At 72.2% G+C, this 57,671-nt stretch carries 46 protein-coding genes, 1 tRNA gene and 3 pseudogenes (1 of these 50 running past the window's edge); 33 read left to right on the top strand and 17 right to left on the bottom strand.

All coding sequences use genetic code 11. From position 1 onward, the window contains the following. Positions 1 to 1,037, top strand: the 3' portion of a protein-coding gene (locus Pma05_RS16220) for a sporulation protein (protein WP_203858252.1). 25 nt of this gene lie to the left of the window's left edge; only the last 1,037 of its 1,062 coding nucleotides appear in the window; the start codon falls outside the window, past its left edge; its stop codon occupies positions 1,035 to 1,037. A gap of 73 nt (positions 1,038 to 1,110) precedes the next feature. On the opposite strand, the gene leuE is transcribed toward Pma05_RS16220, so the two are convergent. Further along, positions 1,111 to 1,779 (bottom strand): leucine efflux protein LeuE, encoded by a 669-nt coding sequence (gene leuE / locus Pma05_RS16215; protein ID WP_203858251.1) that lies wholly within the window; start codon positions 1,777 to 1,779, stop codon positions 1,111 to 1,113. Beyond that, a complete protein-coding gene (locus Pma05_RS16210; protein ID WP_239312477.1) occupies positions 1,776 to 2,975 on the bottom strand; it encodes a bifunctional pyridoxamine 5'-phosphate oxidase family protein/GNAT family N-acetyltransferase in 1,200 nt (399 codons plus the stop codon). Before Pma05_RS16210 ends, leuE begins: the two co-directional genes overlap by 4 nt. Positions 2,976 to 3,193: 218 nt before the next feature. Between Pma05_RS16210 and Pma05_RS16205 the strand changes: the two genes are divergently transcribed. Further along, on the top strand, positions 3,194 to 4,534 hold the full coding sequence (locus Pma05_RS16205) for an aminotransferase class I/II-fold pyridoxal phosphate-dependent enzyme (protein ID WP_203858249.1): 1,341 nt from the start codon (positions 3,194 to 3,196) through the stop codon (positions 4,532 to 4,534). Positions 4,535 to 4,748: 214 nt separating this feature from the next. Beyond that, positions 4,749 to 5,447: a UdgX family uracil-DNA binding protein gene (locus Pma05_RS16200; protein WP_203858248.1), complete on the top strand. Its 699-nt coding sequence runs from the start codon at positions 4,749 to 4,751 to the stop codon at positions 5,445 to 5,447. Positions 5,448 to 5,609: 162 nt separating this feature from the next. Here the strand turns inward: Pma05_RS16200 and Pma05_RS16195 are convergent, their stop codons facing one another. After that, positions 5,610 to 7,031: an Nramp family divalent metal transporter gene (locus Pma05_RS16195; protein ID WP_203858247.1), complete on the bottom strand. Its 1,422-nt coding sequence runs from the start codon at positions 7,029 to 7,031 to the stop codon at positions 5,610 to 5,612. A 106-nt stretch (positions 7,032 to 7,137) separates the two neighbouring features. Next, positions 7,138 to 8,007 (bottom strand): shikimate dehydrogenase, encoded by an 870-nt coding sequence (locus Pma05_RS16190; protein ID WP_203858246.1) that lies wholly within the window; start codon positions 8,005 to 8,007, stop codon positions 7,138 to 7,140. Between the two features lie 254 nt (positions 8,008 to 8,261). Between Pma05_RS16190 and Pma05_RS16185 the strand changes: the two genes are divergently transcribed. From Pma05_RS16185 to rny, 10 genes and pseudogenes are all read left to right on the top strand, one after another. Then, entirely contained in the window at positions 8,262 to 8,936 is a 675-nt protein-coding gene (locus tag Pma05_RS16185) for a TetR/AcrR family transcriptional regulator (RefSeq protein WP_239312475.1), read from the top strand. A gap of 107 nt (positions 8,937 to 9,043) precedes the next feature. Next, a complete protein-coding gene (locus Pma05_RS16180; RefSeq protein WP_203858245.1) occupies positions 9,044 to 10,942 on the top strand; it encodes a bifunctional sugar phosphate isomerase/epimerase/4-hydroxyphenylpyruvate dioxygenase family protein in 1,899 nt (632 codons plus the stop codon). A 50-nt stretch (positions 10,943 to 10,992) separates the two neighbouring features. After that, a complete protein-coding gene (locus Pma05_RS16175; protein ID WP_203858244.1) occupies positions 10,993 to 12,135 on the top strand; it encodes an acyl-CoA dehydrogenase family protein in 1,143 nt (380 codons plus the stop codon). Positions 12,136 to 12,300: 165 nt separating this feature from the next. After that, positions 12,301 to 13,623 (top strand): MFS transporter, encoded by a 1,323-nt coding sequence (locus tag Pma05_RS16170; protein ID WP_203858243.1) that lies wholly within the window; start codon positions 12,301 to 12,303, stop codon positions 13,621 to 13,623. Between the two features lie 40 nt (positions 13,624 to 13,663). Continuing rightward, positions 13,664 to 13,864: a DUF3046 domain-containing protein gene (locus Pma05_RS16165; RefSeq protein WP_203858242.1), complete on the top strand. Its 201-nt coding sequence runs from the start codon at positions 13,664 to 13,666 to the stop codon at positions 13,862 to 13,864. Positions 13,865 to 14,081: 217 nt separating this feature from the next. Then, positions 14,082 to 14,933: pseudogene (recA, locus tag Pma05_RS43490) on the top strand (recombinase RecA); the annotation flags it as partial. A 60-nt stretch (positions 14,934 to 14,993) separates the two neighbouring features. Then, a pseudogene (locus Pma05_RS43485) lies at positions 14,994 to 15,548 on the top strand (LAGLIDADG endonuclease); the annotation flags it as partial. Positions 15,549 to 15,719: 171 nt separating this feature from the next. Next, a complete protein-coding gene (locus tag Pma05_RS43480; protein WP_372441487.1) occupies positions 15,720 to 16,223 on the top strand; it encodes a hypothetical protein in 504 nt (167 codons plus the stop codon). A gap of 23 nt (positions 16,224 to 16,246) precedes the next feature. Continuing rightward, the gene (locus Pma05_RS16155; RefSeq protein WP_203858241.1) at positions 16,247 to 16,987 is read left to right on the top strand and encodes a regulatory protein RecX; all 741 of its coding nucleotides are present in this window, start codon (positions 16,247 to 16,249) and stop codon (positions 16,985 to 16,987) included. A 766-nt stretch (positions 16,988 to 17,753) separates the two neighbouring features. Then, positions 17,754 to 19,529 carry a ribonuclease Y gene (gene rny, locus Pma05_RS16150; RefSeq protein ID WP_203858240.1) on the top strand — a complete coding sequence of 592 codons (1,776 nt, stop codon included), beginning with the start codon at positions 17,754 to 17,756 and terminating at the stop codon, positions 19,527 to 19,529. Between the two features lie 193 nt (positions 19,530 to 19,722). Here rny and Pma05_RS16145 read toward each other — a convergent pair whose 3' ends face one another. From Pma05_RS16145 to Pma05_RS16125, 5 genes are all read right to left on the bottom strand, one after another. Further along, on the bottom strand, positions 19,723 to 20,724 hold the full coding sequence (locus tag Pma05_RS16145) for an amino acid ABC transporter permease (protein ID WP_203858239.1): 1,002 nt from the start codon (positions 20,722 to 20,724) through the stop codon (positions 19,723 to 19,725). Positions 20,725 to 20,859: 135 nt separating this feature from the next. Then, entirely contained in the window at positions 20,860 to 21,570 is a 711-nt protein-coding gene (locus Pma05_RS16140; protein ID WP_203858238.1) for an amino acid ABC transporter permease, read from the bottom strand. Between the two features lie 68 nt (positions 21,571 to 21,638). Next, positions 21,639 to 22,529: a glutamate ABC transporter substrate-binding protein gene (locus Pma05_RS16135; RefSeq protein ID WP_203858237.1), complete on the bottom strand. Its 891-nt coding sequence runs from the start codon at positions 22,527 to 22,529 to the stop codon at positions 21,639 to 21,641. A gap of 63 nt (positions 22,530 to 22,592) precedes the next feature. Continuing rightward, positions 22,593 to 23,378 (bottom strand): amino acid ABC transporter ATP-binding protein, encoded by a 786-nt coding sequence (locus tag Pma05_RS16130; RefSeq protein ID WP_203858236.1) that lies wholly within the window; start codon positions 23,376 to 23,378, stop codon positions 22,593 to 22,595. Positions 23,379 to 23,620: 242 nt separating this feature from the next. Beyond that, a tRNA-Sec gene (locus tag Pma05_RS16125) sits at positions 23,621 to 23,716 on the bottom strand. Between the two features lie 453 nt (positions 23,717 to 24,169). Between Pma05_RS16125 and Pma05_RS16120 the strand changes: the two genes are divergently transcribed. Beyond that, on the top strand, positions 24,170 to 24,652 hold the full coding sequence (locus Pma05_RS16120) for a hypothetical protein (RefSeq protein WP_203858235.1): 483 nt from the start codon (positions 24,170 to 24,172) through the stop codon (positions 24,650 to 24,652). 37 nt (positions 24,653 to 24,689) lie between these two features. On the opposite strand, the gene Pma05_RS16115 is transcribed toward Pma05_RS16120, so the two are convergent. After that, the gene (locus Pma05_RS16115) at positions 24,690 to 24,938 is read right to left on the bottom strand and encodes a DUF2277 family protein (protein WP_203858234.1); all 249 of its coding nucleotides are present in this window, start codon (positions 24,936 to 24,938) and stop codon (positions 24,690 to 24,692) included. Positions 24,939 to 25,017: 79 nt separating this feature from the next. Here Pma05_RS16115 and miaB point away from each other — a divergent pair, with 79 nt between their 5' ends. Continuing rightward, a complete protein-coding gene (gene miaB, locus Pma05_RS16110; RefSeq protein WP_203858233.1) occupies positions 25,018 to 26,511 on the top strand; it encodes a tRNA (N6-isopentenyl adenosine(37)-C2)-methylthiotransferase MiaB in 1,494 nt (497 codons plus the stop codon). A gap of 111 nt (positions 26,512 to 26,622) precedes the next feature. Here the strand turns inward: miaB and Pma05_RS16105 are convergent, their stop codons facing one another. Next, complete coding sequence (locus Pma05_RS16105) at positions 26,623 to 27,831, bottom strand: DUF349 domain-containing protein (RefSeq protein WP_203858232.1); 1,209 nt, start codon at positions 27,829 to 27,831, stop codon at positions 26,623 to 26,625. Between the two features lie 209 nt (positions 27,832 to 28,040). On the opposite strand from Pma05_RS16105, the pseudogene Pma05_RS16100 reads away from it, so the two are divergent. The 3 genes and pseudogenes from Pma05_RS16100 to dapF form a co-directional block, all read left to right on the top strand. Then, positions 28,041 to 28,760 (top strand): annotated as a pseudogene (locus Pma05_RS16100) (class III extradiol dioxygenase subunit B-like domain-containing protein); the annotation flags it as partial. A 245-nt stretch (positions 28,761 to 29,005) separates the two neighbouring features. After that, positions 29,006 to 29,944 (top strand): tRNA (adenosine(37)-N6)-dimethylallyltransferase MiaA, encoded by a 939-nt coding sequence (miaA, locus tag Pma05_RS16095; RefSeq protein ID WP_203858231.1) that lies wholly within the window; start codon positions 29,006 to 29,008, stop codon positions 29,942 to 29,944. A gap of 59 nt (positions 29,945 to 30,003) precedes the next feature. Then, positions 30,004 to 30,849: a diaminopimelate epimerase gene (gene dapF, locus Pma05_RS16090; protein ID WP_203858230.1), complete on the top strand. Its 846-nt coding sequence runs from the start codon at positions 30,004 to 30,006 to the stop codon at positions 30,847 to 30,849. Positions 30,850 to 30,926: 77 nt separating this feature from the next. On the opposite strand, the gene Pma05_RS16085 is transcribed toward dapF, so the two are convergent. Next, the gene (locus Pma05_RS16085; RefSeq protein ID WP_203858229.1) at positions 30,927 to 32,408 is read right to left on the bottom strand and encodes an NAD-dependent malic enzyme; all 1,482 of its coding nucleotides are present in this window, start codon (positions 32,406 to 32,408) and stop codon (positions 30,927 to 30,929) included. Between the two features lie 670 nt (positions 32,409 to 33,078). Here Pma05_RS16085 and hflX point away from each other — a divergent pair. Beyond that, positions 33,079 to 34,530: a GTPase HflX gene (hflX, locus tag Pma05_RS16080; RefSeq protein ID WP_239312471.1), complete on the top strand. Its 1,452-nt coding sequence runs from the start codon at positions 33,079 to 33,081 to the stop codon at positions 34,528 to 34,530. Between the two features lie 81 nt (positions 34,531 to 34,611). Then, positions 34,612 to 36,465 carry a hypothetical protein gene (locus Pma05_RS16075; protein WP_203858227.1) on the top strand — a complete coding sequence of 618 codons (1,854 nt, stop codon included), beginning with the start codon at positions 34,612 to 34,614 and terminating at the stop codon, positions 36,463 to 36,465. Positions 36,466 to 36,735: 270 nt separating this feature from the next. On the opposite strand, the gene lexA is transcribed toward Pma05_RS16075, so the two are convergent. After that, on the bottom strand, positions 36,736 to 37,521 hold the full coding sequence (gene lexA, locus Pma05_RS16070; RefSeq protein ID WP_239312468.1) for a transcriptional repressor LexA: 786 nt from the start codon (positions 37,519 to 37,521) through the stop codon (positions 36,736 to 36,738). Positions 37,522 to 37,768: 247 nt separating this feature from the next. Here lexA and Pma05_RS16065 point away from each other — a divergent pair, with 247 nt between their 5' ends. From Pma05_RS16065 to Pma05_RS16045, 5 genes are all read left to right on the top strand, one after another. Continuing rightward, a complete protein-coding gene (locus tag Pma05_RS16065; protein WP_239312465.1) occupies positions 37,769 to 38,095 on the top strand; it encodes a LysM peptidoglycan-binding domain-containing protein in 327 nt (108 codons plus the stop codon). Positions 38,096 to 38,379: 284 nt separating this feature from the next. After that, positions 38,380 to 38,892 (top strand): transcriptional regulator NrdR, encoded by a 513-nt coding sequence (gene nrdR, locus Pma05_RS16060; protein ID WP_203858225.1) that lies wholly within the window; start codon positions 38,380 to 38,382, stop codon positions 38,890 to 38,892. Between the two features lie 70 nt (positions 38,893 to 38,962). Beyond that, a complete protein-coding gene (locus Pma05_RS16055) occupies positions 38,963 to 41,818 on the top strand; it encodes a vitamin B12-dependent ribonucleotide reductase (protein WP_203858224.1) in 2,856 nt (951 codons plus the stop codon). Positions 41,819 to 42,086: 268 nt separating this feature from the next. Next, positions 42,087 to 43,745, top strand: coding sequence for a hypothetical protein (locus Pma05_RS16050; protein ID WP_203858223.1), 1,659 nt, complete (start codon positions 42,087 to 42,089; stop codon positions 43,743 to 43,745). A gap of 172 nt (positions 43,746 to 43,917) precedes the next feature. Then, positions 43,918 to 44,853: a DUF2332 domain-containing protein gene (locus tag Pma05_RS16045; RefSeq protein ID WP_203858222.1), complete on the top strand. Its 936-nt coding sequence runs from the start codon at positions 43,918 to 43,920 to the stop codon at positions 44,851 to 44,853. A 124-nt stretch (positions 44,854 to 44,977) separates the two neighbouring features. Here the strand turns inward: Pma05_RS16045 and Pma05_RS16040 are convergent, their stop codons facing one another. After that, positions 44,978 to 46,258, bottom strand: coding sequence for an MFS transporter (locus Pma05_RS16040; RefSeq protein WP_203858221.1), 1,281 nt, complete (start codon positions 46,256 to 46,258; stop codon positions 44,978 to 44,980). Between the two features lie 190 nt (positions 46,259 to 46,448). On the opposite strand from Pma05_RS16040, the gene Pma05_RS16035 reads away from it, so the two are divergent. Both Pma05_RS16035 and Pma05_RS16030 read left to right on the top strand, forming a co-directional pair. Further along, the gene (locus tag Pma05_RS16035; RefSeq protein WP_239312462.1) at positions 46,449 to 46,730 is read left to right on the top strand and encodes a DUF5522 domain-containing protein; all 282 of its coding nucleotides are present in this window, start codon (positions 46,449 to 46,451) and stop codon (positions 46,728 to 46,730) included. A gap of 136 nt (positions 46,731 to 46,866) precedes the next feature. Further along, positions 46,867 to 47,412 (top strand): hypothetical protein, encoded by a 546-nt coding sequence (locus Pma05_RS16030; RefSeq protein WP_203858220.1) that lies wholly within the window; start codon positions 46,867 to 46,869, stop codon positions 47,410 to 47,412. A 78-nt stretch (positions 47,413 to 47,490) separates the two neighbouring features. Here Pma05_RS16030 and Pma05_RS16025 read toward each other — a convergent pair whose 3' ends face one another. Then, positions 47,491 to 48,177 carry an iron-dependent transcriptional repressor DtxR gene (locus Pma05_RS16025; protein WP_203858219.1) on the bottom strand — a complete coding sequence of 229 codons (687 nt, stop codon included), beginning with the start codon at positions 48,175 to 48,177 and terminating at the stop codon, positions 47,491 to 47,493. Between the two features lie 97 nt (positions 48,178 to 48,274). On the opposite strand from Pma05_RS16025, the gene Pma05_RS16020 reads away from it, so the two are divergent. The 3 genes from Pma05_RS16020 (at position 48,275) to Pma05_RS16010 (ending at position 51,566) form a co-directional block, all read left to right on the top strand. Beyond that, a complete protein-coding gene (locus tag Pma05_RS16020) occupies positions 48,275 to 49,147 on the top strand; it encodes a sulfurtransferase (protein WP_203858218.1) in 873 nt (290 codons plus the stop codon). An 86-nt stretch (positions 49,148 to 49,233) separates the two neighbouring features. Then, positions 49,234 to 50,415 carry an acetoin utilization protein AcuC gene (locus Pma05_RS16015; protein ID WP_203858217.1) on the top strand — a complete coding sequence of 394 codons (1,182 nt, stop codon included), beginning with the start codon at positions 49,234 to 49,236 and terminating at the stop codon, positions 50,413 to 50,415. 98 nt (positions 50,416 to 50,513) lie between these two features. Continuing rightward, on the top strand, positions 50,514 to 51,566 hold the full coding sequence (locus Pma05_RS16010) for a S66 peptidase family protein (RefSeq protein WP_203858216.1): 1,053 nt from the start codon (positions 50,514 to 50,516) through the stop codon (positions 51,564 to 51,566). 54 nt (positions 51,567 to 51,620) lie between these two features. Here Pma05_RS16010 and Pma05_RS16005 read toward each other — a convergent pair whose 3' ends face one another. Then, on the bottom strand, positions 51,621 to 52,607 hold the full coding sequence (locus Pma05_RS16005; RefSeq protein WP_203858215.1) for a TetR family transcriptional regulator: 987 nt from the start codon (positions 52,605 to 52,607) through the stop codon (positions 51,621 to 51,623). 157 nt (positions 52,608 to 52,764) lie between these two features. On the opposite strand from Pma05_RS16005, the gene Pma05_RS16000 reads away from it, so the two are divergent. Both Pma05_RS16000 and Pma05_RS15995 read left to right on the top strand, forming a co-directional pair. Next, positions 52,765 to 53,694 (top strand): ABC transporter ATP-binding protein, encoded by a 930-nt coding sequence (locus tag Pma05_RS16000; protein ID WP_203858214.1) that lies wholly within the window; start codon positions 52,765 to 52,767, stop codon positions 53,692 to 53,694. Further along, positions 53,691 to 55,319 carry an ABC transporter permease gene (locus Pma05_RS15995; RefSeq protein ID WP_203858213.1) on the top strand — a complete coding sequence of 543 codons (1,629 nt, stop codon included), beginning with the start codon at positions 53,691 to 53,693 and terminating at the stop codon, positions 55,317 to 55,319. The genes Pma05_RS16000 and Pma05_RS15995 overlap by 4 nt, the downstream gene beginning before the upstream one ends. Positions 55,320 to 55,434: 115 nt before the next feature. On the opposite strand, the gene sigB is transcribed toward Pma05_RS15995, so the two are convergent. Further along, on the bottom strand, positions 55,435 to 56,472 hold the full coding sequence (gene sigB, locus Pma05_RS15990; protein ID WP_372441486.1) for an RNA polymerase sigma factor SigB: 1,038 nt from the start codon (positions 56,470 to 56,472) through the stop codon (positions 55,435 to 55,437). A 351-nt stretch (positions 56,473 to 56,823) separates the two neighbouring features. Between sigB and Pma05_RS15985 the strand changes: the two genes are divergently transcribed. Next, on the top strand, positions 56,824 to 57,612 hold the full coding sequence (locus tag Pma05_RS15985; protein WP_203858257.1) for a sporulation protein: 789 nt from the start codon (positions 56,824 to 56,826) through the stop codon (positions 57,610 to 57,612). Positions 57,613 to 57,671 lie beyond the last annotated feature (59 nt).

Below are 57,671 nucleotides of genomic sequence, written 5' to 3'. Positions count from 1 at the left end.
AGGGGGCGACGGTGGGCTTCGGGGGACTCCTGCCGGGTTCGGGACTGACCGTGCGGACCACGCTGACGAATCCGAGTACCCGGCCGGGGCTGTCGCTGCCCGGCCGGGTCACCCTCACCGCCGGCCGGTCGCCGGTGACGGTGGACGGGGTGACGCTCGGCCTGGTCACCCGGGTCGAGCCGGCCGGTGGCGAGGTGGAATACCTGCCGGTGGAGTTCCACCGGGTGGCCGCCGCCGGGGCGCTCGTGCTGGCGCCGGGCGAGCGCCGGATCCTCGACTTCGGCGTGCCGGTGCCGTGGGAGACGCCGGTGACGGTGGTCGACGGGCACTGCCTGCTCAACCTGCGGATGGGGCTGCGGGCCGAGGTCGCGGTCAGCGCCCTGCTCGACCGGGGCGACCTGCGCCCGGTGTACGTGCACCCGCTGCCCGCCCAGGCGGGAGTGCTCGGCGCGTTGACCGAACTGGGCTTCGAGTTGCGGCAGGTCGGACTGCTCGCCGAACGGCTGCCCGGGATCGACCAGAAGCTGCCGTTCCACCAGAAGATCGCGTACTGGGCGGCGCCGCTCTACGGCGGCCCGTTCAGCGAGCTGGAGGTCTCGTTCTTCACCGACCCGTACCGGGTGGAGGTGCTCTTCGCGCTGGACCGTCGGGTGGCGCTGGCCGGTGCCGGGCACGTCAGCTTCAGCCGGTTCCGGGTGGACCACCGGGGCGCGGCGGACCTCGACTGGATCACCGTGCTGGACAGTTGGCTCCGGTACGCCGTACAGCGGCACTCGGCCACCGCCGCCGGCTACCAGGTACGGACGGACCGCCGTCCGTCGCCGCCGCCCCGACCGACCGATCCCGACCAGTCGCACCCCGGCCCGTCCGGGACCAACACCCGGGACAGCGCGCCGCCGGGCGAGGAGCCCAGCGGTGCCGCGCCGGCCGCCGGCCACGATCCGGACCGGGGGCTGCGTCCGATCGGCGGCGGTGAGGGCGGGATGGGCGGCGGCGCGGGCGGTGCCGCCGGCGGCAGTGGCGGTGCCGGGATCTGAGACCGGGTCCCCGCCGGTGGCCCGGGGTGGTGCCGGGATCTGAGACTCGGACCCTGCCGGTGGCCGGGGGTGGTCAGCCGGCGCTGGCGGTGGCGAGCTTGATGCCGAAGCCGAGGAAGAGCGCGCCGATCCCGGTGGTCGCCCCGGCGGCCAGTCGCCGGCGGCGGCGGAACTGGACGGCCAGGAAGGTGCCGGTGAAGATCAGCACGGTCAGGTAGAGCGCGCTGGTGACCTGGGCGATCGCGCCGAGCAGCAGGAACGACAGCGCCGGGTAGGAGTAGGCCGGGTCGACGAACTGGATGAAGAACGAGATGAAGAAGAGGATCGCCTTCGGGTTCAGCAGGCTGATCACCGCCGCCCGCCGGAACGGCCGGTCGGCCGCCGCCGGCCGGGTGTCGACCAGCGGCGCCACCGCCGGGTCGTTCCGGGTACGCCAGCGCTGCCACGCCCCGCGCAGCATCATCAGCCCGACGTAGCCCAGGTAGGCCGCGCCGACGTACTTGATCACCATGAAGATCGGCGGGTACGCCTTCAGTAGCGAGGCCACCCCGGCGGCGGAGAGCGCCATCAGCACCGCGTCGCCGAGGAAGACCCCGGCGGCGGCCCGGTAGCCGGCGCGTACCCCGGTCTTCGCGGCGGTGGTGAGCACGTAGAGCGAGTTCGGTCCGGGCAGCAGGATGATGGCCACCGTGCCGAGCACGTAGGTCCAGATGTCGGTGATCCCCAGCACGCCGGTCATCATCGCCCGGCCGGGACCGCCTGTCGAAGCCTTTCCTGGAGCCTGACCTGTGCTTTCGGCCACTCGTCGGCGAGCATCGCGTACTGCACGGTGTCCCGCCACGAGCCGTCCGGCCGCTGCCGGTGCCGCCGGAGCACCGCCTCCCGGGTGGCGCCGAGCCGCTCGATGGCGCGCTGCGACCGCTCGTTGCGGAGGTCGGTGTGCCAGACCACCCGCTCCGCGCCGAGTTCGGTGAACGCCCTCGTCAGCAGCAGCAGCTTCGCCTCGGTGTTCACCCCGGTACGCCACCAGCGCCGGCCCAGCCAGGTGTGTCCGATCGCGACCGAGCGGTGCCCGGGGTCGATCTCGTAGAAGGAGGTGGTGCCGAGCACCTCACCGGTCGCCGCGTCGAGTTGCACCCACGGCACCCGCTCGCCCCGCCAGTGCGCGTCCAGCGCGATCCGGACGATCTCGGCCAGCCCGGTCGGGTCGGCCGGCTGGGCGGCGCTGAGATGGGTCCAGACCTCCGGGTCACGGGTGGCCGCGTAGAGGGCGTCGACGTGGGACTCGGCCAGCGGTTCGAGCCGGACGTGTGCGCCGGACATCGGTACCGGGGTGTGCCAGGGGGAGCGGTCGGGGCGCAGGTACGCCGGCAGTGGGGCGGTCACCCCGGCGTCCGGCTCGGGCCGCCCGGCGACGGTACGCAGCGGCAGCACGCCGGCCCAGTGCGGCAGGTCGTAGTCGCCGGGCTCGTCGCGTACGCCTCCGGTGCGGGTGCGTACCGAGACCTCGCGCAGCGGCAGTGCCAGCAGGGCGGTCTCGGCCAGCTCGCGGCGGCTCGGTGCCCGGCTGTCGGCGCTCCGGCCCCGGCCGACCTTCTCGACCAGCGCGGTCAGCACCCGCCGCTTCTCCGCCTCGTCGGCGACCAGCCGGGCGGTGCCGTGCGCGACCAGCGAACGGTAGTTGGCGCTGTGGTGGAACTGGGAGCGGCCGTAGACCAGCCCGTCCAACCGGGTCACCGCGACGCAGACCGGCAGCCCGGCGTCGGACCGGGCGGCCAACAGTGGCCGACTGCCGGTCGAGCCGTGCAGATAGAGCGTGTCGCCGATCCGGACGTGCAGGGTGGGCAGGATCCGGGGCTCGCCGTCCACGGTGAACCCGAGGTGGCAGTGGTACGCCTCGTCGAGCAGGTCGTGCGCGGCGGACCGCTGGTAGCTCATCCTCGACCGGTCGCGGGTGGCGGTGCTCCGCCGAGTCTGCGGATAGGTCTCAGACGCACCGCTCGGCTGCGTCTGCGTCCGTATCTGCGTCTCGGGCTGCGGCTGGGGCTGCGTCTCGGGCGGCGGCTGCGGCTGGGGCTGGTTCTGCGGCTGGGACCGGGGCTGGGGCTGCTCGGACATCTCGCGTCTGCCCTTTGTTATAGTACAATCCTCAAACTGTGACAGCACATTATCAGATCGCCGGGACGACGGCAGCCGAGATATCGGCCAGCGTGGAGACCGGCGTCCGGACCGGGGAGTTGCCGGCCGGGGCCGCGCTGCCCGCCGTACGGGCCCTCGCGCAGCGGCTTCGGGTCAGCCCGGCGACGGTTGCCAAGGCGTACCAGGGACTGCGGCAACGCGGGGTGGTGGAGACCGCCGGGCGCAACGGCACCCGGATCCGCCCCACCCCACCGGTCACCGCTCGCCGGGCCGCACTCCGGCTTCCCGCGCCGCCCGGCGCGCTCGACCTCTCGGTCGGCGAGCCCGACCCCGGGCTGCTCCCGCCGATCGGCCCGTACCTGGCCGCGCTGGCCGAGACCGCCGGTGCGTCGGTCAACTACCGGGGCGGCGGCGTACTCCCCGAACTCGTCGACGCGGCCCGGGAGCGGCTGGCCGCCGACGGGGTACCGGCCGAGGCGGTGACGGTGACCGGCGGCGCCTCGGATGGCATCGAACGGCTGCTGGTCAGCAACCTGAGCCCCGGTGACGCGGTCGCGATCGAGGATCCGGGCTGGGCCAACACCATCGACCTGGTCGCCACGCTCGGGCTGCGGGCGGTGCCGATGCCGGTCGACGACGCCGGACCCACCCCGGCCGGACTGCGCGCCGCGCTGGGGGCCGGTGCCCGGGCGGTGCTGGTGACCAGCCGGGCGCAGAACCCGACCGGGGCGGTGGTCACCGCCGAGCGCGCGACGGCCCTGCGTGCCGCCCTGGCCGACCATCCCGACGTACTGCTGATCGAGGACGACCACGCCGCCGAACTCTCCGTCGAGCCGCTGCACAGCCTGGCCGGCGCCACCCGGAACTGGGCCTTCGTCCGCTCGGCCAGCAAGCCGTACGGGCCGGACCTGCGGCTGGCCGTGCTCGCCGGGGACGAGGTGACCGTGGCCCGGGTGGCGGGCCGGCTGCGGGTCTGCTCCGGCTGGGTCTCCACGCTGCTGCAACGGCTCACCCTCGCACTGTGGCGGGATCCGGCGGTCGCCGAGCGGATCGCGCTGGCTCGGGCGAGTTACGCCGAGCGGGTCGCCGCGCTGCGCGCCGCACTCGCCGAGCGCGGGCTGGCCGGGCGCGGCCGTACCGGAATAAACGTCTGGTTGCCGGTGCCCGACGAGACCCGGGCGGTCGCGGTGCTGCGCGACGCCGGCTACGTGGTCGCGCCCGGCTCGCTGTTCCGGTTGGCCAGCGGTCCGGGTATCCGGATCACCGTCAGCCCGCTCGCCGAGGCGGACATCTCGCGGCTGGCCGACGCGCTCGCCCAGGCCGCCGCCCCCGCCACCCCAACCACCCTGAGCGTCTGACTCCCGCTCCGCCGCGCGTGCTCCGCGTGTCAGGATCGCCAAGATTCTTGGCGAATAATGAACCTTTTTCAACCTGAACCGCGCGGCGCTCACGCCCCGCCTCCGACAAGGTTCAATGGTCAGCGGCCAACCACAAGTCGCCAAGAATCTTGGGAGCCGCCACGCCGGCCGGCGTTGGTGCGTGATCCGGGAGGTACGGGGTAGAACATGCGCTATGCCTGAGACGGAGACCGCTCCCGGAGCGCAGCAGTTCATCCCACCCGGCACCGACAGCCTGGCCGCGCTGCGTGACGCGGCCGGTGGCTGTCGGGGCTGCGAGCTGTACCGGGACGCCACCCAGACGGTCTTCGGCCGGGGCGACGAGCACGCCCGGGTCGTCTTCGTCGGCGAGCAGCCCGGCGACATGGAGGACCAGAAGGGGCTGCCGTTCGTCGGACCGGCCGGGCACCTGTTGCGGCGGGCGGTGGACGAGGCGGGCATCGACCCGGCACACCTCTACATCACCAACGCGGTCAAGCACTTCCGGTTCGAGATGCGCGGCAAGCGCCGGCTGCACAAGACGCCGGACCGGGTGCACATCGTCGCCTGCCGGCCCTGGCTGGTCGCCGAGTTCGCCCGGCTGCATCCCGAGGTCGTGGTGGTACTCGGCGCGACGGCGGCCAAGGCACTGCTCGGCCCGTCGTTCCGGGTCACCCAGTCCCGGGGCGTACTCCTGCCCTGGCCGGAGTCGGCGCAGCGCCCGCAGGACTTCGCCAAGGTGCCGGTCGGGCCGACCGGTCAGCGGGAGTCGGTCCCGCCGACCCGGCTCGTCGCCACCATCCACCCGTCCGCGGTGCTCCGCGCCGACGACCGGGACGCCGCGTACGCCGGCCTGGTCGACGACCTGAAGGTGGTGGCCGGAGCGCTCGGCTGAGGTCCGGGATCGGCCTGCCCGGGGTGCTCGGCGCCGAGGGCCGCGATCGGCTCGCCCGGGGCGGGTGTGATCTTGCCCCGGCGTGCCCGCCACATTGCGGCGACGGCTGGTGTCGACCGCATGGTGCCGACCCGGTGACGGGTCGGCACCAGCGTGGACCGGTCAGAGCCGTTGGAGCTGGGTGACCACCATCGCGACGGCGAAGAAGCCGTAGAAGCCGATCGCCACCAGCATGCCGCCGAGCCGCCAGCCCCGCATCCGGATGGCCGACGGCAGGTCCCGGACGTTCAGCCGGACCAGCAGGATCGAGTAGAGCAGGGTGACCACCGAGGCCGCGCAGGTGGAGACGATCAGCAGGCCGAGCGGTTGACTGAAGCCGGCGAGCAGGATGACCGAGCCGAGCAGGATCTCGGCCCAGACCACCGCGAGATAGAGCCGGGACTCGGTCCACCGGGCGGAGGTGGCGAGGTAGTTGCGCCGGAGGAAGTCGCCGGCAACCCGGCCGATGACGTCGAGCAGCCCCATCGCGGCGGCCCAGAGCGAGACCACGGCGATCGCGAAGAAGAGCAGCTTGAGCCAGGTGCCGACCTCGGACGCCAGCACCTCGCCCTCGATCCGCAGGAACGACGGGTCGTTCGTCAGGTCGTCCCGGCCGAAGAGGGTCTGGTAGGCGAGCAGGCACATGATCGTGATCGTCACGAAGCAGACCAGCGCGAAGGTGAAGAAGTGCTCGATGTTGGCGCGCTTCCACCAGGTCGCCCAGCGGGCCAGGCTCCCCGCGTCCTGCGGGAAGGCGTACCGGTCCGAGCCGGCGGCCTCCTCCTGGCCGGTGATCGGCGAGACGAGCCGGGGTACGTGCGCGCCCATCCCGTACCGCTTGTCCCGGATCCAGTTGCTCAGCACCAGGTTGTGCACCCCGCCGGCACCGGCGGCGCCGATCGCGCTGAGCAGCAGGGTGAAGGTGATCCCGGCCGGGATCTGCCCGAAGCCGACGACGGTCTCCGCCGCGCCCTCGCCCCAGGTACTCAGCGAGATCACGAAGACCACCACCACGGCCAGGAAGAACAGGGTGAGCGCGACCTTGACCATCTCGACCCGTTCGACGGTCCGGTAGATCACCTTGGAGACCGAGAGCAGTACGCCGATGGCGACGAGTACGCCGACCGTGATCCAGACCGTGTCACCGCCCCCGACCAGGTACGTGAGGACGGCGGAGCCGCTGGTGGCCCAGCCGGGCCAGACGTACTGGAACGCCCCGGCGAGGCAGATGATGACGCCCCAGCCCTTCCACCAGCGGGAGAACCCGGCGACCACGGTCTGCCCGGTGGCCAGGGTGTAGCGCTCGATTTCCATGTTGATGACGAACTGGACGGCGAGGGTGGCGATCGCCAGCCAGAGCAGGCCGAGCCCGCCGAGCGCGGTGAGGTAGGGCCAGAGGATGAGTTCCCCGGCCGCCATCCCGATCCCGACCGCCACCACGCCGGGGCCGACCATCCGGCGCAGCGGCATCGGTTCGGGCAGTTCGCGGGCGACCGGGTCGTCCGGGGGTGCGGTGGTGTCGGGGGTGGTGGCCTGTCGGCTCATCGGATACTCCGGGGGTGGTGTGGGGGTGTGTCGGGGGAGCGGATCATCCACTCAGGACGATCGGTGGTGTGGGACGCGCCGTGCGGCGGTGACCGCGCGGCACCGTTCAGGTGGCGTGCCGAGCCCGCCCGGCGAGCAGCAGGTCGAGGTGGCGCAGCATCCGGCCGGTGTCCGGGGTCCGACCGGTGAACAGTTGGAACGCGGCGGCGGCCTGGAAGACACACATGCCGGTCCCGCCGACCGCCCGCAGTCCGGCCGCCCGGGCTGCGCTGAGCAGTTCGGTCTCGACCGGCATGTAGATGACGTCCAGCACCCACAGGCCGGGATGGAGCAGCGCGACCGGCAGCGGTACCCCCGGATGTGCCCGCATCCCGACCGGGCTGGTGTTGACGAGCCCGTCGGCGGCGCCGACGGCGGCCGGAAGTTCGTCCGGGCCGGCCACCGCGATCCGTTCGGTGTCGAACCGGATGCTCAGGGTCTCGGCGAGCAGGCCGCGCCGGTCCGGGTCCGGATCGACCACGGTGAGGTGCCCGACGCCGGCCTCCAACTGGGCGTACGCGCAGGCGGCGCCCGCGCCGCCGGCCCCGAGCTGCACCACCCGGCCGGTGGCGGCGCCCACCAGCTCGCGCCGGAACGACTCGGTGAAGCCGTAGGCGTCGGTGTTGTGGCCGATCCGCCGCCCGTCCTCGAAGACGACGGTGTTGACCGCGCCGATGCCGTCGGCCGGTGGGGTGAGCCGGTCGAGCAGCTCGATCACCTGTTGTTTGAACGGATGGGTGACGTTCAGCCCGACGAATCCGGCCGCCTCGGCATCCTCCAGCAGCCGGGGCAGCTCGGCCGGGGTGCCCGGCCGGTCGACGTCGAGCAGCGAGTACGACAGGTCGAGGCCGTGCTGTCGACCCTCGGCCTCGTGCAGCGCCGGTGACAGCGAGGCGCCGATGCCCGATCCGATCAACCCGTACCGGCAGCTGTGCATGGTGCTCCCGTCCTGGTGCTGCGATGCGGCGTGCGTGCGGCGTGCGTGCGGCATCCCTGCGTGCGGCGTGCGTGCGGCGTGCGGCTTGCGTGCGTGGGTGCGGCGTGCGGTGTGGCGTGTTGCTGCGGTCCGGGCGGCGGGTACGAGCGGTGGATCGGGGACCGGCATCGGCTAATGTACGAACTGGTACGTTAGTTATCCGCCTCGGTGCCGGGCCTGTCAAGGGCGGGTCGGGCTCACGGCACACTGGTCCCGTGGCGGAGATTCGGAGGGACGAGGCGATGACCCTGCGGGCGGCACCGGAGGTGGAGCGGCGGCGGGACGCGGAACGCACCCGGGCCGACATCATCGACGTCGCCACCGACGAGTTCGCCAACCGGGGCTACAGCGGTGCCCGGGTCGACGAGATCGCCGCCCGGACCCGCACCACCAAACGGATGATCTACTACTACTTCGGTGGCAAGGAGCAGCTCTACCTCGCCGTCCTGGAGCGCGCCTACGGCGAGATCCGGGCCGCCGAGCGGGGCGTCGACGTCGACCACCTGGAGCCGGTGGCCGCGGTCCGGCGCCTCGCTGAGGTCACCTTCGACCACCACGAGGCGCACCCGGCCTTCATCAAGCTGGTCGGGGTGGAGAACGCCCAGCAGGCGGCGCACATGACCCACGTCGCCCGGCTGGTCGACCTGAACAGTTCCGCCGTCGACCTGCTGCGCGGCGTACTGGAGCGGGGGCAGCGGGCCGGCACGTTCCGGTCCGACGTGGACGCGCTGGACGTACACATGATGATCAGTGCGTACTGCTTCTTCCGGGTCGCCAACCGGCACACCTTCGCCGCGCTCTTCGACCGTGACCTGCTCGATCCGACCAACCGCCAGCACTACCGGACCATGCTCGCCGAGATGGTCATCGGCTACCTCCGCCGCAGCTGACCCGCGCCCCCCGGACGCCGCCGCTGACCCGCGCGTCCCCCCGGACGCCGCCGCGAACGGACGTCCCCGGAGGCCGCCGTTGACCGTACCGCCGGGAAAGGTGCGCCATGACCAGCAGCCGCCGTTCCGCTCCGACCCCGCCGCCGTCCGGGGCGGCCGGCGTACCGCGCCGGGCCGTGGCCACCGTCTGCCTCTCCGGCACCCTCGAGGACAAGCTCGCCGCCGCCGCGGCGGCGGGGTTCGACGGCATCGAACTCTTCGAGAACGACCTGGTGGTCGCGCCGTGGTCACCGGCCGAGGTACGCGCCCGCTGCGCCGACCTCGGCCTCGCCATCGAGCTGTACCAGCCGTTCCGGGACTTCGAGGCGGTGCCGGCCGACCTGCTGCGCGCCAACCTCGACCGGGCCGAGCGGAAGTTCGACGTGCTGGCCGAACTCGGCGCCGACACCCTGCTGGTCTGCTCGTCGGTCGCACCGGCGGCGCTCGACGACGACGCGCTCGCGGTCGACCAGCTCGGGCTGCTGGCCGACCGGGCCGCCGCCCGAGGGATCCGGATCGCCTACGAGGCCCTGGCCTGGGGCCGGCACGTCTCCACCTGGGACCACGCCTGGCGGATCGTCGCCCGGGCCGACCACCCCGCGCTCGGCCTCTGCCTGGACTCGTTCCACGTGCTGTCCCGGGAGGTCGACCCGGCCGGCATCGCCGGGATCACCCCGGGAAAGATCTTCTTCCTGCAACTCGCCGACGCGCCGCGGCTGCGGATGGACGTCCTGCAATGGAGCCGGCACCACCGGCTCTTCCCCGGGCAGGGCGCGTTCGACCTGGCCGGCTTCGTCGGGCTCGTGCTCTCCGCCGGGTACGCCGGACCGCTCTCCCTGGAGGTCTTCAACGACGTCTTCCGGCAGTCCGATCCGGCCCGTACCGCCGTCGACGCGATGCGCTCCCTGGTCCACCTGGAGGACGGCCTGCACCCGACCGACCGGCCGGAGGACCGGCGGCAGCGCCGGCTGCCGGTGGCACCCGGGCTGACCGGCCACTCCTTCACCGAGTTCGCCGTGGACGGCCGGTCCGGCCCGGTCCTTCAGGACGTGCTCCGGGGACTCGGCTTCACGCACACCGGGCAACACCGCTCCAAGCCGGTCCAGCTCTGGGAACAGGGTGGCTGCCGGGTGGTGCTGAACAGCGCGGTGACCCGCCCGCAGGCGTCCGGCACCGCCGCGATCAGCGCGTTCGCGCTGACCACCACCGATCCGCACCGGGCTGTCGACCGGGCCGGGGCGCTGCACGCGCCGGTACTGCCCCGGCGCCGTGGCCCGGGTGAGGCGGAGCTGGCGGCGGTGGCCGCCCCGGACGGTACCTCGGTCTTCTTCGCCGAGCCCGACGACGGTTGGCGGGCCGACTTCCTGCCGACCGGGAACGAGGTCGGGGCCGGTGCCGGACTCGTCGCCACCGACCACCTCGGGCTGACCCAGCCCTTCGACCACTTCGACGAGGCGGGGCTCTTCTACCGCTCGGTGCTCGGGCTGCGCCAACTCGGCACCGAGGAGTACGCCGCACCGTTCGGGCTGATGCGCTCCCGTGGCTTCACCGACCCGGGTCGGGCGGTCCGGCTGGCCCTCACCGTCGCCGTGCTCCGCCGGGGCGAATGGGCCCCGTCCGTCGCCGATCCGCAGCACGTGGCCTTCGGCACCGATGACATCTTCGGCACCGCCGCCGCCCTGGACCGGCTCGGCACCGGCACCCTGCGGATCTCCGACAACTACTACGCCGACCTGGTAGCCCGGTTCGGACTGGCCGAGGAGACGGTACGGCGGCTCCGCCGGTACGGCATCCTCTACGACCGCGACCCGCGCGGCGGCGAGCTGCTGCACCTCTACACCCCGGTCTACGGCGGCCGGATCTTCTTCGAGGTGCTGCACCGCCGGGGCGGCTACGACGGCTTCGGCGACGCCAACGCGCCGGTCCGGATGGCCGCGCACCGGTACCGGCGACTCGCCGAGGTCTGAGCGCCGCTCGGGGATGTGGTCGGCCCGGCCGGCGGGGCAGACTGGCCGGCATGGAACAGCACCTCTACGAGCCCGTGCACGACGAGTTCCGGGAACTGTGCCGGGCGTTCCTGGCCCGCGAGGCGGTGCCGTACCACGACCGGTGGGAGGCGGACGGCATCGTGGACCGGGAGGTCTGGCGCCGGGCCGGTACCGCCGGACTGCTCGGCATGGACATCCCCGAGGAGTACGGCGGCGGTGGCCAGCGCGACTTCCGGTTCAACGCCGTACTCGTCGAGGAGGTCGTCGGCAGCGGCTGTTCCGGGCTCGGGTTCGGGCTGCACAACGACGTGGTCGCGCCGTACCTGAGCGAGCTGGCCACCGACGACCAGCGGGCGCGCTGGCTGCCCGGCTTCTGCTCCGGTGACATCGTCACCGCGATCGCGATGAGCGAGCCGGGCGCCGGTTCCGACCTGGCCGGGATCCGCACCACCGCCACCCGGGACGGCGACGACTACGTGCTGACCGGGCAGAAGACGTTCATCACCAACGGCGAGCTGGCCGACCTGGTCGTGGTGGTGGCGAAGACCGCGCCGGAGCGGGGCGCGCACGGCGTGAGCCTGCTGGTGGTCGAGCGCGGCATGCCCGGGTTCACCCGGGGTCGGCGGCTGGCCAAGGTCGGGCTGAAGGCCAACGACACCGCCGAACTCTTCTTCGACGAGTGCCGGGTGCCGGCGGCGAACCTGCTCGGTACGGAGAACCGGGGCTTCTACCACCTGATGGCGAACCTGCCCCGGGAGCGGCTCGGCATCGCGGTCGCGGCGGTCGCCGCCGCCGAGCGGCTGCTCGCGGTCACCCTCGACCACGCCCGGTCCCGCCAGGCGTTCGGCCAGCCGATCGGGGCGTTCCAGCACAACCGCTTCCTCCTCGCCGAGCTGGCCACCGAGATCACCATCGCCCGTACCTTCCTGGACCACTGCGTCGCCGAGTTCAACGCGGGTCGACTGTCCGCAGTGGACGCCGCGAAGGTCAAGTGGTGGACCACGGAGTTGCAGAACCGGGTCGCCGACCGCTGCGTCCAACTGCACGGCGGCTACGGCTACATGCTGGAGTACCCGGTCGCCCGGGCCTGGCTGGACGGCCGGGTGCAGACCATCTACGGCGGTACCACCGAGATCATGAAGGAGATCATCGGCCGCGACCTGGGGCTGTGACGGGCCGGCGGATCGCGCTACGCCGTCGGCGAATCGGGGTTGAACCCGCCCGGAGCCCGTGCTTCGATCCGCAGGTAAGGATGGCCCTCGCCTACCGCTCCTTGCGGCGGACGGCGTGCGCCGCCCGCCCTGGGGCGGGTCCGAACGGGGACGGGAGCGGCTGACATGACGACGGAACTGACCACCGGAGTCGACGGCCGTCCCGCCGGGACGGCGGAACCCGACATCGCCCGGGTCCAGCGGCGTACGCTGCTGCTGCTCTGCCTCACCCAGATCATCGGCGGCACCGGGATGACCATCGGGATGTCCGTCGGCGTGCTGCTCGCCGCCCGGCTCGGCGGGACCGCGATCTCCGGCCTCGTGCAGAGCGCCTCGGTGGTCGGCGGCGCGCTGCTAGCCATACCGGTGAGCCGGATCATGCGTACCGGGGGGCGGCGGCCGGGGCTGATCGCCGCGTACCTGGTCGGCGCGGTCGGCGGGGTGCTGATGGTCCTGGCGGCGGTCGCCGGCTGGGTACCGCTGCTCTTCCTCGGCGCGCTGCTCTTCGGCGGCGGGACGACCGCCGGGCTCCAGGCCCGGTACGCCGCCGTCGACCTGGCCGAGCCGGCCCGCCGGGGTCGACACCTGTCGATCGCCGTCTGGGCCACCACCATAGGTGCGGTGACCGCCCCGAACCTCGCGGCGCCGGCCGACCGGGCGCTTGCCTGGACCGGGGTACCCGCGCTGGCCGGCCCGTTCGTCTTCAGCGTGCTCGCCTTCGTGCTGGCTGCCGGCGTACTCCTGGTGTTCCTCCGGCCCGACCCGCTGCTGACCGCGCGCCGGCTCGCGGCGGCCGACGCCCCACCCGCTCCCGACGTCGCTGGCACCCGGCCCGGGCGGGACGAGGGGCTGCGCGGCGCCCTCCGGGTGGTCCGCGACCTGCCGGCCGCCCGGCTCGGCATCTCCGCCGTCGCGACGGGGCACCTGGTGATGGTCGGGGTGATGGTGATGACCCCGGTACGCCTCGGCGAGTGGCACTCCGACGCCCACCTGCTGCGGGTGGTCGGTATCGTGCTCAGCCTGCACATCGCCGGGATGTTCGCGCTCGCCCCGGTGGTCGGCTGGCTCACCGACCGGGTCGGCCGGCGTGCGGTGATCCTCGGCGGACTCGGCCTGCTCCTCGCCGCCTGCGCGGTCGCCGGGACCGCCGGGCACGACACCGTGCGGATCTCGATCGGGCTCACCCTGCTCGGCCTCGGCTGGTCCGGCACGATGGTGGCCGGCTCGACCCTGCTGTCGGAGTCGGTGCCGGTGCGGGTGCGCCCGTCGGTGCAGGGGCTCTCCGACCTGACCATGGGACTGGCCGGGGCGCTCGCCGGGGCGCTGAGCGGGTTTGTCATCCAGGTCGCCGGCTATCCCGTGCTCAACCTGCTGGCGGCGGTCGCCGTGGTGCCGCTGCTGGCGCTAGCGTTGCGGACGGCGCCGCCGCAGGTGCGGGCCGGGGCCTGAGACGGGTCGGGGATGCCCGGCGTGGAAGGGGAGTACTTCGGTGCGGCTGACAGACTTCTGGGCACGGCTGGAGCAGACGTTCGGCCCGGCGTACGCCGGCAGCATCGCCGCCGACCAGGTGTTGCCGCAGTTGGATGGCCAGACCATCCGGCAGGCCCTGGAGGCCGGCGAGGAGACCGTGGTGGTGTGGCGGGCGGTCTGCGCGGCGTACCCGGACCGGGTGCCGGCTCGGCTACGCTGAGCCGTCGATCGATGCGCTTCTCAAAGTGATCGATTAGGCACTTACGGTAGTTTGGCGTGTCGTGTGCCGAGTCGTACACCTGTTCGGCTATTGTCCACAGCAGGGCGCCCGTCCACAGGTCGCGGCCAGCCGGCTGTTTTCTGTCGGACCGAGCGCCTAGCGTGTGCGCGTGACGAAAAGCTCAGCGAAGCAGCCGGCGAAGGCAGGGGTGGCGACCATGGCGGCAGGACCTGACCGGGAGAAGGCACTCGACCTTGCTCTCGCTCAGATCGACAAGCAGTTCGGCAAGGGCTCGGTGATGCGGCTGGGGGAGCGGCCGGTCATCCAGACTGCCGTGATCCCGACCAGTTCCATCGCGCTCGACGTGGCGCTCGGCGTGGGCGGTCTGCCGCGCGGCCGGGTCGTCGAGATATACGGACCGGAGAGCAGCGGTAAAACTACCGTCGCGCTGCACGCGGTGGCCAACGCGCAGAAGGCGGGTGGCATCGCCGCGTTCATCGACGCCGAGCACGCCCTCGACCCGGAATACGCGAAGGCGCTGGGCGTCGACACCGACGCGATGCTGGTCTCCCAGCCCGACACCGGTGAGCAGGCGCTGGAGATCGCCGACATGCTGATCCGGTCCGGCGCGCTGGACATCATCGTGATCGACTCGGTCGCCGCGCTGGTGCCGCGCGCCGAGATCGAGGGCGAGATGGGCGACAGCCACGTCGGCCTCCAGGCCCGGCTGATGAGCCAGGCGCTACGGAAGATCACCGGTGTGCTCAGCAACACCGGCACCACCGCGATCTTCATCAACCAGCTCCGGGAAAAAATCGGGGTCATGTTCGGCTGCATGTCGTACTCGACGAGGGTCACCCTCGCGGACGGCACGCAGGAGAAGATCGGCAAGATCGTAAACCAGCGCATGGACGTCGAGGTCCTCTCCTACGACCCGGAGACCGACCGGGTCGAGCCCAAGCGGATCGTCAACTGGTTCAACAACGGCCCGGCCGAGGAGTTTCTCCAGTTCACGGTCGCCAAATCCGGCGGTAACGGGCGCGCGCAGTTCGCCGCCACCGCCAACCATCTCGTCCGGACTCCGGGCGGTTGGCGTGAGGCCGGCGAGCTGGTCGCCGGTGACCGGGTGATGCTGGCCGAGCAGCGCCGGCTCAGCGAGCAGCAGTGGCAGGTGGTGCTCGGCTCGCTGATGGGCGACGGCAGCCTCTCGCCCAACCGTCGGGACCGGTCCGGGGTGCGATTCCGGCTCGGCCACGGCGCCAAGCAGGCCGGCTACCTCGACTGGAAAGTGTCGCTGCTCGGCAACATCCCGCACTCGCGCCGGACCGACGCCCGGGGAGCCGTCTTCGCGGACTTCACGCCGCTGCCCGAACTGGACGAGCTGCGCCGGGCGGTCTACCTCGGCGACGGGAAGAAGCACCTGAGCTGGGACTACCTCAAGGCACTGACGCCGCTGGCGCTCGCGGTGTGGTACATGGACGATGGCGGCTTCACGCTGCGTTCCAAGGGGCTCCAGCAGCGTACCGAGGGCGGCTCGGGGCGGATCGAGATCTGTGTCGAGGCAATGGCCGAGGGCACCCGCGAACGTCTGGTCGAGCACCTGCGGGACGCGTACGAGCTGGACGTGAAGCTGGTGGCCCGGGGTGCGCGGCAGATGGCGTTCATCCAGTTCACCACTGCGGCCTCGGCGAGGTTCCAGGAGATCGTCGCGCCGTACGTGCCCGTGATGATGGAGACCAAGCTGCTCCCGCGCTTCCACGGCCGGTGTGCCATCCAGCCGGAGTTCGTGCCGGCGGAGCTGACGCCGGTGCCGGCGCGGATCATCGACGTGCGGGTCAAGCCTAAGACCCGTTCGATGAACCGATTCGACATCGAGGTCGAGGGCAACCACAACTATTTCGTCGATGGTGTGATGGTGCACAACAGCCCTGAGACCACCACTGGTGGTCGGGCGCTGAAGTTCTATGCCTCGGTCCGGCTCGACGTGCGACGGATCGAGAGCCTCAAGGACGGCACCGACGTGGTCGGCAACCGGACCCGGGTCAAGGTGGTGAAGAACAAGGTCGCGGCCCCGTTCAAGCAGGCCGAGTTCGACATCATGTACGGCAAGGGCATCTCCCGGGAGGGCTCGCTGATCGACGTCGGCGTCGAGCAGTCGATCATCCGCAAGTCCGGCGCCTGGTACACCTACGACGGTGACCAGCTCGGCCAGGGCAAGGAGAAGGCCCGCGAGTTCCTCCGGGAGAACCCGGACGTGGCGGCCGAGATCGAGAAGAAGATCCTCGAGAAGCTCGGTGTCGGGGTGGTGGCCGGGACGGATGCGGCCGGCGGGCCGGAGTTGCCGCCGGTGGACTTCTGACGGTCGACCGAGTCCACATCGACGTGGCAGGACGACGTGGTGCCCGTACGGGCCGGGGGTGGGACGCCGCCCCGTCGGCCCGTACGGGCGGCAGTGGCACCGGCCGCTCCCGCCGGGGCCGGTCCGGTGGCTCGGCTGCCCCGTCCGGGCGGTGGCCCAGCGGGGCGGCGGTACCGGACGACGCGGCACCGGACGAGTCGACACCGGCGACGGCTCCGCGTGACGAGGCGGAGCAGGCCCGGGAGATCTGCCTACGCCAGCTCGCCGTACGCCCGCGCACCCGGGCCGAGCTGGCCACCGCGCTGGCGCGGCGAGGCATCTCGGAAGAGGTGGCCGCCCAGGTCCTCGACCGCTACGACGAGGTCGGCATCATCGACGACGCCGCCTTCGCCCGGGCCTGGGTGAGCAGCCGTCACCAGGGCCGGGGGCTGGCCCGTCGCGCCCTCGCCAACGAGCTGCGCCAGCGGGGGGTGGACGCCGACACCGCGACCGAGGCGCTCGGCGAGCTGGACGAGACAACCGAGGCCGAGACCGCCCGGCACCTGGTCGACCGCAAACTCCGTACCGCCACCGGCTCTCCCGAGGCGGTCTTCCGGCGGCTGGTCGGGATGTTGGCCCGGAAGGGCTACCCACCCGGGGTGGCGATCCGGGCGGTCAAGGACGCGCTGGCGGAGCGGGACGCCGAGGCGGCCGAGTTCGCCGACCGGATCGACGCGGACGCCCTGGCCGAGGCCGGCGCGGAACCCGATCGCGACGCCCTCTAGCTGGAACGTCTGCGTCGAACTCTGGGGGTTGTCTCATCCTGAAGGTCTGTCTCAACGGCGGGGTACGCCGCGACGAGCACCCCACCGTGCCGATCGACCCGACGGCGGCGGGCTGGATCGCCGGGGTCGGTCCAGCGGGAGGGGCGGCCCCGCGAGGCCGAGCTGGGAGCGCTTTCTCTGGGGTCGCCGGAGCGGTGTCACCGTGCCCGGAGGTCGAGTCGGATTCCGGACTCGCCCCCTTATGCCCACCCCGGGATCAGCTTCCAGTGAGCGTGGGGTCGCCCTAAGTCAGACACTCGGCCGGATCATGAGTTTCTTGACCGAATGCCCCATCGCGACCTAGCCTCGCCTTAGACGAGTTTTCCGACCATCGCAGGCTAAGCGCACAACATAGATCGCGTAACAGTACGGCATCACTTCAGGCCAGTTCATCGGCCAGATATTCGGTTACCGGACGGGCCGGTTCGGTGACCGCAGCAGCACAGCACCCGGTCGTCGGCGGTGTCCCCGGGGGGCACTGCCCGGTGTCCGTACCCCGGCCAGCCGCCTCGGTCGGGCGTCGTGACAGCCGTAGGACACGCCTCACCCACGGGCGTGGCCCCTCCGGCGCTTGACGGCACAGGGGAGGCGGCCATGACCGAGCGGGCCAGGATCGGTAGCGGGTTCAGTCACGCCGAGGCGCCGGCATGAGCGAGCGACGCGAGCGAGTCAGCCAGTGCAGGGCGGATGTGCCTCATGTCGGCACGCAGCGCGGCGGGGTGCCGGCATGAGCGGCCTCGAATGGGCCCTGCTGGCCGCCATCGCAGGGCTGGCCGCGCTGGTGCTCGCCGCGATCAGCCTGGGCGCCCGGGCGCTGCGCCGGATCGGGACGATGCCCGCCACGCCACCGCCGGACGATCCCGCCTTCGTCGCCGAGAAGGACCGGCAGGAGCAGTCGCTGGCGGCGTTGCGTACCGCCGCCGACGAGGCGTCGTCGAGCGTCGACATGGCCAAGTCGGCCGCCGCTGCGGCCCGGGCCGACGCCGCCGCCGCGAAGGCCGAGGCGAGCGCCGCCCGGGCCGAGGCGCAGCGGATACTTGACGCCGCCCGGGCCGAGGCCGACACCGTACTGGACCGGGCGCACCGGCAGGCCGAGGCGGACGCCGAGCAGGTACGCGCGGCGGCCCGGCGCAGCGGCGAGCGGGAGATCTCGCTGCTCGCCTCCACCACCCGCGAACAGGCGGCCGAGGTGGAGCGGCGGGCCCAGCGGATGGACGAGCGGGAGCGGCTGCACACCGAGGAGGTGGAGCGGCTCGCCGAGCGGGAACGCCGGCTGACCACCGCAGCGGCCGAGCTGGCGACCCGGAAGGCGTCGCTGGTCGCCCGGGAGACGGCGGTGGCCGAGGCGGAGCAGCAGCGGAAGCGGGAGCTGGAGCGGATCGCCGGGCTGACCGCCGAGGCCGCCCGGGCCGAGCTGGTGGAGGCGATCGAGGGCCAGGCGAAGCGGGAGGCGGCGATCCTGGTCCGGGACATCGAGGCCGACGCCCGGAACACCGCGGAGCAGCGGGCCCGGCACATCGTGGTCGACGCCATCCAGCGGGTGGCCAGCGAGCAGACGGCGGAGAGCGTCGTCAGCGTGCTGCACCTGCCCGGCGACGAGATGAAGGGCCGGATCATCGGCCGGGAGGGCCGCAACATCCGGGCCTTCGAGTCGGTCACCGGAGTCAACCTGATCATCGACGACACCCCGGAAGCGGTCCTGCTCTCCTGCTTCGACCCGGTACGCCGGGAGATCGGCCGGTTGACCCTGGAGAAGCTGGTACTCGACGGCCGGATCCACCCGCACCGCATCGAGGAGGTCTTCGAGACCGCCAAGCACGAGGTGGAGCGGCTCTGCCAGCGGGCTGCCGAGGACGCGCTGGTCGAGGTGGGCATCACCGAGATCCACCCGGAGATGGTCAGTCTGCTGGGCCGGCTGCGCTACCGGACGTCGTACGGGCAGAACGTGCTCAAGCACCTGGTCGAGACCGCGCACATCGCCGGGGTGATGGCCGCCGAGCTGCGGCTGGACGTGCCGCTGATCAAGCGGTCCGCGTTCCTGCACGACATCGGCAAGGCGCTCACCCACGAGGTGGAGGGGAGCCACGCGCTGATCGGCGCCGACCTGGCCCGCAAGTACGGCGAGGCCGAGGAGGTGGTGCACGCGATCGAGGCGCACCACAACGAGGTGCCGCCGCAGACCATCGAGGCGGTGCTGACCCAGGCGTCCGACGCCTGTTCCGGTGGTCGGCCGGGCGCGCGCCGGGAGAGCCTGGAGGCGTACGTCAAGCGGCTGGAGCGGATCGAGGAGATCGCTGCCGGCAAGTCGGGCGTGGAGAAGGTCTTCGCGATGCAGGCGGGCCGGGAGATCCGGGTGATGGTCAAGCCGGACGACGTCGACGAGATCGGCGCGGCGGTGCTGGCCCGGGACGTGGCGAAGCAGATCGAGGAGGAGCTGACCTATCCGGGGCAGATCCGGGTGACCGTCGTACGCGAGTCGCGGGTCACCGAGATCGCCCGCTGACGACCCGCCGAGCCCGCCCTCGCCCCGCGAGCCAGCCCTCGCCCCGATCCAGCCCTCGCCTCGACCCAGCCCGAATCCGCGCACATGTCACGCGGCAGGACGGAGAAACGCCGGCCACCACCTTTCGGTCGTGGCCGGCGTTCTCGTTTCCGTATGTCGCCCATCCCCGCTCCGGGGCGGGCGGGACGGTCGGCTAGGTGGTGCTGCCCGCGTCCGCCCCGACACCCACGCTCGCTCCGCCGGGACCGGCCTGCGGCATGATCGACGGCGGGGCGGCCTGGGTCGGCAGCGCCCGGGTCTTGCGGCCCCGGGCCATCCGCCGCTGCGCGTACTCGGCGAGCTTGGACAGCAGGTAGTTGATCAGGATGTAGATGGCGCCGACCACCGCGTACACCTGGATCGGGTTCTCCAGGTTGTCGATGATGTACCGGCTGACCCGGAGTACTTCCTCGTAGCTGATGATGAAGCCGAGCGAGGTGTCCTTGAGTACCACGATGAGCTGGCTGATCAGGGCCGGCAGCATGATCCGGAACGCCTGGGGCAGCAGGATCATGCGGGTGGTCTGGAACGAGCTGAAACCGATCGCGTGCGCCGCCTCCCGCTGGCCGCCGGGCAGGCCCTCCATGCCGGAGCGGAGGATCTCGGCGATGACCACGCCGTTGTAGATGGTGAGGCCGATGACCAGGTACCAGAGGATGTCGCCGAGGTCGACGCCCAGGTCGGGCAGGGCGCTGGCGACGAAGAAGATGGTGATCACGACCGGCAGGCCGCGGAAGATCTCCACGCAGAACCGGGTGACCGCGTTGAGCAGCCAGCCGAGCCCGCGCAGCGCCCAAGCGGCCGGGTCGGGCAGCCCGACGAACCGCCGCTGCTTCAGCGTCTTGAGCTGTACCCGGAGGACGGCGAGCGCCGTTCCGAAGATGAGCGAGCTGAGGATCGCCAGCCCGGCCGCGGTCAGGGTGGCGATGAAGCCGTCCCGCAGCCGCGCCCAGACCAGCGGGAACACCTCGTTGTTGGGGTCGACCAGCGGACCCCACTTCTCCATCGTGAGCTGGCCGTTCTCGTCGAGCGGCCGGTAGACGAGGAAGTATCCGACGGCGGCGATGCCGACGACCGCGAAGAGGCTCACGATCAGGGTGATCCGGTGGGCCCGTGGCCCGGGCGCGTCGTAGAGCACCGTCTGCTGTTGGCTCATGCCGGCACTCCGCTTCGCTCCGTGCCGCCATGAGGCACTTTGGCGCTGAGTTCGATGATTCGCTCGCTGCGCTCGCTCATGCCGGCATCTCCTCCTCGTTCACGTCGCCCGCCACCCGGCTCTTCTCCAGTGCGTTCACCGGGCCGCCACCGCCCGGCGTTGCTCGATCCGGTCGAGGAGGATGCCCAGCGGCACGGTCATCACCAGGTAGCCGATGGAGACTCCGACGAAGACCGGGATGATCGGCTCGCCGAGCGCGCTGGTCAGGTTCTGCGCCGAGTTGGAGAGCTCGCCGACGACTCCGAAGAAGCCGGCGAGCGCCGAGTTCTTGATCATGGCGATGATCACCGAGCCGAGCGGTACGACCGCGGACTTCCACGCCTGCGGCAGTACGACGTACCGCAGGTTCTGCCCGAAGGTGAGCCCGATCGCCCGGGCCGCCTCGGCCTGCCCCGGCGGTACGGCGTTGATGCCGCTGCGGATCGCCTCGCAGACGAAGGCGGCGGTGTAGAGCGAGAGTGCGATGACGGCGAACCGGAAGTATGGCAGGTCGATGCCGAGCCGGGAGAAGATGCTGGACAACCCGGGGATCCGCAGGAAGTCGGCGTTCGAGTCGAGCGCCGGCAACCCGAAGGCAGCGAAGAACCACACGATGGTCAGCGGACTGTTCCGGAAGACCGTCACGTACGCGGTGCCGATCCAGCGCAGCGGTGGCACCGGGGAGATCCGCATGACCGCGACCAGGGCGCCGAGCGCCAGCGCCCCGACCGCGGACAGGATACAGAGCTGGAAGGTGAGCCAGAACCCTCCAACGAAGACGTCGAAGTGGTCGACGAGCACACTCACGGGCACGCCTCTCTCATGGTCACCTTCCAGCTCCTACCTACCTCCGCGTCTTTCGAACGCGGCGCTGATCAGTACCGGTTGACCGCCGGACCCTGCGGGACGGTCGAGTCGAACTTGCCCGCGGTGTCCTGCCAGGCCTTCGCGTACCGGCCGTCGGCGTAGATCTTCTCCAGGGTGGCGTTGATGAACTCGCGGAACGCGGTGTCGCCCTTCTTGACGCCGATCCCGTACGGCTCCTCGGTGAACTTCTCACCGGCCAGCTTGAACTTGCCCTCGCTCTTGGCCACGTAGCCGAGCAGGATGACGTTGTCCGTGGTGACCGCGTCGACCTGCTTGTTGGTCAGCGCGTCGACGCACTTCTGGTAGCCGTCGAAGAGCACCAGCTGGGCGCCGGGGCTGGCCGGGTTGGCCAGGTACTTCTTGATGTTGTCGCCCGGGGTCGAACCCTGCACCGAGCAGACCTTCTTGTCGCCGGCCTTGAACGAGTCCGGGCCGGTGATGGAGCTGTCGTCGGAGCGGACCATGATGTGCTGCCCGGCGACGTAGTACGGACCGGCGAAGTCGATCCGCTCCTTGCGCTTGTCGTTGATGGTGTAGGTCGCCACCACGATGTCGGCCTTGCCCTGCTCCAGGACCTCTTCCCGGACCGCGGACGGCGTCTCGATGTACTCGACCTTGTCCGCGGCGATGCCTAGCTCGCCAGCGATGATCTTGCCGATCTCGACGTCGAAGCCGGCCGGCTTGTTGTCCAGGCCCTTGAGGCCGAAGCCCGGCTGGTCGAACTTGGTGCCGATGATGATCTTCTGTGCCTTGTTCAGCCGCTCCATCGTGGTGCCGGCCTCGAAGGTCTTGCTGCCGGCACCGGTGCCCGTGTCGTCTCCGTCGTCACCGCCGCAGGCGGCCACGGTGAAGGCCAGTGCCGCGACCGCGGCAACCGCCGCCACTCGCGTGATCCGCATTGCTCTCTCCTTCTTCGACGGAGCGGCCAGACCCGGTGGGGCGGTCCGCTCCACTGTGGATACCTAGTGGGTGAGGATTTTGGACAGGAAGTCCTTGGCCCGCTCGCTACGGGGGTTGGCGAAGAACTCGTCCGGCGCGGCGTCCTCGACGAGCTGGCCGTCGGCCATGAAGATGACCCGGTTGGCGGCGTGCCGGGCGAAGCCCATCTCGTGGGTCACCACCACCATCGTCATGCCCTCACGGGCCAGCGAGGTCATCACGTCCAGCACCTCGCCGACCATCTCCGGGTCGAGGGCGCTGGTGGGCTCGTCGAAGAGCATCGCCTTGGGCTGCATGGCCAGGGCGCGGGCGATCGCCGCCCGCTGTTGCTGTCCGCCGGAGAGCTGTGCCGGATACTTCTCGGCCTGGTTCGCGATGCCGACCCGCTCCAGCAGCTTCATCGCCCGGTCCCGGACGGAAGCGGCCTTCTCCTTGCGGACCTTGGTCGGGCCGAGGGTGACGTTCTCGAGGATCGTCTTGTGCGCGAAGAGGTTGAACGACTGGAAGACCATGCCGACCTCGCTGCGCAGCCGGGCCAGAGCCCTGCCCTCGGCCGGCAGCGGCTGGCCGTCGAAGGTGATGGTGCCGGAGTTGATCGGCTCGAGCCGGTTGATCGCCCGGCAGAGCGTCGACTTGCCGGACCCGGAGGGGCCGATCACGACGACGACCTCACCACGGGCCACCGACAGGTCGACGTCCTGCAACACATGCAGTGGGCCGAACCACTTGTTGACCCCGTCAAGCCTGATGAGCGGTCGGTCGGTCGTCGTCGCACCGGCCACCACGCCCGCGTCGCTCCGCTCGGTCATGCCCCCACCTGTCTCGTCCATGATCTGTCGCACCGGATTCAGGCTGAATCGGTTACGCAACTCTAGGGGACCTGACGTGCTGGAATGTAATCGAGTTCATCACGGGGCGATAACAGCGGCAGTAAAGATCGTTACTGCAAGCTAAGGCGTGTCAACTCTGGGTAGTGATGTGCTGGTCCTCGTCTCTCTTCCCGTGCTCGGGTGCCTGGCAGAACCGGGCGCGCGGTCCGTGCTGGGGAAGCTGGCGGAGGCGTACGGGAATCGAACCCGCCCGACCGAGCTGCTCGGTCGCATCGGTTTTGAAGACCGTGAGGACCACCAGGCACCTGCCCGCCTCCTCGGCCAGCAGCGACGTTCCGGCCCTGATCGTAGGGGGTGCGACGTGGGTGCATCGCCTCGGCCCTCCCGTCAACGGTCGCGCCTCGCTCGGACGCGTCCCGAGCGGGGCGGCAAGGCCGCGACGAGTAGCACCTGGCCGTCTCCAGGTCGGACCATAGCCAGGCCCGAACTGTCCGGTGCCCGACCCCGTCGGCCCGAACAGACCACGCTGGGTGAGCCTGCCCGGCGAGCTGCGCCGGAACGAGGCCGGCCTCTGACTACAATAGGTAGTCAAGGGCCGTCTATTTCGGCGGATATGGTCACAGACCGGTAACTTAGCCGCTCTCGACCCGGTGTGCCCGGCACCATCGTGGGTGAGGCCGTTACACCCAGGCATCGGGTGTCCGGCCGACGGGGGATGCCCGACCGAGACCCGGCATCCAGCCACGAACGATTACGGCGAGGAGGCGGCAATGATCGAGCTGTGGAACTGGAGGACGGAGGGGCGGGTCACCGCCTCGGAGATCCGCCTCGCGCTTGCCGACGCGCTCGACGTACCGGTGCTGCCGCTCGGCGGGCTCGACCTGGCCCGGGTGCCGTCCGGCGCGCTGCTGGCCGACGTCTGGCACCGCCCCGGCGACTTCCCGACCTCCGTCGACTGCTACGGGGTGCCGGCCGGGCTGCCGGAGGTGGGCGCCGTCGCGGCGTTCGCCCGCCGGCTGGGCCGGGCCTGCCTGCTGCCGGACGACACCCTCGACGCCGGACGGCACCTGCTGGTCGCGGCGGACGGCACCATCCGGCCCGTGCACCACGACGTGCGGGACACCGACGACGGCGAGATCCTCTCCGAGCAGCGGCTCTGCACCGTGCTCAGCCCGCGCTGCCGGGGCTGGTCGCCCTGTCAGCGCTCGCGCTGGGTCCCGGACTCGGTGATCCCGGCGCTCGCCGCCGCCTGACCGCCGTCCGGCCCACCGTCAGCCCACCGGCTGGCCGTCAGCCCGCCGCCTGACCGCTCGCCGCCGCCGGGCCGGTGCCGGAGCCCTTCACCACGAGCTGGTCGAGCAGGGTCCGGGTCGCCTCGGCCACGGCGGCCACCGCGGCGTCGAAGGCCGCCGCGTTGTGCGCGGCCGGGGCGCGGAACCCGGAGATCTTCCGGACGTACTGCAACGCCGCCGCCTCGATGTCCGTCTCGGTGACGACCTCGGCGTACGGCTGGCGAAGGGTCTTGATGCTCCGGCACATGGCGCTACCTTCCGGTCGAGGGGAGTGGACGTCCCGGGAGAACTGGCTTCCCGGGCTCTGCGGATACTCTGTCACTGTCATGACTACCGCAGCCCTCGGCAGCCCGCGTACCTATCAGGTGCGCACCTACGGCTGCCAGATGAACGTGCACGACTCCGAGCGGATCTCCGGACTGCTGGAACAGGCCGGTTACGTGCGCGCGGCCGACTCCGACGATCCGGACGTGGTGGTCTTCAACACCTGTGCGGTACGCGAGAACGCCGACAACCGGCTCTACGGCAACCTCGGCCACCTGCGCCCGGTCAAGGACAAGCACCCCGACATGCAGATCGCGGTCGGCGGCTGCCTGGCCCAGAAGGACCGGGGCGAGATCGTCCGCCGCGCGCCCTGGGTGGACGTGGTCTTCGGCACCCACAACATCGGCGCGCTGCCGGTGCTGCTGGAGCGGGCCCGGCACAACGCCGCCGCCGAGGTGGAGATCCTGGAGTCGCTGGAGGTCTTCCCCTCCACGCTGCCGACCCGGCGCGAGTCGACGTACGCCGGGTGGGTGTCGATCTCGGTGGGCTGCAACAACACCTGCACCTTCTGCATCGTGCCGGCGCTGCGCGGCCGGGAGAAGGACCGCCGGCCTGGCGACGTCCTGGCCGAGGTACGCGCCCTGGTCGCCGAGGGTGTGCTCGAGGTCACCCTGCTCGGCCAGAACGTCAACTCCTACGGCGTGGAGTTCGGCGACCGGCTCGCGTTCGGGAAGCTGCTCCGGGCCACCGGGGAGATCGACGGGCTGGAGCGGGTCCGGTTCACCAGCCCGCACCCGAAGGACTTCACCGACGACGTGATCGCGGCGATGGCCGAGACCCCGAACGTCTGCCACTCGCTGCACATGCCGTTGCAGTCCGGCTCCGACGACGTGCTCCGGGCGATGCGCCGGTCGTACCGGGCCGAGCGCTACCTCGGGATCATCGAGAAGGTCCGGGCGGCGATGCCGGACGCGGCGATCACCACGGACATCATCGTCGGCTTCCCCGGCGAGACCGAGGCCGACTTCGCCCGCACCCTCGACGTGGTCCGGGAGGCCCGGTTCGCCTCCGCCTTCACCTTCCAGTACTCCAAGCGCCCCGGCACCCCGGCCGCGACCATGCCCGACCAACTGCCCAAGCAGGTGGTCCAGGAGCGCTACGAGCGGCTGATCGCGGCGGTCGAGGAGATCACCTGGGCGGAGAACCGGAAGCTCGTCGGCACCCCGGTCGAGGTACTGGTCGCGGTCGGCGAGGGGCGCAAGGACGAGCGCACCGGACGGCTCTCCGGGCGGGCCCGGGACGGTCGGCTGGTGCACTTCGCCGCCGGCTCGTACGAGGGGAAGATCCGGCCCGGCGACATCGTGCACACCACGGTCAGCTATGCCGCGCCGCACCATCTGAACGCCGATGGGGAGCCGCTGGCGCACCGGCGTACCCGGGCCGGTGACGCGGCCGAGGCGGGGCGGGCGCCGCGTACCGGTGGGGTGTCGCTCGGGCTGCCCACGGTCGGCGTGCCGCCGCCGCTGCCCGCGCCTGCGGCGGCCTGCGACCGCTGAGGCTCACCGACAGGCCGGGCTGCCGGCAATCGGCTGGTAGGTGTCGACAGTCGACGGCGGCCCGGCGCGGCCGGAATCCCCGGACGGGCCAGGCCCGCCCGGGGGATCGGCTCAGCTCGCCTGCTCCGCCAGCTCCAGGAACCGCCGCTTGGCGGCGAGGGCCTGCTCGGCCTCGCGGATCCGCTTCGCGTCGCCGGCCGTCCTGGCCCGGGTCAGCCGCTGCTCGGCCTCGGCGACCTGGTCGCGCATCTGCGCGAGCAGCGGGTTGGCCGACGGCTCGGTCCGCCGCCACGCCGAATCCATCGCCTGGCGGACCTTCTCGTCCACCACGCGCAGCCGGCGGTCCAGGTTGGCCGCCGCGTCCCGGGGCACCCGGCCCGCCTCGTGCCACTGCCCCTGGATCTCCCGGAGCTTCGCCTGCGCACCACGCGGGTCGCCGTCGACGTCGAGCGCCTCGGCCTCGGCGAGCAGGGACTGCTTGCGCTCCAGGTTGCCGCGCTGCTCGGCGTCCCGGGCCGAGAAGACCTCGCTGCGCCGGGAGAAGAAGCCGTCCTGAGCGCCCCGGAACCGTTCCCAGAGCCGCTCCTCGGCCTCCTTGGAGGCGCGCGGCGCGGCCTTCCACTGTGCCATCAGCTCCCGCAGCCGGTTGGCGGTGGCGGCCCAGTCCGTCGAGTCGGCCAGCGACTCGGCCTCGACGACCAGCTCCTCCTTGGCCGCCTGGGCCTGCTTACGCTGGGCGTCCAGAGTGGCGAAGTGCGCCCCACGGCGCCGGGTGAAGCCGTCCCGGGCGGCGGCGAACCGCTTCCACAGCTCGCCGTCGGTCTTCTTGTCGACGCCGCGGATGGTCTTCCACTCGTCGAGGATCTCCTTGAGCCGGTCGCCCGCGGTCTTCCACCCGGTGGACTCCGCGGCCAGCTTCTCGGCCTCCTCGACCAGGGCCGTCTTCCGGGTCACCGCCTCGGCCCGGGCGGTCTCCCGGGCGGCCCGGGCCTCGCCGGCCTTTCCCTCGGCGAGCGCGGCCAGCCGCTCCAGCCGGGTGGCGAGCGCGTCGAGGTCGCCGACCACGTGTGCCTCGGCCAGCGACCCTCGCAGCCGCCGGATGGTGGCGAGCGAACCCGACGGGTCCGCCGCCCCCGAATTGAGTCGGGCCTCGGTCAGGTCGACCTCGGTGACCAGGTCGGCGAAGCGGCGGGCGAAGTGGGCCAGACCTTCCTCCGGCGCACCGGCCTGCCAGGAACCGACCACCCGCTCACCCTCGGCCGTCTTGACGTAGACGTTCCCGTCCGCATCCACCCGTCCAAAGGCAGTCCAGTCACTCATGAGCCCATCCTCGTTCTCCCGGCGCTGCCGGGGATGGGGGTCCCCGGCGGTCGCCGCCACGGCGCAGCGAAGTTTCTCCCGGCATTGTCACAGGTCCAACCCGGTCCGCGTCGAGCGCCTATCGTCGACCGTGACCATACGGTGTCCTAGACCGCACCCGGATCGTCTGGCCTTCGGGTGTAAGGTTCGCTGCCCGCTACGGTGGTGGCGTGCCACTGGTCGCCGCCGCCGTCTGCCCACATCCCCCGTTGATCGTTCCGGAACTGGCCGCGTCGGCGGCCGGTGAGCTGGATGATCTTCGTCGTGCCTGCGCCGACGCGGTCGGCAGGCTGCTGGCGACCGGGCCGGACGTCGTACTCGTGGTGGGGGCAGGGGAGCGGACCGACCCGTACGGGCCGGCCGACTCCGGCAGCCTCCGGCCGTACGGGCTGGATCGGGTGCTGCGGCTGGGGCCGGACGGTACCCGGACCGGCCGGGCGGAGCTGCCGCTCGGGCTGCTGATCGGTGCCTGGCTGCTGGACCGGGCCGGTCTGGCCGGATCGCAGCGCTGGCAGAGCGTCGCCACCGACGCCCCGGTGCACGAGTGCCGGCGGGTCGGCGCCGAACTGGTCGAGGATCCGGCCGAGCGGGTCGCGCTACTGGTGATGGGGGACGGGTCGGCCTGCCGGGGCGAGCGGTCACCCGGATACGACGATCCGCGCGCCGAGGCGTACGACGACCGGGTCGCCGAGGCCCTCCGGGACGCCGACGGCCCGGCCCTGCTCGGGCTGGAGCCGGAACTGTCGAGCCGGCTGCTGGTCGCCGGCCGGGCACCCTGGCAGGTGCTCGCCGGAGCGGCGGCCCGAGGCGGGGCACCCTGGCACGGCGACCTCACCTACTACGCCGCGCCCTACGGAGTCAGCTACTTCGTCGCCACCTGGACCCCGTCCCCGCCGAACGGGCCACCACCCGGACCCGGTGAGCCGGACGGGCCGCTCGGATCCGGTGAGTCGGAGCGGTCGTCGGGGGCCGGTGGGCCGGAGAGGCCGTCCCGATCCGGTGGGTCGGACGGGCAGCTCGGATCTCGTGAGCCGGATGGGCCGGAGGGGGGGCTCGGATCTCGTGAGCCGGACGGGCCGCCCGGGTCGGGTGAGTCGGAGCGGTTGTCGGGGGCCGGTGGGCCGGGCGGAGCGGCGTGGTGAGCGGGCGTGGTCGGGTCGTCGCGGTCGTCGGCCCGACCGCCACCGGCAAGTCCGGGCTGAGCATCGCGCTGGCCGAGGCCCTCGGCGGCGAGGTGGTCAACGCCGACTCGATGCAGCTCTATCGCGGGATGGACGTCGGAACCGCCAAACTGACCCCGGCCGAGCGGGCCGGGGTACCGCACCACCTGCTGGACATCTGGGCGGTGACCGAACCGGCGAGCGTGGCGGCGTACCAGGCGCTGGCCCGGGCGGCGGTCGACGACATCCTGGCCCGGGGACGGGTACCGCTGCTGGTCGGCGGCTCCGGGCTCTACGTCCGGGCGGTGGTCGACGAGTTCGAGTTCCCCGGCACGGATCCGCTGGTCCGGGCCAGGCTGGAGGCGGAACTCGCCGAGTCCGGGCCGGCGCCGCTCCACGCCCGGCTGCGGGTCGCCGATCCGGCGGCGGCCGAGAGCATCCTGGCCAGCAACGGGCGGCGGATCGTACGGGCGCTGGAGGTGATCGAGCTGACCGGTGCGCCGTTCACCGCCTCGCTGCCCCGACCGACGCCGTACTACGACGCCGTACAGCTCGGGGTGGACCGGGAGACGGCGGCGCTGGACGAGCGGATCGCGGTACGGGTGGACAGGATGTGGGCGGACGGGCTGGTCGCCGAGACCGGGGCACTGGCGGAGCGGGGCCTGCGGGATGGCCGTACCGCCAGCCGGGCGCTCGGCTACCAGCAGGTGCTCCGGCTGCTCGACGGCGAGATCACCGAGCCGGCGGCGCGGGCCGACACGATCCAGGCGACCCGGCGGTTCGTCCGGCGGCAGCGCTCCTGGTTCCGTCGCGATCCCCGGGTCCACTGGCTGGACGGGGCCCGGGACGACCTGGTCGAGGCGACCCTCGCGCTGGTCGCCGAGCCGTCGGCGGAGGTCGGGCGGCGCGAGTGATCCCGGGCCGGGGCGAGGGTGCCCGGCGGGGCCGGCGGTCGCTCGGGGATGATGGAGGGGTGCGGTTCACCAAGGGCCACGGCACCGGTAACGACTTCGTGCTCCTGCCCGACCCAGACGGCCAGCTCGGCCTGACCCCGTCGATCGTGGCGGCGCTCTGCGACCGTCGGCGCGGCATCGGCGCGGACGGGGTGCTGCGGGTCGTCCGGGCGGCCAAGCACCCGGACGCGGTCGGGTACGCCGGCACGGCCGAGTGGTTCATGGACTACTGGAACTCCGACGGCTCCTTCGCGGAGATGTGCGGTAACGGGGTACGGGTCTTCACCAGATACCTGATCTCCAGCGGGCTGGCCGAGCCGGTCGACGGCGGCCTGCCGATCGCCACTCGGGCCGGAGTGGTCCGCGCCGAGGTGACGGACGGGCAGATCGCGGTGGATCTCGGGCCGCCCCGGATCACCGGAGGTGCGGTGGCCACGCTCGGCGGGCTGACCCTGGCCGGTACCGTCGTGGACTGCGGCAACCCGCACCTGGTCTGCGTACTGCCGGCCAGTATCGCGCTGGCCGGGCTCGATCTGACCCGCTCACCCGGCTTCGACCCGGCGGCCTTCCCGACCGGGGTGAACGTCGAGTTCGTCGCCCCCGGGGAGCCGGTCGACGGCGCCGACCTGCACGTACGGATGCGGGTCTACGAGCGTGGCTCGGCGGAGACCCTCTCCTGCGGCTCCGGCGCCTGTGCGGTGGCGGCGGTGGCGTTGCGCGACGCCGGGCGTACCGGTGGGGCGGTGGCGGTGGACGTGCCCGGCGGCCGGCTGACGGTGACCGTGGACGACGAGAGCTGCTGGCTCGCCGGCCCGGCGCTACTCGTCGCGGACGGCGAGGTCGACCTGACCGCCCTCACCGACTGAGCGCTTCCCCCGTCCCGGTACGGGGCATCGGTTCCGGTCGGCGGACGGGCTGGTCGGGGGTAGCTGGTGGTGTGTGGTCAGCTCGACAGTGGGCTGGCCGGGGCGGCGGCCTCGGCGGCGATCTCGGGCAGGTCGGCCGGCCCGGGGTCCGCGGCCGGCGGGGGAGCGGGGTGCTGCGCGGCGGCCCGGACCGCGGCGGCCACCGCCGGTGCCACCCGGGAGTCGAAGACGCTCGGCACGATGACCGTCGGGTTGATCTTTTCCGCACCCACCACGTCGGCGATGGCCCGGGCGGCGGCGATCGCCATCTCCTCGGTGAACTCCTCGGCGTGCGCGTCCAGCATGCCCCGGAAGACACCCGGGAAGGCGAGCACGTTGTTGATCTGGTTGGGCTGGTCGGACCGGCCGGTGGCGACCACGGCCGCGTGCTTGCGCGCCTCCCGAGGGTCCACCTCCGGGTCGGGGTTGGCCAGCGCGAAGACGATCGCGTCGGGGGCCATCGCGGCGACGTCGTCGCCGGTGAGCAGGTTGGGGGCGCTCACCCCGATGAAGACGTCCGCGCCGCGCAGGGCCGCCTTGAGGTCACCGGAGAAGGCGTCCCGGTTGGTGTTCTCGGCGAGCCACTGCCAGGCCGAGTTCAGCCCCTCCAGGCCGCGGTGCAGGGGGCCCTGCCGGTCGTACGCGATGATGTCGCCGACGCCCTGCCGGAGCAGCAGCTTCATGATCGCCGTACCGGCGGCACCGGCACCGGAGACGACCACCCGGACGTCGGCGAGCTTCTTGCCGACCACCCGTAGCGCGTTGGTCAGCGCGGCGAGCACCACGATCGCGGTGCCGTGCTGGTCGTCGTGGAAGACCGGGATGTCGAGCAGTTCGCGCAGCCGGTTCTCGATCTCGAAGCACCGGGGCGCGGCGATGTCCTCCAGGTTGATCCCGCCGTACTGCGGTGCGATCGCCCGGACGATCGAGACGATCTCGTCCGGGTCCTGGGTGTCCAGTACCACCGGCCAGGCGTCCACCCCGCCGAACCGCTTGAAGAGCGCGGCCTTGCCCTCCATCACCGGCAGCGCCGCCGCCGGACCGATGTTGCCCAGTCCGAGTACGGCCGAGCCGTCCGTCACCACAGCGACGGTGTTCCGCTTGATGGTCAGCCGTCGCGCGTCGGCGGGATTCTCCGCGATGGCCAGGCAGACCCGGGCCACCCCCGGGGTGTACGCCCGGGAGAGCTCGTCCCGGTTGCGCAGCGCGACCTTCGGGGAGACCTCGATCTTGCCGCCGAGGTGCAGCAGGAACGTCCGGTCGGAGACCTTGCGGACGTCCACCCCGTCCAGCGCGGTCAGCGCCTTCACCACCTGGTCGGCGTGGGTCGCGTCGGCGGTGTCGCAGGTGAGGTCGACGACCACCGTGGTGGGGTCGGAGTCGACCACGTCGAGCGCGGTGACGATGGCGCCGGCCTCACCGACACAGGTGGTCAGCCGGCCGATGGCCGAGGCGTCCGCCGTTACGCTGATCCGGATGGTGATCGAGAATCCGGCACTCGGCAGTCGGGTGATCGCCACGTGGTCCTCCGTCGTCTTCCCGCGGCCTCGCTGCCGCCGTCAGCATTCTCGCCTGCCGGCCCTGACCCGCCGTCGGCCGGTCCTGACCTCCGTCGCCATCCGGCGACCCGACCACCCTAGGCCGGGTCGACAACGCCGCCGACGGCAGCCCGGCCGGTTGACGTCCCCGACTCACCTTTGCCGCGGGCTCCGGGCGATGCCGCCCGCCGCGGCCGACCCGGGTCTGCCCCACGGACGCCGGGCCATCCCGCCTGTCGCCGCCGCCCACGCCGACCTCTCGCCGCCGCCCCGCGCTGCCTGCTGCCTGTTGCCATTGCCCCGCGCTATCTGGCGCCATTGCCCACGCTGTCTGTGGCCATTGCCCCGCGCTGTCTGTGGCCATTGCCCGGGCTGTCTGTCGCTATCGCCCGCACCTTCGCCTCGTCCGGGGGCGGCAGCGGCGGTGCCGCCTCGCGGCTGGTCCCGATATATAGCGGGTGCGTCCGGCGGGCGCGCGTGTCACGATTGATTGCCAGCAGCGCGCACAGCGTAACCAATGCGACGACACCTCGCAGAGCGCGCAGATGGTGCAACAGGGCGTCGAACTTCCCGACCGCCCGGGCGGCCGGACGCACCGGAGGTCCGGCGGGGTCGGCGGAGAGACCGGAAAGACCAGATCAGGAGGAACGGCTTGCGAGACCAGGAAAGCTTCGTTCGGCTGGCGGACGAGGACCTTGACGCCATCGTCATCGATGGCGACGTCACCACCGGCGAACTGGAGCTGGAGGACCGCCAGGCACTCCGTCGGGTCGCGGGCCTCTCCACCGAACTCGCCGACGTCACCGAGGTCGAATACCGGCAGCTCCGGCTGGAGCGGGTGGTCCTGGTCGGCGTCTGGACGGATGGCACGGTGACCGACGCGGAGAACTCCCTCGCGGAACTCGCCGCGCTCGCCGAGACGGCCGGTTCGCAGGTGCTCGAGGGTCTGATCCAGCGGCGCAACCGGCCCGACCCGGCCACCTACGTCGGGCGGGGCAAGGTCGACGACCTCGGCTCGGTGGTCCTGGCCTCCGGCGCCGACACGGTGATCTGTGACGGTGAGCTCTCCCCGTCCCAACTGCGCAACCTGGAGCAGCGCACCAAGGTCAAGGTGGTCGACCGGACCGCGCTGATCCTCGACATCTTCGCCCAGCACGCCAAGAGCCGGGAAGGCAAGGCCCAGGTCGAGCTGGCCCAGCTCGAATACCTGCTGCCCCGGCTGCGCGGTTGGGGTGAGAGCCTCTCCCGGCAGGCCGGTGGTAGCGGCCGTGGCGGCGGCGCCGGCGGCGGGGTGGGGCTCCGTGGTCCCGGTGAGACCAAGCTGGAGACCGACCGGCGCCGGATCCGGATCCGGATCTCCCGGCTCCGTCGGGAGATCAAGAACATGCGGACCGCCCGGATCACCAAGCGGGCCCGTCGGACCCGCAACGGCGTTCCGGCGGTGGCCATCGCCGGCTACACCAACGCGGGCAAGTCCAGCCTGCTCAACCGGCTGACCAATGCCGGGGTACTGGTCGAGGACGCCCTCTTCGCCACGCTGGACCCGACGACCCGCCGGGCGTACGCCGCCGACGGGCGGGTCTACACCCTGGCCGACACCGTCGGGTTCGTCCGGCACCTGCCGCACCAGATCGTCGAGGCGTTCCGTTCCACGCTCGAGGAGGTGGCCGACGCCGACCTCGTGGTGCACGTGGTGGACGGGGCGCACGCCGACCCCGAGGAGCAGGTCCGGGCGGTACGCGAGGTGTTGGCCGAGGTCGGTGCCGACAAGCTCCCCGAGCTGCTGGTGGTGAACAAGACCGACGCGGCTGACGAGGAGACCCTGCTCCGGTTGAAGCGGGAGTGGCCGGAGGCGGTCTTCGTCTCCGCGCGTACGGGGGGCGGGGTCGAGGACGTCCGGGCGGCGATCGAGGCCCGGCTGCCCCGCCCGGCGGTCGAGGTCCGTGCGGTACTCCCCTACGACCGGGGGGACCTGGTCGCCCGGGTACACCGCCGGGGCGAGGTGCTCGGCACGGCGCACCTGCCGGAGGGGACGAAACTGCACGTACGGGTGGACGAGGCGCTCGCCGCCGAGTTGGCGCCGTACCGGGAGGTAGTGGCATGACCGACCGCACCGCCGACCGGTGACGGAGCGTTGATCACGCCGCTTCCCCGGTTGGCGGCGTCAGCATGCGACACTGGGCGGATGCGGCGAGTCCTCTCCATGGTGCTGGTTGCCTCCGGCGTGCTTGGATTGTCCCTGGGCCTGGTCGGGGCCAGTCTCGGTGTCGGAGCTGTCGCGGCCTCCGCCGCTGCCGGCAAGAAGGTCTGCACCATCACCGACGAGCGGATGACGGAACTCTCCGGCATGATCGCGACGTCCAGTGGTTACGTGATGGTCAACGACGGGAGCGACGACGACTCCCGGGAGCGGGTCTTCCTGCTGGACACCAAGTGCAAGCTGAAGAAGGCCGTCCAGTACGCGAGCAACCCGCGCGATCCGGAGGACCTCGCTCTCTCGCCCGACGGCAAGACCGTCTGGATCGCCGACACCGGTGACAACGACAGCGAGCGGCGGACCAGCGTCGTGCTCTGGAGCATGCCGGCCACCGGTGCCTCCAAGCCGGTGCTGCACCGGTTGACCTTTCCGGGCAACAAGCGGCACGACGCCGAGGCGCTGCTGATCGGCTCCGACAACGTGCCGTTGATCATCACCAAGTCGACCGGCAAGGCGGAGATCTACCGCCCGACCGCGGAGCTGGAGAAGAACAACCAGGACGGCGTGCCGCTGGAGAAGGCCGGCGAGATCAGCCTGCCGAAGTCCACCACCGCCAACCCGTTCGCCGGGGCGGGCCGGGTGACGATCACCGGCGCGGCCCGATCGCCGGACGGCAGCCGGGTGGTGCTGCGTACGTACGCGGACGCGTTCGAGTGGGACGTCCGGGACGACGACCTGGTCAAGACCCTGACCACCGGGAAGCCTCGGATGACGGCCCTGGCCGACCCGTTCGGTAAGGCGATCACCTACAGCCCCGACGGCAAGAGCTTCCTCACCGTCTCCGACGTCTCCTCGCTCGACGAGGAACAGGACGTGACGGTGCTGAGCTACACCCCGGCCAAGGAGGTGGCGGCGGCAGCGGCCGGCGACTCCGGGACCGACGCGACGAAGTCCGCGAAGTCCTGGACCAATTCGCTGACCCTGGACGACATCACCTACCTCATCGCGGCCGTGGGGGTGCTGGGCGCCCTGCTGGTCGGGCTCGGCATCTTCGGGATCGTCCGGGCTCGCCGTCGGCCCAAGGAGGACGGCCTGGGGGCCATCGGGCCGGACGGTGACGACCTCGATCCGAGGGCCGGCCGCTCGGGGGCGCCGGGCGACGACCGGGACCGCTCCGGCGGCCGGCGATCCGACTACGACGACGACGGGTCGAACTGGGGTCCGGCGCGCTCCGGCGGGTACGACGACGGCTACCGCTCCGACCGTCCGGCCGACGACTACGAGCCGGCGGGCCGGGGCAGGCCGGCCGGCGGCGGCGTGTACGGCGGAAAGCCCGCCGACGGGGGCGGTGTCTACGGCGCGAAGCCGGCCGGCGGCGGTGGCGTGTACGGCGGTGGCCGCCCTCAGGGCGGTGGCGGTGGCGGACGACCCCAGGGCGGTGGCGGTGGCGGACGCCCTCAGAGCGGTGCCGGACGCCCTCAGGGCGGCGGCGGACCTCAGGGCGGCGGCGGACCTCAGGGCGGCGGCGGACCTCAGGGCGGCGGCGGTCGCCCAGCCGGCGGCGGCGTGTACGGCGGGGCTCCCGCCGGCGGTGGCGCTCCGGCCGGCCGGCCCCGGGCCGGTGGCGGTGGCGTCTATGGTGGCCAGCCGTCCGGCGGCAACGGCAATGGCAACGGTCGGGGTGCTCGTCCCGGACCGGACGAGCAGTGGGCCGACCAGCGTGGCGGGCCGCCCCGGACCGGCCAGGGTGCCGGGCCCCGTGGCGGTGGGCCTCGGGGTGCCCAGTACGGCCAGCCCCGGCAGCGCTCCGGCGGGCATCCCGACGACCGCGACTACCGCTGACCCCGGCGACGGCGTTTCCGGCTCCGCCGAGGGCCTCCCGGTCGACTGCTGCTGACCGGGCACGGGCCACTCGACCTGAATGCGAGCCACTCGACGCGGCACCCGTTCCCCGGGACGGAGCTGGCCCGACGGTGGTCGAACGGCCGGTCCGCTCCCGCACCGGTCGAGGTCGACCGGGCCGGCGTAACCACCACTGCGTCCATCATCCACGCCGGCGCACCGGCCCGCCGTGTTCGGTAGGGCGGTGCACCGACGGCCGGTAGGTCGCCGTCAGATCCGGCGGAGTACGGCCACCACCCGGCCCATGATGGTGGCGCTGTCCCCGGCGATCGGGTCGAAGGCGGAGTTGGCCGGCATCAGCCAGACGTGCCCGTCCCGGCGGCGGTAGGTCTTGACCGTCGCCTCGCCGTCCAGCATCGCCGCGACGATCTCTCCCGAGTTCGCGGTCGGCTGCTGGCGGACGACCACCCAGTCGCCGTCGCAGATCGCGGCGTCGAGCATCGAGTCGCCCTTGACCTGGAGCATGAAGACCTCGCCCTCGCCGACCAGTTCGCGGGGCAGCGGGAAGATGTCCTCGACGGCCTGCTCGGCGAGGATCGGGCCACCGGCGGCGATCTGACCGAGCAGGGGCACGTAGGCCGGGGTGGGGCGCTGGGCCCGGGCGGTCTCGTCGTCGATCAGCTCGCTCGGCGGACGCACGTCGACGGCGCGCGGGCGGTTCGGGTCGCGCCGGAGGAAGCCCTTCCGCTCCAGTTCCTTGAGCTGGTAGGCGACGCTCGACGGGGAGACCAGGCCGACCGCCTCGCCGATCTCCCGGACGCTGGGCGGGTAACCGTAGCGCTCCACCCAGTCCCGGATGAACTCCAGGATGCGGCGCTGCCGGGCGGTGAGGTCCGCGGAGACCAGGTCGGGGAAGGCGCTCACCACCGGAGTGACCGCGCGCAGCGCGGGGGCACCCTCCCGGCTCCGCGGTCCGGCCGTGCGTCGGCTGGCCCGGCTGCCGGGTGCGCCGCTCTTCTGGGGCTTCTGCCGGCTCGTCCGGTCGTCGGTCGACACGTCGTCCTCCTGGTGGCGGTGGGGTGCCTTGGCGGCTCGTGGTGCGTCGTGGCTCAGCGCCGGTCCCGTGTGTCCCACGGTCCCGGTGTCGATGTTCAAAACCGTATAGGTGAGATCACATAGTTTCAAACATCTGTACGACATTCGGCGCGGCGTGTCGGCTCCGTCGGCTCGACATCGAACGCCTGTTCTGATAAACCATCGTACGTCTGTTCGTTCGAACTCATGTTCGATCTTGGAGGTCGCGATGGGTGCGACGGGATATCCGAGGGCTTCCGGGGGCGGTGGCCGGCTGCGGCTGACCCGGCGGGGACGGCTGGTCGTGACCGTGCTCCTGCTGCTCCTCGTGGCGGGACTGGCGGCGGTCCTCTCGCCCGCCTCCCGGGCCGCCGATCCGCCCCGGTCGGCGGAGACCGCGGTGGTCCGGCCCGGTGACACCCTCTGGTCGGTGGCCGGGCGGCACCGGCCGAGCCAGCGGCCGTTCGCGGTGATCGACGAGATCCGCCGGCTCAACGGGCTCGACGACCACACGGTGCACGCCGGTCAGCGGCTGATCCTGCCGGCGAAGCGGTAACCACCGCGTCGGCGTCGCGGTTGGAAGATTTGCGGGCCGCGCCACGCCCCGTTCAACTTGACCTCGGCTGCTCGGCGGCATACGGTCGACCCCTAGATGTAGTAGTGACAAGGGTGTAAGTAGCCTAGAAGTTGGGGTTCCATCACCCGCAGCTCTCAGGTACACCGACACCGCGGGAGCCGCCGAAGGTGGCTGGCCCGTCGGTGCCGGCTGCCTGCGGGCGGGTCCGTCGTGTCCGGCGGGCCGCGGGCGCGGTGGTTCCGGCGATGCGAAGGAGGTCGGTGATGCGGTGTCCGTACTGCCGGCACGCCGACTCCCGGGTGGTCGACTCGCGGGAGGCCGACGACGGCCAGCTGATCCGGCGCCGGCGAGCCTGCCCGGAGTGCGGCAAGCGGTTCACCACGGTCGAGGAGCCGGTGCTCGCGGTCGTCAAGCGCAGCGGGGTGACCGAGCCGTTCAGCCGGACGAAGATCATGGGCGGGGTGCGCAAGGCGTGCCAGGGCCGCCCGGTGGACGACGACGCGATCGCCCTGCTGGCCCAGCGGGTGGAGGAGACGGTGCGCGCCAAGGGCGCCGCCGAGCTGCCCAGTCACGACGTGGGGCTCGCCATCCTGGGGCCGCTGCGCGAGCTGGACGAGGTGGCCTACCTCCGCTTCGCCAGCGTCTACCGGTCGTTCGAGTCGCTGGACGACTTCGAGCGGGAGATCGACGCGCTGCGGGCGGCGGCGGTGGCGCGGAGCCGGCCGGCGGTGGACGGCGTCGGGGCCGTCCAGCCGGTGGGCGAACCGGCCAGTTAGTTCTTTCGGGTAACAGATCAGCGAGGCCGTACGGCGGGAAGCGTCGTGCGTGCGTAAGGGGGCGGATGAGATGTCGGGGGAAGGTGTGACAGCAAGCAGGTCACGTACCCGGGCGGCGGCGACGGCCGGCCTGAAGGTCGAGCGCGTCTGGACCACCGAGGGGGTGCACCCGTACGACGAGGTGACCTGGGAGCGCCGGGACGTCGTCATGACGAACTGGCGGGACGGCTCGATCAACTTCGAGCAGCGGGGCGTCGAGTTCCCGGAGTCGTGGAGCGTCAACGCGGCCAACATCGTCACCACGAAATACTTCCGGGGCGCGGTCGGCACCCCGGAGCGCGAGTGGTCGCTCAAGCAGCTCATCGACCGGGTGGTGCAGACGTACCGGGCGGCGGGGGAGCAGCACGGCTACTTCGGCAGCCCGGCCGACGCCGAGGTCTTCGAGCACGAGCTGACCTGGATGCTGCTGCACCAGGTGTTCAGCTTCAACTCGCCGGTCTGGTTCAACGTCGGCACCGCCTCACCTCAACAGGTCAGTGCCTGTTTTATCCTTTCCGTCGATGATTCGATGGATTCTATCCTCGACTGGTACAAGGAGGAGGGGCTGATCTTCAAGGGGGGCTCCGGCTCCGGGGTCAACCTCTCCCGGATCCGCTCCTCCAGGGAGCTGCTCTCCAGCGGTGGCACCGCCTCCGGCCCGGTCAGCTTCATGCGGGGCGCGGACGCCAGCGCCGGCACCATCAAGTCCGGCGGGGCGACCCGGCGGGCGGCCAAGATGGTCATCCTGGACGTCGACCACCCGGACGTCGAGGAGTTCGTCCTCACCAAGGCGCGTGAGGAGCACAAGGTCCGCGCGCTCCGGGACGCCGGCTTCGACATGGACCTCGGCGGCTCCGACATCGTCAGCGTGCAATACCAGAACGCCAACAACTCGGTCCGGGTCTCCGACGAGTTCATGCGGGCGGTGCAGGACGGCGGCACGTTCGACCTGCGCGGCCGGCTGGACGGCGCGGTGATCGAGACCATCGACGCCAAGGGGCTGTTCCGGACCATCTCCCAGGCCGCCTGGGAGTGCGCCGACCCCGGCCTGCAATACGACGACACGATCAACGACTGGCACACCTGCCCGGAGACCGGGCGGATCACCGCCTCCAACCCGTGCTCGGAATACCTGCACCTGGACAACTCCTCGTGCAACCTGGCCTCGCTCAACCTGATGAAGTTCCTCCGCGCCGACGGCGGCTTCGAGGTGCGCAAGTTCGTCAGGTCGGTCGAGCTGGTCATCACCGCGATGGACATCTCGATCTGCTTCGCCGACTTCCCGACCGAGAAGATCGGCGAGACCACCCGGGCGTACCGGCAGCTCGGCATCGGGTACGCCAACCTCGGCGCGCTGCTGATGGCGACCGGCCACCCGTACGACTCGGAGAGCGGACGGTCGGTGTCCGCCGCGATCACTTCGCTGATGACCGGCACGGCATACCGCCGCTCGGCCGAGCTGGCCGGGGTGGTCGGCGCCTACGACGGATACTCCCGCAACGCCGAGCCGCACAAGCGGGTGATGCGCAAGCACGCCGCCGCGAACGACGCGATCAAGCCGACCGGCGCGGTCGCCACCGAGATCGTCCGGGAGGCCACCAAGCAGTGGACCCAGGGCAACAAGATCGGTGACAAGTCCGGCTGGCGCAACGCGCAGGCCAGTGTGCTCGCGCCCACCGGCACCATCGGGCTCATGATGGACTGCGACACCACCGGGGTCGAGCCGGACCTGGCGCTGGTCAAGTTCAAGAAGCTGGTCGGCGGCGGCTCGATGCAGATCGTCAACCAGACCGTGCCGCGCTCCCTGCGCAGCCTCGGCTACCCCGAGGAGCAGGTCGAGGCGATCGTCGAGTTCATCTCCGAGCACGGCCACGTGGTCGACGCGCCCGGGCTGAAGCCGGAGCACTACGCCGTCTTCGACTGCGCGATGGGCCAGCGCTCGATCGCCCCGATGGGGCACGTCCGGATGATGGCCGCGGTGCAGCCGTTCATCTCCGGCGCGATCTCCAAGACGGTCAACATGCCGGAGTCGGCGACCGTCGAGGAGGTCGAGGAGATCTACTTCGAGGGTTGGAAGCTCGGCCTCAAGGCGTTGGCGATCTACCGGGACAACTGCAAGGTCGGCCAGCCGCTCTCCGCCGCCAAGAAGGAGCCGGAGAAGGCGGTCGTGGCGGCTGCGGTCGAGAAGACGGTGGAGAAGGTCGTCGAGTACCGGCCGGTGCGCAAGCGGCTCCCGAAGAAGCGCCCCTCCGAGACGGTCTCGTTCTCGGTCGGCGGGGCCGAGGGCTACCTCACCGCCTCGTCGTACCCGGACGACGGTCTCGGCGAGGTCTTCCTGAAGATGTCGAAGCAGGGCTCGACGCTGGCCGGGGTGATGGACGCCTTCTCGGTGGCCATCTCGATCGGCCTGCAATACGGCGTGCCGCTGGAGACGTACGTCAGCAAGTTCACCAACATGCGGTTCGAGCCGGCCGGGATGACCGACGACCCGGACATCCGGATGGCCGCCTCGGTGATGGACTACATCTTCCGCCGGCTGGCGCTGGACTTCCTGCCCTACGAGCGCCGGGCCGAGCTGGGCATCTTCACCGCCAAGGAGCGGGCCGCGCAGCTGCGGGCCGAGGCCGAGGCGGAGAGCGCGGTGGACCTCGCCGCGATGGCCGCGTCGGCACCGGTGGAGACGGCCAAGCCGGAGCCGGCGGAGCAGCAGGTCGAGGTGGTGGCGGCACGGCCGGCGCCGACGGTAGGCTCCTCCACGGAGCTGCTGGAGGCGGTACTCGGCACGGCGGCGGACGCCCCGCTCTGCTTCACCTGCGGCACCAAGATGCGCCCTGCCGGCAGTTGCTACGTCTGCGAGGGCTGCGGCTCGACCTCCGGTTGCAGCTGAGCCTGGGCCGGACGTGCGGGTCGGCCCGGTCGACTGCGGCACGGCGCAACGACTGCACGGCGCAACCACGGCGACCGCTCGAACCTGTCCTGGGTTCGGGCGGTCGCCGCCGACCTCGGTGCGGCACCCATCGAGTACGCCGACCAGCGATTCGTCGCGGTGAGGTCCCGGCCGAGCTGGCCGTCGACACTGTAATGACCTTGCCGCTCCCCGACGAGGGACGGCATCATCTCTTCATGATCGAAAGAATCGAACCCGACGCTGCCCGGTGAGCGCCCGCGAGATCCGGCTGGACCGGGTGCTGGGCGCCGGCCCGTTCCGCGAGATCGGCCAGCCGCGCGCCGTTGCCACGACATCCGACGGTGCTCTCTTCGTGGTCGGTGGCGACCTGGGATGGCCGCAGTGGCACGGCCGCGACGTCTCCGCCCGGTCCCGGCCGCGCCAGGGTTGGTACCCGGTGGCGGTGTACCGGTCCGACGACCTGACCTGCCTGCACCACATCGCCACACGCTGGCGGACGAACGTGATCGCCTGCCATCCGACTCTGCCGCTGGCAGCCATCGGCACGGGGGCGTACGACGGCGGATGGGCCTACGAGGGTGAACTGCTGCTGCTGGACCTGACCACCGGCGGCACGGTGTCGTTGCTCGCCCATTCCCGCGAGGTGCGACAGCTCACCTGGCGTGATCCGCACACGCTCGATCTGGTGCTGGCCATCCCCTGTGACGAGGACGAGGCGCGGTTCGGCAGCACGTCGCTCGCCTGCACGATCCGCCGGGACGACTGGGATCGCGCCACCAGCGGCATGCTGCGGATGCCGTACGGGGAGGTCCCGGTTCCGGATGCACCGCGGACCGACCCGGCGGTCGCCGTCGGCATCGTCGAGGGGCTCTGCCGGGAGCGCGGCTTGCGTTGGGCGCCCCGGCGCGAGGTGTGGGCGGTGGACGCGCTGTCGGATGACCGGGTGGTCGCGGTCCTCGAAGGCGTCCGCCTCGAATGCTGGTCCGTGAGTTCGGCGGAGACGCTGTGGCGGATTCCGGTCGACGGCACGGGGTGCCAGCTGAAGGTGCTGCCGGAGGGGCGGACGGCGCTGGCACTGACGCAGACCCCGTCGACGTTCCACGGCGGGAGGTGGACGGCGGATCCGAGTGTGGTGGCGGAAGTCGACCTGGCCGACGGTGTGGTGCGGGCGCTCCACGAATCCGCCCGCTGCGCCGTCCTGGTGTCCCGGGCCGACGGCTGGTGGGCGCTACGCGACACCGAGCACGACCGCCGGGCAGCGGCCGGGCAGATCCTGCTGAATCCGCCCGACGGCGGACCCGGCACCACCGTCGGGCTCGGTCGGTACGACCTCTTCAACCACTTCTTCGACATCCGGTACGCGCCGGACCTGCTGTTCCTGGAAGGCGGCGCGGCCGAGCACTGGCAGGACAAGTGGGTGGTCTCGGTGGACGTACCCGATGGTCCGATGCGTCGCCTGTTCCCACTCGAATGGGACGCCTCGCGCGGCCGTCACCTGTTCGGTGGCTGCGGTGCGTACCTCGACGACCGGGCCGGACCCTCGCTCGTGCACACCGGTGCGGTCCACGACGGTGCCGGCCTGCTGCCGGGGAACGCCTTCGTGGTTCGCCGTGCCTACCCGACCGGTGAGCTGCAATGGGTCTTCCCGGCCGACCATCAGGCCACCGCGCTCGACGCCGACGGCGACTTCGTCTACGTCACGTTCAATTCGGGCGAGCTGGTGATCCTGCGCGCCGCGGACGGAACCGTGCACGCTCGGCAGGAGCTGCGGGTCGACGGCCACCCCGTCGTCCCGCTCTCACTCGTCCGGCTGAGTCCGGACCGCCTCGCGATCGGCACCCTGGACGGTCGGATACTCGTCTGCTCCCTCGCCGCCCTGCCGGACCTGGCGAGCGACCAGGAATAGTGCGCCCTCCGGCTGTTCGCACCGCGCCGGTACCGGAGTCGGCTCCGGTACCGGCTGACCGGGCGGGCTGGGCGGGCTCGGCAGGCGGGGCCGCCGGCATGGTGATCAGGGATACACGCACCGGAGGTGCTTCGCCAGGGACGTCGGCCGGGTCCGCTGGGATCATCGGCACATGACGATCGCCACCAGCTACGTCGAGTTCGGCACCCGCGAGGCGCGGGGCGTGTCGCCGGCGTACGAACGGCTCTCCCTCGCGGTCTCCCGCGACGACGAACTGCTCGACCTGATCGGTACGCTGCCGCCGGCCAGGCAGCAGCCGAATCTGCTCTTCGGAGTCGTACGGCTGCTCGGCGGTCCGGTCGAGGATCCGGCCGCGTTCCGCGAGTACGCGGTGGCGAACTGGCCGGTGATCGCGGCGGAGCTGCGTACCCGGGCCACCCAGACCAACGAGGCCGGCCGGTGCGCGCTGTTGCTGCCGGTACTCGTCTCCCTGCCGCAGCCGCTCGCGCTGCTGGAGGTCGGCGCCTCCGCCGGGCTCTGCCTCTACCCGGACCGGTACGCCTACCGCTACGGCGACCACCTGCTCGGCAGCGGCGAGCCGGTGCTCGACTGTGCGGTCACCGGGTTGACGCCGCCGACCCGGCGGCCCGAGGTGGTGTGGCGGGCCGGCCTGGACCTGAACCCGCTGGACGTGACCGATCCCGCCGACGTCGCCTGGCTGGATGCCACCATCTGGCCGGAGCACGCGCACCGGCGGACCCGGCTGCGGGCCGCGGCGGAGGTGGCCGCGGCGGAGCCGCCGCTGTTGGTCCGGGGCGACCTGGTGGACGACCTGCCGGCGCTGGCCGCGCAGGCGCCGCCCGAGGCGACCCTGGTGGTCTTCCACACCTCCGTGCTCTACCAGGTGCCGGCGCCGGGCCGGGCGGCCTTCGCCGAGCTGGTGGGCGGGCTGCCCGGCCACTGGATCGCGAACGAGGCGCCGGAGGTGCTGCCCTACCACGGCCTGCCGGAGCCGCCGAGCGACGCGTTCTACAACGTGCTCGCACTGGACGGCAGGCCGCTCGCCTGGACCCGGGGGCACGGACAGTCGATGGCCTGGTTCGGATAGCGACTCCTCCGCCCTCCGCTCGGCGTCAGGCCGCCGTCGACACGTCCTCCGCCGTCGGCTCGGCGTCAGGCCGCCGACGGCACGTCCTCCGACCTCCGCTCAGCGTCAGGCTGCCAGCGACACGTCAGGTTGCCGGCAGGTCCCGCATCCGCCGCAGCGGCGAGCAGACGACGAAGAGCGCGGCGCTCCAGGTGCCGAGCACACAGATCCAGAGCGCCGGGCGCAGTCCGAGCTGGCTGCCGAGTACGCCGCCGAAGAGGGCGCCGAGCGGGATGACGCCGTAGCAGACCCAGAGGAACGCCGCGTTGACCCGGCCGAGCAGCCCGGCCGGGGTGACCCGCTGCCGGTACGACATCGCGGCGGCGTTGAACAGCACCGTGTTGGCGGAGAACGCGGCCAGGCCGATCCCGTAGAGCAGCAGTCCCCAGCCCGGCCGGGCCAGTGGCAGCAGCAGGTAGAGCGGGCCGGGTGCGGCCATGGCGACCCAGATGATCCGGGCGGACCCGATCCGCGCGGAGAGCCGTCGCGCGGCGGCGCCGGCCGCCAGGCCGCCGAGGGCGCTTGCCGCGTAGACCAGGCCGACCAGCACCGCGGAGGCGTGCAGCTCCCGGACCAGGAAGGTGACCTCGATCGAGTTCGAGGCCATCACGAAGAAGTTCGAGGTGGTGGTGCAGGCCAGGATGCCGAGCAGGATCCGTTGCCGGCGGATGAAGCCGAGCCCACCGGTGAGCGCGACCCGCAGCGGTACCCGGTCCTCGGCCCGCCCGGCCCGTCGCCGGCCGGCCGGTTCGGGCCGGACCAGGGCCAGCGTCACCGCGCTGACCAGGAAGGCGAGCGCGTTGCCGAGGAAGGTCCTGGCGGCGCCGACGAGGGCGATCAGCGCACCGCCGAGCGTCGCACCGACGAGTTCGGCGAACTCCTGGCTCATAGCGAGCTTGCCATTGGCGTCGACGAGCTGGCCGTCCGGTACCAGCCCGGGGAGCCGGCTCCGGTAGGCCACCGTGAAGAGCACGGTGAGCACGCCGGAGAGCCCGACGACCGCGTACAGGTAGCCCAGGGTCAGCCCGTCGAGCAGGGCGGCCACCGGCAGCGACAGCATCAGCGCCATCCGGCCCAGATCACAGACGATCATCAGCCACCGCTGGTCGGCCCGGTCCGCGAGGAGACCGGCCGGCAGCGAGAAGAGGAGGTACGGCAACCAGGCGAGCGCGGTGAGCAGGGAGATCTGTAAGACGCTGGCCCGCAGGTCGTTGGCGGCCAGCAGCGGTACGGCGATTCCGGAGATCCGGGTCCCCAACTCGCTGACGGTCTGACCACTCCAGAGCAGCAGGAAGTTCCGGTTGCGCCACAGCGAGACCCGCTCCGCGGTCCCGGGCGTCGAGGGTCCGGCCAGTTGCTGGGTCACCGATCCACCTGTCCGTACGGCTCGGGGCCTCCGCCCGGGACCGCCGCCGCGCTGTTCGGCCGGCGGCGCCGGGAGACGGTGGGCAGGCTATCGTCGATCTTGGTGTTCGGATACCGAATTTGGTGCCGCCCGGCCCGGCCGGGTCAGCCGGCGGCGGGAGTGGCCGGCGGGTTGTCGTAGGGTCGGCGCGATGGACGGAGCGGGGGAGCAGACGAGCGGGCGGCGCCTGCCGCTGGCACCCCGACCGCTCGACCAGCCGCACCCGTCCCGGCTCCCGGTGACGCACCCGGACCGGGAGCGGATCCTCGCGGCTCATGCCGCCGCGCTCGCGGCCGGTGAGGCTGGCTATCCCGATCCGGGCACCGGGCTCTTCGTGCTCACCGCCGGATTCCTGGCCCGGCGCGGTACCTGCTGTGGGCGCGGCTGCCGGCACTGCCCGTACCTGGACGATCCGGTGCCGCCGACCGGCTGATCCGGTCCGCCCCGACCGGCCGGTACCGGCTGGCTGGGCGACGCGGCGGGGACCGGGGTTTCGCCGAGGTGGGCCGAACCCGTACGGTGTCCGACGGATTCCCCGGCGCTCGGGCCGGGCGGGTGGGAGGTGCGAGGTGCGCGGACGACTCTGCCTGATTGGTGCCGGTTTGCTGCTGCTGGCCGGCTGTGCCGAAGAGGCCGCGCCGCAGTCGGTGGGGCCGGCGCCGAAGGTGGTCCGGCTGCCGGCGTCGGCGGCCGGCGGTGCCTGCGAGTTGCTGGAGTACCCGGCGATCGAGCAGGCCATCGGCACCACGTTCGAGGTGGCGGCGGCGAGCCGGCACGGCAAGACGGACACCTGCGTGCTGCGCGGCGAGGCCGAGGCCCGCCCCGAACTCGCGCTGTCGGTGACGCCGACCACGGCCGACGCGTCGATCTTCGCCGACGAGGTGGTGCCGAGCGGCGGCAAGACCGTCAAGGGGCTGGGCAAGGCGGCCTACCGGGCCACGTCGGCCCCGACGAAGAGCGTCGGCAGCGCGGTCGAGGTGGGCTGGCTCACCGGCAACGGCCGACTGGTCAGCCTCCGCTTCACCTTCGCGGCCGGGGAGGCCCAGGCCCAGGCCGACGCCCTGGCGCCCAAGCTGATCAACCTGGCGAAGAAGATCGACACCAGCAGCCGCTGACCATCGCCCGCGCGGAGCCGGCGGGTGAGCCGGATCGGGGTGTGTGCGGCCGGGGTGTGCCGGTCGGCGCCCCGGTCGTCAGTGTGCGGCGACGAAGACCCGGGAGGCGACCTCGCGGGGTAGCCGTACCTTGTCGCCGGAGCGGTCGATGGTGACCCCGTCACGCTCCTGGGCCACGGTCACCATCGCGCCCGGGTCGACTCCGGCGGCGTGCAACTGCCGGAGTACGTCGCCGTCCTTCTGGACGCTCTCGCAGATCCGTCGGACCACCACGGGGCCGCTCAGGCCGGGGAAGGCGAGGTTGCGTTCACCCTCGGTGACCGTCTCGACCGTGACGTCCGGGTTGGTGCTCAACGCCTCCAGCCCCGGGATCGGGTTGCCGTACGGCGACCGGGTGGGCCGGTCGAGCAGCTCGTAGACCTTCTTCTCCACCGAGTCGCTCATCACGTGCTCCCAGCGGCAGGCCTCCTCGTGGGCCTCCTCGTAGGGCATCCCGATCACGTTCACGAGCAGCAGCTCTGCCAGCCGGTGCTTGCGCATCACGGAGATCGCCTGCGTCCGGCCGAGCGCGGTGAGCTGGAGGTGCCGGTCGTCCTCGACGGTCAGCAGGCCGTCGCGCTCCATCCGGGCCACGGTCTGGCTGACGGTCGGACCACTCTGGCGCAGCCGCTCGGCGATCCGGGCACGCAGCGGCGGCACCCCCTCCTCTTCCAGTTCGAGGATGGTGCGCAGGTACATCTCGGTGGTGTCGACTAGGTCGTTCACGTCAGTGGTCCTCCCGAGCACGATGGTACCTCGGGGCACCGATATTCAGTGTCACCGAGCCGGGCGGTTCCGTGCCGCATGGTGTTGACTGGACGCCGTGTCCGTACCCGATGACCTTCTCGTCGACGTGACCGGGCTCGCCGCCGAACTGGCGTCCGCCGAGCCGCCGGTCGTACTCGATCTCCGCTGGCGGCTCGTCGGGCCGCCCGGCCGCACGGACTACCTGGCCGGGCACCTGCCCGGCGCGGTCTTCGTCGACCTGGACAGCGAGCTGTCCGGGGCGCCCGGCGACGGTGGTCGGCATCCGCTGCCCGATCCTGCGGCGTTGCAGCGGGTACTCCGCGCGGCCGGGGTCCGCGCCGGGTGGCCGGTGGTGGTCTACGACGGCGGCGACGGGATGGCGGCGGCGCGGGCCTGGTGGACGCTGCGCTGGGCCGGACATGCCGAGGTCCGGGTGCTCGACGGCGGCTTCCCGGCCTGGGCCGGGGCCGGGCTGCCCGTCACCGCCGAGCCGCCGTCGCCGACGCCGGGAGACGTGACCGTCCGTCCCGGCGGGATGCCGGTGCTGGACGCCGGCTCGGCCGCCGGGGTGGCGGCGGACGGGGTGCTGGTCGACGTCCGGGCGGCGGCCCGCTACCGGGGCGAGACCGAGCCCGTCGACCCGGTCGCCGGGCACATCCCCGGTGCGGTGAACGTCCCGGCCACCGAGTACGTCGGGGTGGACGGCCGGTTTCCGGCCGCCGAAGCGCTGCGGGCCCGGTTCGCCGAGGCGGGCGTCCGGCCCGGGGTACGGATCGGCGCCTACTGCGGCTCCGGGGTGACCGCCGCGCAGGCGGTGCTCGCCCTGCACCGGGCCGGATATCCCGAGGCGGCGCTCTACGTCGGGTCGTGGAGCCACTGGATCACCGAGCCGGTGCGGCCGGTCGCGCTCGGCCCCGACCCCGGCGACCCGGCACCGAGCGGCTCCTGAACACCGTTCCGTCGCGGTAGCGGCGCGCGGCGCTCCGGCGTACGCGGTCGCGGGTGGTCGCCGGTCGCCGTGCGACGATGAACGCCATGTCGGACGACACGGTGGTGGTCTGGGACGAGAGTCTGCTGACCTACGACCTGGGTGACCACCCACTCGACCCGGTACGGGTGGAACTGACCGTGGCCCTGGCTCGGGAACTCGGCGTACTGGACCGCCCCGGCGTACGCCTGGTGGCGCCCACCCCGGCCGACGACGCGGCACTCGCCCGGGTGCACCGGCCGGACTACCTCGACGCGGTCCGGGCGGCGCCGAGCGACCCGCTCTTCTCCGGGTACGGCCTCGGCACACCGGACAACCCGATCTTCGACGGTATGCACGAGTCCAGCGCCCTGGTGGCCGGGGCGAGCCTGGCGGCGGCCGAGGCGGTCTGGCGGGGCGAGGCCCGGCGGGCGGTCAACGTGGCCGGTGGCCTGCACCACGCGATGCCGAGCCGGGCGGCCGGGTTCTGTGTCTACAACGACCCGGCGGTGGCCATCGCCCGGCTGCTCGACCTCGGCGCCGAGCGGGTGGCCTACGTGGACGTCGACGTGCACCACGGCGACGGGGTGCAGGAGGTCTTCTACACCGATCCCCGGGTGTTGACGATCAGCCTGCACGAGACGCCGCTGGCGCTGTTTCCCGGTACCGGGTTCTCCGACGAGACCGGTGGTCCGGGGGGCGAGGGGAGCGCGGTCAACCTGCCGCTGCCGCCGGGGACCGGTGACGCGGGGTGGCTGCGTGGCTTCCACGCCACCGTTCCGGCGCTGCTCCGCGCGTTCCGGCCGCAGATCCTGCTCACCCAGTGCGGTGCGGACAGCCACCGGCTCGATCCGCTGGCCGACCTGCGGCTGAGCGTGGACGGCCAGCGGGCGAGCTATCTGGCGCTGCGGGCGCTGGCCGACGAACTCTGCGAGGGGCGCTGGGTGGCCACCGGTGGTGGCGGCTACGCACTGGTCGAGGTGGTGCCCCGGGCCTGGACGCACCTGCTCGCGGTGGCCACCGGCGATCCGGTCGACCCGGCCGCGCTGACTCCGCCGGCCTGGCGGGCGCTGGCCAAGGCCCGCCGTCCGGAGCGGGAGGTACCGCTGCGGATGACCGACGACGCGGACGGCTCGTACGAGCCGTGGCAGCCGACCGGCGAGCCGGACGCGGTGGATCGGGCGATCATGGCGACCCGCAAGGCGGTCTTCCCGCTGCACGGCCTCGACCCGCAGGATCCGGCGCTCTGATCGGTGCTCCGGACCGACCGTTCTCGATAGATCTTGGCGCGCGCCTCCTATAGTTCCGGGGCGGCGTCCACTGGGGACGGCGGATTGGGGAGGCCATGATGGAGCGCGACGAGACCCTGACCCGACGACGGTTACTGCGGACCGGCACGGTGGCCGCCGGCGGCGTACTCGCCGGCGCGGTCGCCGGGTCGGCGGCCCTGGCCGCGCCGGCGACGGCCAAGCCGGCGAGTCGGCGGGCTGTCCGGCCACCCGCGCTGCGCCCGGGGGACCGGGTCCGGTTGGTGGCCCCGGCCCGGCCCGCCGACCCGAACCTGCTGGGCCGGGGCGTGCAGATCCTGGAGAGCTGGGGCCTGACGGTCGAACTCGGTGCACACGTCTACGACCAGCACGGCTGGTTCGCCGGCACCGACGAGGCGCGCCTCGCCGACCTGCGGGCCGCCTTCACCGACCCGGGGATCCGGGGCGTCTTCACCTGCCGGGGCGGCTACGGTGCGCAGCGCATCGTGGACCGGTTCGACGTCAGCGGGGTCGGCGCGGATCCCCGGGTGTTCGTCGGGTTCAGCGACATGACCTCGCTGCACGGCCGGCTGTGGCGGGCGGCCCGGACGACGACCTTCTACGGCCCGTTGATGAACTGGAGCGACGCCCGGACCGGCCCGGCGTCGATCGAGTCGCTGCGTCGGGCGGTGATGACCACCGATCCGGTCACGATCACCCGGAATCCGGCCGAGTCGAGCGCCGGCGTGCTGGTGCCCGGGGTGGCCAGCGGGGTGCTGTTGGGCGGCACGTTGACGATGCTGGGCACGAGTGTCGGAGCCCGGGACTTTCCCGACCTCACCGGCGCGATCCTGCTGATCGAGGACGTCGACGAGGCGCCGTACAGCGTGGACCGGATGCTGACCCAGTTGCTCCGGGTGGGTGCCCTGGACGGGATCGCCGGAGTTGCGGTGGGCCAGTTCGTCAACTCGGTCGGTGTCGCCGGCTACGACCTGGGTACGGTGCTGCGGGAGCGGCTGGGCGGCCTCGGAGTACCGGTGCTGGGCGGGTTGCCGCTGGGGCACGGGCAGGACCAGCTCACCGTACCGCTCGGGGTGAAGGCCACGATCGACGCCGAGGCGGGCACCCTGGTCACCGAACCCGGGGTACGGTGACGACCTTTGGAGTCGTCGCAAAATAGTCTCGAATTAGTGTCGAAAACTGTCTCGTTATAGCTCGGGTCGGGCCGGTTCGGCGGCCCGCAGGTGCCGGTAGAGGGTGGCCCGGGAGACGCCGACGCTCGCCGCGATCTGGTCCACGGTGTGCAGTCCGGCGGCGTGCATCGCCTGGACCGTCCGTACCTGCTCGGCGCTGAGCCCGGGTGGTCGGCCGGCCCGGCGGCGTCGGTCCGGCCGCCTCGGCTCCGGGCCGGGGTGTCGGCTTCCGGACGGCTCCGGCCCCCGGCCCGCCCCGGCTTCCGCCGCCACCGGCCCGGCCACCGCCGTTACCGATCCGGCCACCGCCGTTACCGGCCCGGTTACCAGCGCTGCTGGCCCGGCCACCGTCGTTGCCGGCCCGGATTCCGCCGGCACCTGCCCGGCGTCGCCCGGCTGTGGCCCGGCGGACCCGGGCGAGGGGAACGGCTCCGGCTCCGGCTCGCCGGGTGGCGGGGTCGGCTCGCCCAGCAGCCGAGCCACGCCGTCGAGCATCTCCGCGCGTAGCTCGTCGTCCGGCGTGTTGGCGAAGAAGACGATCGGATCGCCGAGCATCCCGGTGGCCTGGATCGCGCGGATCCGTTCGAGCCGGGTCGCGCCGGGCCCGGCGACCAGGTCGTGCGCCTGGGTGGCGAGCCGCAGGATCCGGGCGTACGTGCTGCCCCGGGCCAGCAGCGTCATGTCGTGGTAGAGCGTCCCCAGTGGACGGCGGTGCCGCAGCAGGGCGTCGAGCCAGCCCTCCAGTGCCGCCCAGCGGGCCGCCGGCCAGGGCAGCCGGGCCGCCCGGTCCAGCGCCGCCTCCAGGTCGGAGACGAGCGGCTCGGCCAGCGCCACCAGCAGGTGCTCCTTGCTGGGGAAGTGGTAGAGGATGCCCGCCTTGGTCATCCCCAGCCGGTCGGCGATCTGCCGCAGCGAGGTGCGCTGGTAGCCCTGCGCGCCGAACAGGTCGAGGGCGGTACGCAGGATCCGGCTCCGGGTGTCGAGGGCGGGCGGTCGATCCATCCGTCCAGGGTACCGGCCACTGACCGTTGATCAGGCATCTGTGACGGTCGTCCTACCATCGGTCAGTACACTGGGGATCGAGACACCGTCACGAACCGGCTCGACGCGTCGTCCTGGCTGGGGACGACGCGGAATCGGCAACTAGCAAGGGAGCGTCATGACCGCGATCTCGGTGGCCGGCCTGGTGAAGACCTTCGGGGCCACCCGCGCGCTGGACGAACTGGACCTGACCGTCCGGTCCGGCGAGGTGCACGGGTTCCTCGGACCGAACGGGGCGGGCAAGTCCACCACCATCCGGATCCTGCTCGGCCTGCTCCGCAGGGACGCGGGCGAGGTCGGCGTACTCGGCGGTGATCCCTGGCGGGACGCCGTGGCACTGCACCGCCGGCTGGCGTACGTGCCCGGCGACGTGAACCTCTGGCCCAACCTTTCCGGCGGGGAGGCGATCGACCTCTTCGGCTCACTGCGCGGCGGCCTGGACCGGGCCCGCCGGGACGAGCTGTTGCGGCGCTTCGACCTCGACCCGACCAAGAAGTGCCGCACCTACTCCAAGGGCAACCGGCAGAAGGTGGCGATCGTCGCCGCGTTCGCCTCCGACGTCGAGCTGCTGGTGCTCGACGAGCCGACCTCCGGGCTGGACCCGCTGATGGAGGCGGTCTTCCGGGAGTACGTCGCCGCGCTGCGCGACGCGGGCCGGACCGTGTTGCTCTCCAGCCACGTGATGTCCGAGGTGGAGGCGCTCTGCGACCGGGTCAGCATCATCCGGGCCGGCCGTACGGTCGAGTCCGGCACCCTGGCCGAGCTGCGCCACCTGACCCGTACCCCGATGACGGTCGAGACGGAACGCCCGGTGGCGGGGCTCGCCGAGCTGGCCGGGGTGCACGCGGTGACCGCCTCCGGCGCGACCACCCGGTTCGAGGTCGAGTCCGGCACCCTCGACCCGGTGCTGGCCCACCTCGCCCGGTTCGGCGTACGGGCGTTGACCAGTACGCCGCCGACCCTGGAGGAGTTGTTCATGCGGCACTACGGCGACGGGTCCGAGGTCGCCGTCACCGCCCCGCGTCCGGTGCCGGTGGGTGCCCGATGACCGCGTTCACCGGTACCACCCGGCTGACCCGGCTCGCGCTGCGCCGGGACCGGGTGAAACTCCTGGTCTGGGCGCTGGCCGTGCCCGGGGTCGGCGCGGCGGTCGCGCAGAGCGTCTCCGGCATCTACGGCACCGAGTCCGACCGGATCGGCTACGCCACCACCAGCGCCGCGAGCGTCGTCGCGCGGGCGTTCAACGGCCCGGTCTCCGGGCCGAGCCTCGGGTCGGTGGTCACCGCCGAGGCGTACACGATGCTGGCCCTGCTCGCCGCGTTGCTCAGCACCTTCGCGGTGGTCCGGCACACCCGGCAGAACGAGGAGACCGGCCGGGCGGAGCTGCTCGGCTCGGCGGTGGTCGGCCGGCACGCCCCGCTCACGGCGGCCCTGCTCACCACGGTGGCCGCCAACGTGCTCAGCGGGCTGCTGCTCGCCCTGGTGCTCGTCGCCGGGGACCTGCCGGTGGCCGGCTCGCTCGCCCTCGGCGCGGCGATCACCGGGATCGGCGTCTCGTTCGCGGCGATCGCCGCGGTGACCGCCCAGATCTCCGGTACGGCGCGCGGCGCGAACGGCATGGCCGCGGCCGTCGTCGGGCTCGCCTTCCTGCTCCGGGCCGCCGGTGACGCCTGGGGGACCGTCTCCGCCGACGGGATGCGGGTGGTCAGTGCCTGGCCGTCCTGGCTCTCCCCGCTCGGCTGGGCCAACCAGGTCCAGCCGTTCGACGGCAACCGCTGGCCGGTGCTGGCCCTGACGGCCGGGTTCTCGCTGCTCGCCATCGGTACGGCGTTCGTGCTGACCGCCCACCGCGACCTGGGCAGCGGGGTGCTGGCAGTACGCCGAGGGCCGGCGGTGGCGGCCCGGGGCCTGCTCAACCCCGGCGGCCTGGCCTGGCGGTTGCAGCGTGGCGTGGTGCTGGGCTGGGCGATCGGCATCCTGGTGATGGGGCTGTCGATGGGTTCGGTCGGTGACCAGTTGGACAGCTTCGTCGGCGAGAACGAGGCTGCCAGCGAGCTGATCGCCCAGCTCGGCGGGACCGAGGAACTGGTCGACGCGTTCCTGGGCACCATGATGGCGATGTTCGCGCTCGCGGTGGCCGGCTTCGCGGTGCAGGCGGTGCTGCGGCTGCGGGCCGAGGAGGCGGCCGGGACCCTGGAGGGGATACTCGCCACCGCGGTCGGTCGGCCCCGCTGGCTGCTCAGCCACCTGCTCTGGGCCGCGCTCGGCGCGGTCGTCCTGCTGGCGCTGGCCGGCGCGAGTACCGGGCTGGGCTACGGCCTGGTCAGCGGCGACGTGCCCGGCGAGGTGGCCCGGCTCACCGTGGCCGGACTGGTCCAGGCACCGGCGGCGCTGGTCCTCGCCGGCCTGGTGGTGGTGCTGTTCGGGCTGCTGCCCCGGCTGTCGGTGGCGCTCTCCTGGTCGGCCTTCCTGCTCTGCGTGCTGCTCGGCCAGCTCGGCGCGCTGCTGGAGCTGCCGCAGCCGGTGCTGAACCTGTCGCCGTTCACCCACCTGCCGGCGGTGCCGGCCGCCGATCCGAGCGCCACGCCACTGGTGCTGCTGCTCGCCGTCGCGGTCGCGCTGACCGGGCTCGGCCTGGCGACCTTCCGCCGCCGCGACCTGGCAATCGGCTGACGACTGCCCGCCGCGACCTGGTGCCGCACCCCGACTGGGGCAGGCTCGAACCGGCGGGCAACAACGCGGAGCCCCCGCCACCGGGCAGGTGGCGGGGGCTCCCGCGTCGTACGGCTCAGCTCGCGTACGCCTCCAGCCGGTCGGCCCGGGACGGGTGGCGCAGCTTCAGCAGGGTGACCTTCTCGATCTGGCGGATCCGCTCCCGCGAGAGGCCGAACTCCCGGCCCACCTCGTCCAGGGTGCGCTGCCGGCCGTCGTCCAGGCCGAAGCGCAGCCGGATCACGGCCTGCTCGCGGTGCGAGAGGGTGGCGAGCACGATCTCCACCTCGTTGCGGAGCATGCCCTGCGAGACGGCGTCACCGGGCTCCTCCCGAGGGTCGACGGCGGCGACGAAGTCACCGAGGGCGCTCTCGCCGTCCTCGCCGACGGCCTGGTCGAGGCTGACCGGCTCGCGGTCGTACGAGATGAGTTCGATGACCTGGAACTCCGGTACGCCCAGCGCGGCGGCGACCTCGGCGACGTTCGGCTCCCGGCCCAGTTGGGTGGCCAGGTCGCGGCGGGTCCGGACCATCCGGTTGACCTGCTCGACCATGTGTACCGGGATGCGGATGGTGCGGGCCTGGTCGGCCATGGCTCGGGTGATGGCCTGTCGGATCCACCAGGTGGCGTAGGTGGAGAACTTGTAGCCCTTGGTGTAGTCGAACTTCTCGACGGCGCGGATCAGGCCGAGGTTGCCCTCCTGGATCAGGTCGAGGAACGCCATGCCCCGCCCCGTGTAGCGCTTCGCGATGCTCACCACCAGCCGCAGGTTCGCCTCCAGCAGGTGGTTCTTCGCGGCCCGCCCCTGTACGGCGATGATCTCCAGGTCCGCCCGCAGCTCCGCCGACAGCGCCCCCCGGGTGTCGGCGTTCAGCTTCTCCTCGGCGTAGAGCCCCGCCTCGATCCGCCGGGCCAGGTCCACCTCCTGGACGGCGGTGAGCAGCTTGGTCCGGCCGATACCGTTCAGGTAGGCCCGGACCAGGTCGGCCGAGGCACCCCGCTCGTCGGTGGCGTCGAGGTCGACCATGACCGGTCCACCGTCCCCGGCCGGCTCGTTCTCGACGCCGGCCGCGCTGGCCGGGTGAGTGTGGCTCTCGCTCTGTTGCAGGACCATCATCTGTCGCCTCCCCGCTTCGACAATGTGGCGCGTCCCAGCGGACAACCGCGCTGGTGACACATAGCTTGGCCGGTAGGGCGTGAAGCCGAGGTGAGGAGAGCGTCGGGTTGGCATGAAACCGGGAGGCAGCCGGGGGATGATTCGTCCCGGTTTTCCGACCTTGATCCGATTGATCATCGCCGGCCGCCCGGAAACCGCTCCGGCACGCGCCCCGGGCGGTGGCTGTCGGCGCGGGTACGTGCCGGCGCCCGCCCGGGCGGTGGCCGCCAGTGCACGCCCCGGGCGGTAGTTGTCGGTGACGGTTACCGTGCGAGACGGGATCGAGATCAACGACGGATGGAGGACGTGGTGGTCTTCAAGCGGTTGATGCAGGCGATGGGCGTGGGCGGCCCGTCGGTCGAGACGGTGCTGACCAACCCGAACTGCCGGCCAGGCGGTTATCTGGAGGGCCAGGTCCACGTCGCCGGCGGCGACCATCCGGTCGACGTCGAGTACGTCTCGCTCGGGTTGGTGACCCGGGTCGAGGTGGAGAGCGGTGACAGCGAGTACAACACCACCCAGGAGTTCCAGCGGCAGCGGGTGACCGGGCCGTTCCGGTTGGAGAGCGGGCAGCGCCGCGACATCCCGTTCCGCTTCGAGGTGCCGTGGGAGACGCCGCTCACCGAGATCGGCGGTCAGCACCTGCACGGGATGACCATGGGGCTGCGTACCGAGCTGGAGGTGGCCCGGGCGGTGGACAAGGGTGACCTCGACCCGGTGGCGGTGTACCCGCTGCCGGCACAGGAGCGCGTCATCGACGCCCTGGTCCGGCTCGGCTTCCGGTTCAGCCGGGCGGACGTCGAGCGCGGCCACATCTACGGCGTACAGCAGAGCCTGCCGTTCTACCAGGAGATCGAGTTCTACCCCGGGTCGCAGTACGCCCGGGCGATCAACCAGCTCGAACTGACCTTCGTGGCCACGCCGCAGCAGTTGCAGATCGTGCTGGAGATCGACAAGCGCGGCGGGCTCTTCACCGAGGGCCGCGACGCGTTCGGCCGGTTCACCGTCGACTACGCGTCCGTGGACCGGACCGACTGGGCCAGTCAGCTCGACGGCTGGCTGCGCCAGTCCATGCAGAAGCGCGGCCTGTTCTTCTGAGCCGATCCGTTCTGCTGAGCCGACCGAGCCGATCCGTTCTGCTGAGGCGACCGAGCCGA

The organism is Plantactinospora mayteni (assembly GCF_016862935.1).
Lineage (GTDB): Bacteria > Actinomycetota > Actinomycetes > Mycobacteriales > Micromonosporaceae > Plantactinospora > Plantactinospora mayteni.
This window is presented reverse-complemented; position numbering and strand designations above follow the sequence as displayed.

Coding starts and splice junctions, on each gene's coding strand:
- Pma05_RS16200 (WP_203858248.1), top strand. CDS start 4,749: ATGCCTGAGACGGAGACCGCTCCCGGAGCGCAGCAGTTCATCCCACCC.
- sigB (WP_372441486.1), bottom strand. CDS start 56,472: ATGGTCCTGCAACAGAGCGAGAGCCACACTCACCCGGCCAGCGCGGCC.
- Pma05_RS16075 (WP_203858227.1), top strand. CDS start 34,612: ATGCGGCGAGTCCTCTCCATGGTGCTGGTTGCCTCCGGCGTGCTTGGA.
- miaB (WP_203858233.1), top strand. CDS start 25,018: ATGACTACCGCAGCCCTCGGCAGCCCGCGTACCTATCAGGTGCGCACC.
- Pma05_RS16195 (WP_203858247.1), bottom strand. CDS start 7,031: ATGAGCCGACAGGCCACCACCCCCGACACCACCGCACCCCCGGACGAC.
- Pma05_RS16000 (WP_203858214.1), top strand. CDS start 52,765: ATGACCGCGATCTCGGTGGCCGGCCTGGTGAAGACCTTCGGGGCCACC.
- Pma05_RS16005 (WP_203858215.1), bottom strand. CDS start 52,607: ATGGATCGACCGCCCGCCCTCGACACCCGGAGCCGGATCCTGCGTACC.
- Pma05_RS16120 (WP_203858235.1), top strand. CDS start 24,170: ATGATCGAGCTGTGGAACTGGAGGACGGAGGGGCGGGTCACCGCCTCG.
- nrdR (WP_203858225.1), top strand. CDS start 38,380: ATGCGGTGTCCGTACTGCCGGCACGCCGACTCCCGGGTGGTCGACTCG.
- Pma05_RS43480 (WP_372441487.1), top strand. CDS start 15,720: ATGAACCGATTCGACATCGAGGTCGAGGGCAACCACAACTATTTCGTC.
- Pma05_RS16010 (WP_203858216.1), top strand. CDS start 50,514: ATGGAGCGCGACGAGACCCTGACCCGACGACGGTTACTGCGGACCGGC.
- Pma05_RS16175 (WP_203858244.1), top strand. CDS start 10,993: ATGGAACAGCACCTCTACGAGCCCGTGCACGACGAGTTCCGGGAACTG.
- leuE (WP_203858251.1), bottom strand. CDS start 1,779: ATGATGACCGGCGTGCTGGGGATCACCGACATCTGGACCTACGTGCTC.
- Pma05_RS15995 (WP_203858213.1), top strand. CDS start 53,691: ATGACCGCGTTCACCGGTACCACCCGGCTGACCCGGCTCGCGCTGCGC.
- Pma05_RS16130 (WP_203858236.1), bottom strand. CDS start 23,378: ATGACCGAGCGGAGCGACGCGGGCGTGGTGGCCGGTGCGACGACGACC.
- Pma05_RS16055 (WP_203858224.1), top strand. CDS start 38,963: ATGTCGGGGGAAGGTGTGACAGCAAGCAGGTCACGTACCCGGGCGGCG.
- Pma05_RS16065 (WP_239312465.1), top strand. CDS start 37,769: ATGGGTGCGACGGGATATCCGAGGGCTTCCGGGGGCGGTGGCCGGCTG.
- Pma05_RS16170 (WP_203858243.1), top strand. CDS start 12,301: ATGACGACGGAACTGACCACCGGAGTCGACGGCCGTCCCGCCGGGACG.
- Pma05_RS16015 (WP_203858217.1), top strand. CDS start 49,234: ATGTCGGACGACACGGTGGTGGTCTGGGACGAGAGTCTGCTGACCTAC.
- Pma05_RS16145 (WP_203858239.1), bottom strand. CDS start 20,724: ATGAGCCAACAGCAGACGGTGCTCTACGACGCGCCCGGGCCACGGGCC.
- Pma05_RS16135 (WP_203858237.1), bottom strand. CDS start 22,529: ATGCGGATCACGCGAGTGGCGGCGGTTGCCGCGGTCGCGGCACTGGCC.
- Pma05_RS16105 (WP_203858232.1), bottom strand. CDS start 27,831: ATGAGTGACTGGACTGCCTTTGGACGGGTGGATGCGGACGGGAACGTC.
- Pma05_RS16115 (WP_203858234.1), bottom strand. CDS start 24,938: ATGTGCCGGAGCATCAAGACCCTTCGCCAGCCGTACGCCGAGGTCGTC.
- Pma05_RS16180 (WP_203858245.1), top strand. CDS start 9,044: ATGACCAGCAGCCGCCGTTCCGCTCCGACCCCGCCGCCGTCCGGGGCG.
- Pma05_RS16045 (WP_203858222.1), top strand. CDS start 43,918: ATGACGATCGCCACCAGCTACGTCGAGTTCGGCACCCGCGAGGCGCGG.
- Pma05_RS16035 (WP_239312462.1), top strand. CDS start 46,449: ATGGACGGAGCGGGGGAGCAGACGAGCGGGCGGCGCCTGCCGCTGGCA.
- Pma05_RS16190 (WP_203858246.1), bottom strand. CDS start 8,007: ATGCACAGCTGCCGGTACGGGTTGATCGGATCGGGCATCGGCGCCTCG.
- Pma05_RS16210 (WP_239312477.1), bottom strand. CDS start 2,975: ATGAGCTACCAGCGGTCCGCCGCGCACGACCTGCTCGACGAGGCGTAC.
- rny (WP_203858240.1), top strand. CDS start 17,754: ATGAGCGGCCTCGAATGGGCCCTGCTGGCCGCCATCGCAGGGCTGGCC.